This window comes from Streptomyces synnematoformans, from assembly GCF_039531005.1.
GTDB lineage: Bacteria > Actinomycetota > Actinomycetes > Streptomycetales > Streptomycetaceae > Streptomyces > Streptomyces synnematoformans.
Map to the genome: position 1 here is coordinate 1 of NZ_BAAAPF010000003.1, position 50,768 is coordinate 50,768.

Consider the following 50,768-nt stretch of genomic DNA (forward strand, 5'->3'; position numbering starts at 1 on the left):
CACGCCGCGCTGCGCGGCTTCGCCGAGGACCTGGCCGCCGCCGAGTCCGCCCTGCGCGACGCGTGCGACGTGCTCGTCCGGCACGCGAACGCCACCCGCTACGAGCAGGTCCGCACCCCCGCCCGGCAGCAGATCCGCGAGCTGCCCGCCGCCGCCCTGCCGGAGCACGCCGCCGCCTGGGCGGCGGCCTTCGCGCCGCGGCTGCGCGTGCTCACCGACGAGCTGGCGCAGCTGGAGCGCAACCGCGACGGCATCGTCGACCGGCTGCGCGGCCTGGTCGAGTCCGGCCTCGCCACGCTGCGCGCCGCGCAGCGGCTGTCGCGGCTGCCGGGGGGCCTCGGGGAGTGGTCCGGGCAGGAGTTCCTGCGCATCCGCTTCGAGGACCCCGACCAGGCGACGCTGTCCGAGCGCCTGGGCGAGGTGATCGACGAGGCCACGCGCGCGGCCGTACGCAAGAACGGCGATCTGCGCCGCGACGGCATGACGCTGCTGCTGCGCGGCGTGGACGCCGCGATGGCACCCAGGGGCGTGGCGGTGGAGATCCTCAAGCCGGACGCGGTGCTGCGCGCGGAGCGGGTGCCGGTCGGGCAGATGGGCGACGTGTTCTCCGGCGGCCAGCTGCTCACCGCCGCCATCGCGCTGTACTGCACGATGGCCGCCCTGCGGGGCAACGACCGCGGCGACGACCGGCACCACCACGCGGGCACGCTCTTCCTCGACAACCCCATCGGCCGCGCCAACGCCACGTATCTGCTGGAGCTGCAGCGCGCCGTCGCCGACGCCCTCGGCGTGCAGCTCCTCTACACCACGGGCCTGTTCGACACGACGGCGCTCGCCGAGTTCCCGCTGGTGATCCGGCTGCGCAACGACGCGGATCTGCGCGCGGGGCTGAAGTACATCACCGTCGAGGAGCACCTGCGCCCCGGGCTGCCGGCGCAGCGCGAGGGGGAGGAGCCGTCGGTCGGCGAGGTGACGGCGACCCGGATCTTCCGCCGCCCTCCGGCGGCGGCACCGTAGACGGGCCGGCGGGGGGGGCGTCAGACTCCGGCCGGCACCGCTCCGGGCGGCCGGTCGCGCTGCGTACCGCGGGCGCCGCGGCGCTCCCGGCGGCCCCGCCGCGCCGCGCTGCTGGGCAGGGACTCCACCCCGTGCCGCTGCTTCCACACCTGCCGTGTCACCCAGACGTCCAGCACGCCCCAGGTCGCGACCACGGTGCTCACGACCGTGCTCAGCAACAGCGGGAAGGCCGGCCACGACCCGGTGACGGTGAAGAGCAGGGCGGTCATCCCCTGCGTCAGCGTCACGGCCACGATGATCACGGCGCGCACGGCCGCCGTCCGCACCGGGTCCGGAAGCCTCGGCGTGCCGACGGGCTCCTCGACCCAGAGCGGCGATCCGGGGCGCCGCAGCTCCTCCTCTGCAGCCATCAGTACCCTCTCCCGCTCGACTGCCGGGTGCCCTGGGTGACTGCCCCGCAAGCGGGGGGACAAAAAGCCCGGGGTACCCATGTTCACACGTTCCGATGTGTCAACGTTCGGAGGGGGCTACGAGTTGCCGGGGCGACGGTAGTAGGCTGCGCCGACCGGGGAAGGGACGCGGGCATGGTTGTGCAGGGTGGGAACAGACATCAGCCGCCGGGGAGCCGGTTGAACTGGCTGCTCGACGATCTGGTGGGGCGGCTCACGAGCGTGCGGATGGCGCTGGTGCTGTCGTCCGACGGGCTGCCGATGAGCGTGTCCGAGGATGTGAGCAGGGAGGACTCCGAGCATCTGGCGGCGGTCGCCTCCGGCATCCACGGCCTCGCCAAGGGCGTGGGCACCCACTTCCAGGCGGGCTCCGTACGGCAGACGCTCGTGGAGCTGGACGACGCGTTCCTCTTCGTCACCGCCGCCGGCGACGGCAGCTGCCTCGCGGTGATGGCGGCGTCGGACGCCGATATCGGGCAGATCGCGTACGAGATGACGCTGCTGGTCAAGCGGGTCGGCGAGCATCTGGCGGCGGCGCCGCGGGGCAGCCGGTCCTGACAGCGGACGGCCGCGCCGCGGCGCCGCGGCGTCAGCCGGTCTCGTCCTCCTGCCAGCCGAAGCTGCGCTCGACGGCCTTGCGCCAGTTGCGGTGTTCGCGCTCCCGCGTGGCCTCGTCCATCCGCGGCGTCCACTCGGTGTCGCGCTGCCAGTGCGTCTTCAGCTCGTCCTGGTCCCGCCACACGCCGGTCGCCAGGCCCGCCGCGTAGGCGGCGCCCAGGCAGGTGGTCTCGGAGATCACCGGCCGCAGCACCGGCACGCCGAGAACGTCGGCCTGGTGCTGCATGAGCAGCCCGTTGGCGGTCATCCCTCCGTCCACCTTCAGGTCCGTCAGCCGCACCCCCGAGTCCTGGTACATCGCGTCGACGACCTCGCGGGTCTGCCAGCTCGTCGCCTCCAGCACCGCGCGGGCCAGGTGCGCCTTGGTGACGTACCTGGTCAGGCCGGTGACGACGCCGCGGGCGTCGCCGCGCCAGTACGGGGCGAACAGCCCGGAGAACGCGGGGACGATGTACGCGCCGCCGTTGTCCGCCACGCTCGCCGCCAGCGTCTCGATCTCGTCGGCGGCGGCGATGATGCCGAGCTGGTCGCGGAACCACTGCACCAGCGCCCCGGTGACGGCGATGGAGCCCTCCAGGCAGTAGACGGGCGCCTCGCCGCCGATCTGGTAGCCCACGGTGGTCAGCAGCCCGCTCTCCGACGGCACCGGCCGGGTGCCGGTGTTGAGCAGCAGGAAGCTGCCCGTGCCGTACGTGTTCTTGGCCTCCCCGACGCCGTAGCAGGTCTGGCCGAAGACCGCCGCCTGCTGGTCGCCCAGCGCGGCGGCCACGGGCACGCCGTCGAGCCGGCCGGTGCAGGTGCCGTAGACCTCCGCGGAGGAGCGGATCTCCGGCAGCATCGCGGCCGGGACGTCCATGGCCGCCAGGATCGACGGGTCCCACTCGTGGGTCCCGATGTTCATCAGCATGGTGCGGGAGGCGTTGGTGACGTCGGTGACGTGCACGCCGCCGACCGGCCCGCCGGTGAGGTTGTAGATCAGCCAGGAGTCGACGGTGCCGAAGGCGATCTCGCCGTTCTCCGCGCGGCGGCGCAGGCCCGGCACGTTGTCCAGCAGCCAGGCGGCCTTGGGGCCGGAGAAATAGCTGGCGAGCGGCAGCCCGGTGCGGTCGCGGAAGCGGTCCTGGCCGTCGGCGCCGCCGAGTTCGGTGCACAGGGCCGCGGTGCGGGTGTCCTGCCACACGACGGCGTTGTGCACCGGCTTGCCGGTGGCGCGGTCCCACAGCACGGTCGTCTCGCGCTGGTTGGTGATGCCGACGGCGCTCAGCTCGTCGGCCCGCAGCCCCGCCCGCTCCAGCGCGCCGGTCACCACGGCCTGGGTCTTGGCCCAGATCTCGGCGGCGTCGTGCTCCACCCAGCCGGGCCTGGGGAAGATCTGGCGGTGCTCGCGCTGGTCGGCGGCGACGATGGCGCCGTTCTGGTTGAAGATGATGCAGCGGCTCGATGTGGTGCCCTGGTCGATGGCGGCGACGTACTTGTCCGTCATGACGTCCCCTTGCTGCTAGAAGGCGAGTTTGTAGATCAGCGCGCTCAGCGTCCCGCCGATCAGCGGTCCGGTCACGGGTATCCAGGCGTAGTTCCACTCGCTGGTGCCCTTGTTGGGGATGGGTAGCAGCGCGTGCGCGATACGGGGGCCGAGGTCGCGCGCCGGGTTGATCGGGTACCCCGTCGGCCCGCCCAGCGACAGGCCGATGCCGGTGACGAGCACCGCGCCGATCAGCGCGCCGAACAGGATCAGGATGGCGGTGCCGATCACTTCACCGGCGAAGATGTCCCCGTCGGGATAGTCCATTGCGGCTCCTCGATCTCACCCGGCCGGGACACGGTCCCGGCCGGGGCGAAAGGTGCGTGCTTCCCTGGCTGCTGCCATGACGTCGAGCGCCGGCGGGGGAGGGTGCCCACACCCCGTCCGGCGTCTGCTGCGAGCGCGCGTCAGCGTGGCGAGTCGCCGGTGGGAGACAGGGCGGCGGGGCCGTCGTGCGGCGATGCCCGACTGACATCCGGCAGTGTTCACCTGGGCTGATGGACCGTCAAGACACTGGACACGACGGCCTCATGTGTATGTCCGGCCCGCCGTCGCCGAGGCGCGCCCGTGCCCCGCGGGTCGCCGGCCGGACGGCCCCGGTGCCGACCACGGGTGGCTGCGGGACGCCGACAGTGCGCCGCGACAGCATGACTACGCTGCTCTGCGATCGCTCGGCATTTCTCACTCGTCCACGCCGCCGACGAGAGGGGCGCCGGCGCCCCGCTCCGGAGTGCGCCGATGAGCACGGAGCCACCCGTACGCAGATGTCGTGGTCGTCCGGCCAGTCTCACCGGGAGATCCCGATGCCCGCTTTCCGCCACCACCCGCTGGAGTTCCGCACCGGCCGCTCCGCCACCGGCCCGCTGACCTGGGGCCAGCTGGCGATCTGGGACGTGATCAGGTGGCTGCCCGGCAACGGCAGCAGCCTCAACTCGGCCGTCCGCCGGGACGTTCCGCCCGGCACCTCGCTGGACCGCCTCCTCGGCGCGCTCCGCACGCTGGTCGAACGGCACGACTCGCTCCACACCCGCTACCACGAGACCCCCGACGGCCCGCGCCAGGAGGTCGTCGGCGAGGGCGAGGTCGACGTCCGGATCCGCGAGATCGGCGCGGAACCCGTCGACCGGGCGGCCGGGCGCGTTGCCGAGTCCGTCCGCGCCCTGCCCTTCGACACCGGGGTGGACCTCCCGCTGCGCCCCGTGGTGCTCACCCGCTCCTCGGCTCCGGTCGCCGTGCTCCTCGTCGTCAGCCACCTGGCCGTCGACGGCTGGAGTCTGGCCGTCGTCGGTGCGGACCTCGCCGCGCTGTTACGGGCCGAACCGCTCCCTCCGCCGTCCGAGCAGCCGTTGGCGCGGGCGCGCTACGAGACGACGGACCTGGCCCGCTCCCGGGAGCGCAAGGCGCTGGCGTACTGGCGCGAGGAGATCGAGGCCCTGCCGGCCCGCATGCTCGGACCGGCCGGGCCGACGGACGGCCCGGAAACCGAACTGCTCTGGTCGCGGATGGAGTCGGCCGCCCTGGCGTGCGCCGTCCGGTCGCTGAGCCTGCGGACCGGCGCCGAGGCCGGGACGGTCGTCCTGGCCGCCACGGCGGCGCTGCTCGCCGTCCGCACCGGAGAGCGGGAGGCGGGGCTGCGCACCCTCGTGTCCACCCGCTTCCGCCCGGAGGACCGGCGGCTGGTCGGCGCCTTCAACCAGAGCGCGATATTCCGTATCGGCCCCCGGGAGGAGACCCTCGCGGAGTTCGTCCGACGGGCCCGGAACATCACCCTGCGCGCGTTCCGCCACACCGAGTACGACCCCCGGAAACTCGAACCGATGATCGCCGGCATCGCGGGCCGGCGGGGCGTCGCGGCGGGGAGGTACTGCTTCTTCAACGACATCCGGTTCGCGGTGTCGCGGCGGATCGGCCCGCCCGACCCGGCCGCGGCGGCTGGGTGAGACGACGTTCGGCGTCCCGCCCCTGCAGAGCCCGCCGAAGGGGGCCGGCTTCTTCGTCCGGCGGGCCGGAGGAGTTCCTGCGCGACCTCGAACGGCTCGTGACGCGGGGGGCCGTCACCCCGGAGCCGGTCCGCGCCCTCTGCGCGGGACCCGCGTCCGGCGCACCGGGCGACGCGTGGGCGCGTACCGACGGGAGGGAGAGCGCATGACGGCCGTCAGCGACCCCGGCGCGCGGTCGCCCGCGGGGTCAGGACTCCGCCGGGCCGGCGAACCCCGCACCCTCGCGCAGCAGGCGGTCGACCGCCGTCGCGGAGAGAGCGCCCGCCAGCGGCTTCCAGAAGTCCTCGTCCGGGTCGGCCACCACCTCGATGCGGCCGCCGTCGCGCCAGGACGCGTCGAAGCCCAGCCGCCAGGAATGCAGATGGGTACGGAGACCCGCCGCCGCGGCGGCCTTGTCGAAGAGGGGGTCACCCAGAATCGCGTGCCCGATCCAGGCGAGATGGACGCGGATCTGATGGCGGCGGCCGGTGACCGGCCGGGCGACGAGCACCGTGTACTCGCCGTCGCTCCACAGCGTCCGGAAATGAGTGGTGGACGGATAGTTCTTCACGTCGAGGAGGTCGTCCTCCGCGACCCACCAGCGGCCCTCTTCCGTGTCGAACCGGATATCCTCGCGCGCCGCGGCGATACGCACCCGGTTCTTGCGTCCGACGCTGAGCGGCAGGTCGACCGTGCCCCGGTCGGGCAGCCCGGCGGTCCCGGTGACGACCAGGTACGCCTTGTCGACCGTCCGCTTGTTGAACTGCCGCGTCAGCCCGGCGTGCGTGGCCAGGTCCTTCGCGAAGAGGACGACACCGGACGTGACCTTGTCGACGCGATGCGCCGGAAACAGCTGTTCGCCCGCCTGTCCGGCCAGCTCCACGAGATCGGTGCCGTGCCGCTCACCCATCACGGAAATCCCGGCGGGTTTGTTCAGCACCAGGACGGACGCGTCCTCAAGTAGCGCCGGAGTGCTGCGGACTTCCCGCCAACTGGGCACTGTCATCCTCATGTCTCTCATCGAATTCCGTACCTATTCCGGCCGGACGCCGCACCGGGCGACGCCGTAGTTTACCAGGCCGACGAATACCCGGCCTCTCCGCTGCAGCCCGTAGGGGGCCGTACCATGCACTCGGATGAAAAAGCCGCGCCCACCGTCGATCCCGGGGAAATCGCGGAACGGCTCAGAAACGGCGCCGGGAAGGAACTCGTCCGCGAACTCGGGAAACTGCCGGACGACATCAAGGTATCGATCGTCCAGCAGTTCTTCCAGCACGTGGAACAGGGCACGCACACCACGGAGTACGACGCCCGGATGGTGCCGGCGCTGCTGCCGGAGTGGTTCGGCATCGAGCTGGCCGAGGAGCCACGCGCCGCCGCGCGCCGCCGCCCGCCCCGCGGGCACCGGGCTGCCGGGCAGGGCGCCCCGCCCGGACGTCTGCCACGTCGACTTCGGCGGCACCGACGTGTTCTTCCACCTGAGCGCTCAAGGCGAGCGGGCCGCGGGCGACCTGGTGGAGGCGATCGCCACCGACACCGTGCTGTCGGTCGCCAGGACGTCGCCGCCCTGCGAGCTGGCCGAGGTCGTGCCGGCTCGTTCAGCAACTCACCCTCATCGACTGGGACATGCAGCCGGGCACCGTGTCGGGCACGGTCCTCGACCACCCCGGCGGGGACCGCTTCCTCCTGCCGCTCGGCCCCGGCGAGGTGGCTGGCTTCTTCTTCACCGAGCCCGTCCGGCCGCCCGGACCGATGATGATGCCCTACCACCGCGCCCTCCCGGTCCTCGACCGCTCGGCCGGGTTCACCGTCGGCCCGGCCCGGGGCAAACGGCTGAGTGCTCTCGTGCGCGGCCCGGCCCCCGGCGACCAGACGGACCGGCTGCGGGAGCGGTCGGTGGGGCTGAGCCTCGGCGCCCCGGCCGCGACCGGCGCCGCGCGCACGTACGAAAGCGGGGTCGGGATCCGCGCCGCGGACGGGCTGCCGCCGACGCGACCGGTGCCCACGGCCCTGCCGGCGAACAACGAGGGCCTGTCCGTGGCCGAGTTGAGCGCCGCACACAACGCGGACCTCCTCCGGGCGGTGGTTCCGGGCAGGGCCGCCGGGGCGCGGCTGTTCCGCGTGGAGAAGCACGGCGAGGGGTTCTCGCACCTCGCGCGGGCGATCCCCGGCGTCCCGGCCGGTGCCCGCCTCTTCCTGGTCAACAGGGCCCGTAGCGAAACCGGCTCCCGAACCGTGTACCCCCTCACCCTCGACCACACGGTACGGAACCGCCCCTGGCTCCAGCTCCTTCCGCTGCCGCAGGACGCGGTCGTCACGGTGCCGGCCGCCGCCTTCGACCTCGTCCACGTCACCCCGCCGGACGAACTGCTGCACCGCTCCGCGCTGCTCTACTCCTTCTACCCCGCCACCAGCGTCGGGAGGCGCGTGCGCATCACCCTCGACCTCGTCGTCGCTCCCTGGGAACCGCCGCGGAACCCGGACATCCACGAGAGGAAGACCATGGACACCGAAGGCCGTTTCGCCGAGAAGACCACGCTGCACATCCGCTCGCTCTCCGCCACGAGCCCGGCCATGCGGGCCATGTACGACTACGACCCGGAGCACGAGAACATCCCCGCCGACGACGCTCGCCACGCTCTTCGGCGAGCTGTTCTTCCTGGGAGTCCGCCCCTACTACATCTACCACTGCCAGCGCATCGAGACGACCGCGCGCTTCGAGATGGAGTTCGACGAGGAGATAAAGATCATGTCGACGCTCCGGGAACGCCTGAGCGGCCTGGCGTATCCCCAGCACGTTCTCGACCTGCCCGGCGCCCGCGGCAAGGTCGTCGTGCCGTCCGAGCACTGGGACTTCGACCACTCCAGGACCCGGGACTTCGACGGCCGCGAACTCAGCACCGACACCTGGCAGGTCACCACCGCCGGCGAGCCGCAGCCGTGACCGTTCTGCTCTACCACGTCCCGCGGACGGAACTCCACGACACCGGATCGATCGAGTACGAGGTCGAGCGGAACTTCGAGACGGAGGAGAGCATCAAGGCCCTCGCCGACCACACGCGGCGGTTCCTGCCCGGCCTGACCACGCTCAACGCCGCCGACGAGGACTGGGCGGCGCGGCTCGACGGCCGGCGCGTCCTCAACTACACCTACGCCTTCGGCCTGCTCGAAACGAGTGTCCGGCCCACCCTCCGCCTGGAGGCGGCCGGCGCCGACTACCTCGGGGCCCGCCCCGCCGGGCTCTACCTCAGCGCCAACAAACCCCACGTCTCGGACCTGATGTCGAGCCTCGGCTTCTCCTGCCCGCGCCACCGGATCGTCTGCGGCCCGCTGTCCTCCCGCGCCGCGGAACGGATCTCCGGACAGCTGGAGCCGGCCGAGTACCTGGTGCTCAAGCCGGCGTACGAGGAGTCGAGCATCGGCCTCTCCCTGGTGCCCAACGAGCCGGAGGCGGTGCGCAGCGCGGTCGACGGCCTCCGGCGCAGGCTCCCGTGCGTCGCGATGCTCCAGGAGTACGTCGACGGCCTGGACGTGACGGTGCCGGTGATCGGCAGGTCGGCGCCTCGGTGCCTCCCGGCGGTCGTGCTCGAACGCGACACCGCGGGGTCCGGCCCGGCCGTGCTGGACGCCGCCACCAAGGCGACGAAGGCGTCCGTGCACTACGTCCACGGCGGACTGGGACGCGGAGCTGAAAGCCGTGATCCACGCCATGGCCTTCGCCGCCACCGGGGCCGCCGGGCTGCGGGACTACTCCCGGCTCGACTGCCGGGTGACCCCCGCCGGGCGGCGCTTCTTCCTGGAGATCAACGCCAACCCGCAGCTGGGACTGGACAAGGCGTCGTTCGCGGTGTCGGCGGGTGTGCTGGGCAGGGAGGTCGCAGAGGTCGTCCGCGCGATCGTGCGGGACACCGCGGCGGCACTGCCCGGGACGGTGCGCCCGTGACCCCCGGCCCCGGCGGGCGGCCTCCCCGCCGGATCGCCCTGTGGTCGGGGCCGCGCAGCCTGTCCACCGTGCTGCTGCGCGCATGGGAGAGCCGCGCCGACACGGCCGTCAGCGACGAGCCGTGCTACGCGTACTTCCTGACGGCGACGGGCGCACAGCGGCCCAACGCCGGCGACTCCCCGGCCGGCCAGCCGCACGACTGGCGCGTCGTGCTCGGCCGGCTGCTGGGGGAGGTGCCGGGCGGCGGGCCGATCTGGTTCCAGAAGCACCACGCGATGCACCTGCTGCCCGAGGTGCCCCGACGGTGGATCGCGGGCATGACGAACTGCTTCCTCGTCCGTCACCCCGCGCGGGTGGCGGCGTCGTACGCCCGGATCAGGCCCGCGTTCACCGCCGCGGACCTCGGCTTCCGCCAGCTGCGCTCGGTGTTCGGCCACGTGGCGGAACACTGCCCGGGTACGCCCGCCGTGCTCAACGCCGCGGATCTCGCGCACCGGCCGCGGGCGGCGCTGACCGCCCTGTGCGCGGCGCTCGGCGTGGACTTCACCGAGGACATGCTCTCCTGGCCGCCCGGAAGGCACGAGCACGACCCCTCGCTCGGCGATCCCCGGTACCGGAACGTGCAGGGCTCCAGCGGATTCCTGCCGCACGGCGAAGGCGAGCCGAAGGTGCCGGAGGAGCTGCACGGCGTCGTCGACGCGTGCATGGACGACTACCTCTACCTGGACCGGCACCGCCTCTCCTGCTGAACCGACCGCCCACCACCCACCGGACACGGAGGCACGATGGCTGCGTGAACCGACCTGCGAAGGGAACTGTCGGCGCTCTGGCTGGCGGCTCTCGCCCGGCCGCCCCGGGAGGAGGTCGCCGGCGGCGAGGCCTTCTTCGACGCCGGCGGCGACTCACTGGCGGTGATCATGCTCCATACGACGATCGAGGAGCGGCTGGGGCTGGACATCGACGTCGGCGAGGTCTTCGACGTTCTCGCCACCGGCGACTTCGACGCGCTGGCCGCACTCGTCGCGGCGGCCGCCGGCCGCGCCGCCCCCGGCCACCGGAGACGCCGGCACCGGCGACGGCGACGGCGTCCGGCCCCGGCAGCGCATCGGCGAGCGCATCGGCGTGCTGGCCGCGCGGCATCCCGACCGCACGGCCGTGATCAGCGTCCGGCCGGACGGCGCCGAGACCTGCCTGACCTGGTCCGAACTGGAGCGGCGCAGCAACGCCGCCGCCCGAGCGCTCGCCGCCGCCGGGGTCGGCGAGGACGGCGTCGTGGTGGTGTCCCTGCCCAACGGCATCCCGCACATCGTCTGGACGACCGCGGCCTGGAAGACCGGCGCGCTCGTCGTGCCCGTCAACCCCGCGCCGCCGGAGCGGGAGCACGCGGACCTGCTCGCCAGGGTGCCGGGCGCCCCCGTCGTCGGCGGCCCCGCCGTCCCGCCGGACCCGCCGGCCGCCGCGGCGGACGGGGCGCCGTTCCCGTCCGCCGGGGTGCCGCGGTCGGCGGCGCTGACCGGCGGAAGCACCGGCACCTCGCGGATCGTGCTGCGGCGGCACCCGTGGACGTACGACCCGGAAGCGCCCTCGCCCGCGGGCTACACCCTGGCGGGGATGCGCATCGGCCAGGTGCAGCTGGTCTCCCTCCCCATGTACCACGGCGGCTTCCTGGAGACCCACAACGGGCTCGCGATGGAGCACACCGTGGTGGTGATGGAGCGGTTCTCGCCGACGCTGTTCCTGCGCCTGGTGGAGCGGCACCGGGTCGGCTTCATGGTGCTGGTGCCGACCCTCATGCGCGCCGCCGCGTCGGTGCCGGGGGTCGAGTCCTTCGACCTCGGCAGCGTCGAGGCCCTCTACCACGGGTCCGGGGGCTGCCACGAGTCGGACAAGCGCCGGTGGCTCGGCCTGCTCTCGCCCGAGCGCGTGTACGAGGACTACGGCTCCGTCGAGGACATCGGCTTTCTCGCCATCCGGGGCGACGAGTGGCTGAAGCACCCGGGGAGCGCCGGGCGGCCGTCCGGGGACGTGCGCGTACGGAGACTCGACGACGGCGGCGCCGACGCGCCCGCCGGGGTGGTCGGCAACGTGTACATCCGTTCCTCGCGCTCGACCCGGCCGCGCTACCTCGGCGGCGGACCGCCCCTCGCCGAGCGGGACGGGTTCCTGACCGTCGGCGACCTCGGCTACCTGGACGACGGCGGCTACCTGTACCTCGTCGACCGCCGGGCCGACATGATCAACGTCGGCGGGATCAACGTGTACCCGGCCGAGGCCGAAGGGGTGCTGGCGGAGCTCCCCGGTGTCGCCGACGTGGCGGTCGTCGGACGGCCCCACGACGTACTCGGCGCTGCCGTGCACGCCCTGGTCGTGCCGGCCGCCGGCGGCCGGCCGCGCACAGCGGACCTCGACGCGCACTGCCGCGGCCGGCTGGTGCGCACCAAGGTCCCCGTCTCCTACACGTTCGTCGACCGGCTCCCCAGGGACGCCGTCGGCAAGCTCCGCCGACGCGACCTGTGACCGCCCGCCCCACCGAACGCCCCGGAGTACCGATGGCCCTCCAGACCCCCGCCGACGACGTGCTGCTGCACGCCGACGGCCTGGTCAAGCGCTACCGCAGGACCCGGCGGAGCGAGCCCTTCACCGCCGTCGACGGCATCGGATTCGCCGTACGGCGCGGGGAGGCGTTCGGCTTCCTCGGCCCCAACGGGGCGGGCAAGTCCTCCACCATGCGCATGATCGCCTGCGTGTCGCCCGCGTCCGCCGGCACCCTGCGCGTCCTCGGCCACGACCCGGCGGCCGAGGGGGCACCGATCCGGAGCGGTCGTCGCCCGCGGCAGACTGGCCCGGGTGCTCCAGAGCTGGGAGCCGTCCCGGGCCGCCGTCCGTTCCGGGTCAGCCTTCGGGGTACTGCTTGCAGTACTCGTACAGCGCCATCGCCGTCGCGGTCGCGACGTTGTAGCTGTGCGGCATTCCCCACACGGGAATCTCGACGCAGTCGTCGACGAATTTCAGTTCCTCCTCGGTGAGGCCGAGGCGTTCGTTTCCGACGGCGAGTGCGGTTTTCCGGGGAAAGGGATAGCTGTGCAGGCTGCGGGAGTTCGTCGTCTGCTCCAGGCCGACGACCCGGTACCCCGCCGAGCGCAGATCCCTGAGCACGGGCGGAAGCGTCCGCCGCACCTCGATACCGACCTGCTCCAGGCTGTCCCGCGCGACGTCCGGGTCGACTTTCGCGTTACCGCACGCGATGACCCTGGTGATTCCGCAGCACCCCGCGGTACGCACGATGCTCGACAAATTCGCGCGGGTACGCAGAGGAGCGCAGGCCAGCACCAGCTCGCGCTCTCTGGCCAGCACCGACGGCGGCCGATGCCGAATGTGATCGAACATGATCGGCCCAGTCTACAAGGGGCCGCCGCGGCTACCCGTGCCCGGACAGCGAGCGGCGGTGCACCGGGAAGTCGAAGTACGTGTCCGGGAACGTCTCGTCGGCGAGCCCGAAGTGCCACCACTCGTACGCGTAGTTGACGAAGCCCGCCGCCTCCAGCCCCGCCTTGAGCCGCAGCCGGTTGGCGCGCTGCTCGCCCTGTACCCGCTCGTCCAGCGTGTGGCTGAGCGTGTCGAAGCACTCCGAGTGTCAAGTAGCGCATACACTTGGATCCATGGAGACAACGCCGCGGGCTCCGTGCCTCTACTGCCGCCTCAGCTACGCTCCCGACGGGAGCCTGGAGAAGGTCGAGCGGCAGGAGGCCGACGGCCGGCTGCTGGGGTCCCGTCTCGGCTGGCCGGACTTCTGCTGCGTCTACGTCGACAACTCCCGCTCGGCGTGGCAGCGCAACCGCGTCCGGCCGGACTGGGACCGGATGCTCCTCACGCTGGACGCGACCGGCGCGCGCCTGGTCCCGCACGACCCGAAGGCGAACCACGTCCACGACGGGATCATGACGTACCACGGCGACCGGCTGATCCGGCAGCCGTACGACCTTGAGCTGCTGCTGAACCTCGCCGACCAGCGGCACGTCCCTCTGGCGTCGGTGTCCGGGGTCCGCAACCTGGCCAGCCCCGACGACCGGTTCATCCTGCGCATCGAGGCCGCGCAGGCGTGCCGGGAAAGCGACAACATCTCCCGCCGCACCCGCCGCGGGCACCTGGCCCGCGCGCAGAAGAAGGGCCTGAACGTCCAGGGCGGGAAGCGGCCGTTCGCGTTCGGCGTCCCCACCGGCCGCACCAGGATCAAGACGGACCCGCAGACGGGCGGGGAGACGCGCGTCGAGATCCTCGACTACAACAAGGTCCGCGCCGGCGAGGCCAAGTACGCGGCGGATGCCGCCGAGCGGCTCCTCGCGGGCCAGTCCGCGGCCGGGGTGATCCGCTGGCTCAACGAGGACGTCAAGGTGACGACCACCGAGGGCAACCCGTGGTCGACGCGCACGCTGTGGGGCATGCTCCTCTCGCCCCGGATGGCCGGCCTGATCGAGCGGGACGGCGTCCTTTACGAGGCGTCCTGGGACGCGATACTCCCGGAGGAGACCCGGCAGGACCTGATAGCCCTGCACGAGCGGAACCGGGAGGAGACGCCGAACCCGGGCCCGGCGCGCAAGCACCTGCTGTCCGGGATCCTGGAGTGCGGCGAGTGCGGAAGCAAGGAATCACGTACGAAGCCGTACGGGGGGAAGGGGCGGAAGTACCCATCCAAGGTGTACTACTGCCGCTCCTGCTATCGATTCGCCCGCAGCATCGAGATGCTGGACGCCTACGTCGAGGGCCGCACGCTGCGCGTCCTGCGCAGCCGCAGCTTCCTGGCCGAGCTGAAGGCGCGCACGGAGGCGGGAAGCCCCCGTATCGGCGAGCAGATCGCCGAGCTGGAGCGCCGCAAGGCCGACCTGGCCCAGAGGATCGAGAACGCCGCGGATGACCCGGACCTGGACCCGGTGCTCGCGATGAAGAGTGTCGCCGGCTTCGACCGGAAGATCACCGAGCTGCGGGGCCAGCTCGCCATGACGGCCGAGCTGCGGCTGCTGACCCGGATGGCCGGGATCGACCGTGCGGCCTGGGCGGCGGCACCGGTCGACACCCGCTCCGCGACCATCCGGGCACTCTTCCGCATCGTGGTGTCTCCGACGGCCCGCCGCGGGCCCGGGTTTGATCCCGCCAGCGTTACGATCACGCGCCGGCTGCTGGTGAAGCAGGAATAGACGCTGCCGTCCCCGGTCGCCTGCGACGGCCTGGTCTGTTCGCAGACGACCCGGGGTGAGCTGGTAGGTCAGGTCGTGCCGGGCAGGCACAGACTGACGTCGAGCAGACCGAGCAGCGCGAGCTTCAGACACGGCCCGGAGGACGGCCCGGTGGAGACGGGCGGGTCCGCGCCGGGGGGCGGCTCACTGCCGGGGGGATCGGTGGGGTCCGCGACGTCGGGCGGCCCGGTGCCTGTGGGCGGAAGCGAGCTGCCGTCCGGTGGGTTCTCGCTGGCCGTGGGAGGCGGCCCTTCATTACCCGCGCCCGTCGCGGGTGAGCCGGTCGGCGATGCTCCGTCCAGCGCCTGCGGCCCAGGCGCGGACGCGCTCGGTGCGGGGTGGTACGCGCCGCCGTTGGTACTCGGGTGCGGGCGGCTGGGCGAGGCACTGCCCGGGCCGGCCGGTCCGCCGCCTGATGCCCCCGATCCGGGTGGGGCTCCGGACGGCGGAGTCGTGGGCGCCGGCGGGACGGCGGCGCGCTGGTCCCCGGGCGGTCCGGTGTCCGCGCACGGGGCGACGGTCAGCGCCACCGCGGCTGTCGTGACCAGCGCGGCCGCGACGACGGACTCCTTGGGGTGGCTGCGGATGAGCCGCCACAGACCGCCCAGGAGGGTGAGGATGGCAGCGGGAACGAGCCACAGTCCTCCTTTGCTCCGGGCGCCGGGCGGAGGGCCCGGCGGGTTCTCGTCTTGCTCCTGGGCTTCGGGCACGGCCCGGGGCTGCTGCGGCTGCTCCTTGTTCATCATGAGCATCTCCAGCCGCAGCGCGCTGGTCTGCACGCGTAGAGTGCGCACGTCACGGTGCATGCGCAGCAGGAAACGGGCGATTAACACGGTGCTAGTGATGGCGGTGGCTGTGGTCACGCCGATCAGCACGCCGGTGAGCATGTCGGACTGCAACGCGCTCCTCCCCTGCATGTACAACGTTGGACATCCCGTGGGGGTCGGCGGCGGATGGCTGAATATGCCATCTACGTAGCACCGTGTAAATAGAGCGCGCTCTCACGTGACCCTGTGCGAAAGTTCGGGGGTCAGCTTGCCCGTTGCTCGCCGTTGTCACGCTGCTTTGGTGACGAAGGGGGAGCGGCCGGCGGCACCGGGTCGGAGAGGCCGCTGTCGACGTTGCGGAGGATCTCCTCCTGCTCGTCCAGGCTGAGTCCCTTCAGCAGCTCCTGGATCTGGTGGGTCTTCTGCAGCCGTGCGGAGGCCTGGGGGTCGTCGTCGAGGGGCTCGATGGGGGAGTCTGCCTCGTACGCACGTGAGATGGTCCCCGGCTTCAGGAGGAGTTCACGCTCCCAGTCGCCACGCCTGCTGAGCGTGATCCGGGAGCGGTCGTTCTCGACGTTGCTGACCGTCTTCGTCCGGATGCCGATGCGCCCGGCCAGGTCGTCCTGGGCCAGGTTGAGGAACAGCCGTCGATTCCTTAGCTGCCGACCGACGGTGGGGCGTGCGGGCTCGGTCATGGCTTGGAGCATGGCAGAGGTTCCGGAATAAATCCAGAACTTGTCTCTATCGAATCATGGTGACCTGCATCTTTGCGCCACCCCTCGTGATCAATTAACTAGAACTATTGCGGAAATCTTCTGGCGATGCAACGCTAGTCTGCATGCCGCTGAGGATGAACGGCGCACGACTCCGCGCACTGCGTGAGGACGCGCGCATCACGATCAAGGAGTTCGCCGACAAGGCGGGCTACACCGCCGACTACGTCAGCGGAATCGAGCTGGGCAAGCACGACACGGCCGGCATGCCCTTCGCCCGCAGGGCCGCCGAGATCCTCGGTAGCGAACTCGGCCAGCCCGTGACCGTCGACGACATCACCGACGGCGTCATCCCCCGACGCCCCTACGGCTCCAAGAAGCCGGCCGCGCCCGGGACGCAGGAGGGCGCGGCATGAGCTGGCTCCCCGGGCAGGGCTGGACCTGCCCCAATCCCGCGTGCGGCCGCTTCAACCCGCGCTGGCGCTTCGTCTGCCGCGTCTGCAAGGCCGAGCGTCCGGGCGACAGCATCGCCCTCTGCAGCATGCTGCGCCGCCTCCTGCGCCTCGGAGATGCCCGATGAGTGAACTCGCCGTCGCAGAGGCCCAAGCCCTCGCCGTACACGAGGCCGTCATCGAACGAGGTCTCGCCACCTTCGTCGACGTCGGCACCGCCCTGCTCGCGATCCGCGACCAGCGCCTCTACCGTGCCGAGTACGCCACCTTCGAGGACTACTGCCGCGACCGGTGGGGGATGGGGCGCGACTACGCGGATCGGATGATCACCGCCGCCTCCGTCGTGCCGACAATTGTCAGCAAGGGCCTGCCCGCTCCCGCGAACGAAGGCCAGGCCCGCGAACTCGCCCGCACCCCCGAAGGCCAGCGTGCCGAGGTATGGCGGGAGACCGTCGAACGCACCGGCGGCAAGCCGACGGCGGCTGCCGTTCGCGCCACCCGGGACCTCCACGCTGCGGCCGCGCTGCTGCTCCACCGTGCCGGGTACACCGCCGACTGGATCACCGAGCACACCGCCGGTGTAGAGCCCCCGCGCACCACCGAGGGCATCACCCTCGAACTCCTCGACGCCGCACTCGCGTACGTGCGGGCCCGAGGCGTGACCTTCTCCGGCGTCAGCGACGCCGCCGCCGCGCTCCGCGCGGAACTCGGCACCCCTGACCCCGCTCCGGAGCCGGAGCCCCGACACGAGAAGCCCGAGGAGGCCGGTGCAGACGAGCCGCCGCGCCCCCGCCCCCTGCCCGCCGACTCCGCGCCGGGGCCCGCCGGGGTCAGCGAAGGCGACCTCCTCGCAGGAGCGGACTGGACACCTGAAGCCCCCGCACTGCCGGAGCCGGTCAACGACCGCGGCGAGACCGCGGCCGAAGAGGCTGCGGCCCACGCCCGCCTCGACGCCGAACTCGACGCGGTCATGGAGGGCACCGACACCCGTTTCCGCCGCAACTACGCGCACGCCGCCGTCAAGGCCGGGGAGATCGTCCACTTCGACCCCGCCCGGCTCGCCGAGGTGTTCTCCAGCAACTTCGACCGCGACGTCGGTGACCTGATCAACAGCCTCAGCGACTGGTGCGCGCGGGTCTCCGAGGCCCGCCGATACCACCAGCGCTCCGGCCTCCGTGTCGTGGGGGGTGGAGCCGGTGAGTGAGCACGCTTACTGGACGCGCGTCCGCGAGCTGGTCGACGACGGCCACGCCGCAGGCCGACCGAAGCACGAAGTCTCGGCCGACATCATCCACTTCGTCGAGGCGGCCGCAGACGACGGCGACCACTGGGCCCACGAGACGCTCGCCCGGTGGGCGGCAGCGGGTGCCGATGCCGACTACACGCGCTCCTTCAAGGACCTCAACACCGTCACCTACATCCGGGCGAACGGGCGCCGGACGCGCCGGACCGTCGCCTACTCCCGGCCACAGCGCGAAAAGTCGAGCGGCGTGATCATCGGCCGCCAGATGCAGGCGTGGTGGGGCATGAGCCGACCGGCGATCAAGGAACTGCGGCGCGAGATGTTCGCCCAGCGGCAGGCCATCGACGACGTGGTGGATGCGCTCGACCAACTCCTCGCGGCCATGGACCGCCACCCCCGCTGCGCCACCGCCCGCGAGGCGTGGGAGGCCGACGGCCACAGCATCACCGAGATCGACCTCGCCCTCGAAGGGGGTGCTGCGTGATGACGCAGCAGACGAACGGCACGCCGGGCAGAGGCCGCATCCTGCCGCAGCGCGATGAGGAGCGGATCCTCGGCCAGATCGACCGCGGCGAGGTCCGCGCCGGCCGCGACGCCGCGCGGGAGATCGCCGCCCGGCACGAGGCCGCCTACGGCGACGTGTGGCACGGCCGCGGCACCGGGGGCACCCCGTGAGCCCGCGGCCCGCGCCCCGCATCGAGCCCCTCCTGACGCCGAAGGAGGTCGCCTCCCTGTTCCGCGTCGACCCGCGCACGGTCACCCGCTGGGCGAGGGAGGGCAGGCTCACTGCCGTCCGCACCCTCGGCGGCCACCGCCGCTACCGCCAGGCCGAGGTCTTCCAGCTCTTCGGCAACCCGGCCTGGGACGACGCGGTCCGCAGCCTCACCGACGAGCAGGGGCGGTGAGCACGATGCCCATGTGCCGCACCCCCGACGAGGCGTTTCAGGCCGGATGGGACGCGCCCTGCGAACACGGCGTACCCGTCCCCGACGACTGCCCCCGGTGCCGGCTGACCGGCGCCGAGATCGGCCGCCTGGCCGTGCTGTGGGAGCCGGTCCTGCGCTCCCTGAACGACTCCAACCCCCCGGTCCCTGGACGCGCGGCGGCCTGAGGCCGCGGACACGGAAGGGCCGCCGGTTGCCCCCGGCGGCCCCGAGAGCCCCACCCCGAACCTGGAAGGAGCGCGGCTCACATGATCAACGAGTGTAGCCCGGAGACCGAAGGCGGCCTCGGCCCGCCGATCGCACGGGCCGCGGTGCTCGTCATGTGGATCTGGATGCAAGGGGTCCACGAACTCGTCGGCCTCGCCTACCTCAACGACGCCGACGAGCCCATCCCGTTCGAGCTGGCCGACCCCGAGGACGACGACGAGCAGGGCGGCGGCGGCTGCCGTGTCTGAGCACACCGCGCCCGGGACGGGCGGCCCGTCGTGATCCCGCGGTCGATCGCCGAGGAGCGGGCGACCCAGCGCTGCGAGCAGCTGCGGCGCACCAATCCCGGCTTCGATCACGGCGCCGAACTCGACTTCCTCATCGCCTTCGCCCGCGCCCGCGACGACGCCGTCCGCGGCTTCGACCACGAGCGCCGCTGGCTCGGCCTCGAACGCGAGGGCCGCACCGCCGCCATGGCCGGCTTCATCGAGGGCCTGGCCTCCACCCGCCTCCCCGACCACCGCCCCGGAGCAGACCGATGAAGCACAACGCCCCGCACCCGCAGGCAGGCCGGACCGTCACCGTCGCCCCGGCCGCCGCCGTCTTCGGCCACGGCGACTGCACGCCGTTCGACTACCGCATCGAGGACTGGAACGACCGCGTCTTCGGCCGCTCCTGGCAGGACATGATCGGCAACCCCGCGGCCCTGGGCTACGCGGTGCGCAGTGCCACAGCGAGCCTGCCGACCGACAACGAGGTCGTCTACGGGCACGACAGCCGCGGCCTCGGCCACCTCGTACACGTCAGCGAACTGCGGCAGCGCACCCACGAGGAGCCTGCACGATGACCTACGACGCTCCCACCCGCACCCGCGACTACCGCGGCACCCTCATGCGCGAGGGCCGCCCCGTCGCCGTCCGCACCCACGCCCACGGCACCGAGCCCGCCGCCCTCACCCTGACCACCGTCGACGCCGCGGCGGCGCTCCTCGCGCAGCTCGTCGTCCGCTGGCCCGTGGGCGCCGAGGTCGAGCACACCGGCACCGGGCGCACCGGCCGCGTCAGCCTCGACGACCCGGCGACCATCCCCGGGCTGCACACCGGCCGCCCGTCCGCCGTGTGCCTGTCGCCGCGCGGCGACCTGGTGTGCGTCAAGGTCGTCGACGGGCTGAGCGCCCTGACGTGGGTGCCCGCCGAGCGGCTGCGCCGCACGGGCAGGCGGTGACCGCCGTGCGCTACGTGACGATCAGCCCCGACGGCACCGTCGCCCTGCGCGGCGGCCCGCTCGACCTGCACCCGGGCGGGCCCGGCGTCCCCGCGCGGGTGGAACTCGACCCGCGCAGCCGCTCGACCGCGTTCGTCGGCGACGCCGCGCAGCCGCGGAACGTCGTCGGCTCCTGCGTCCTCACGGTCCTCGGCGCCGCACCCCGCCCGTACGGCGGGACCGTCGTCCTCACCGGCTGGCACGACCGCGGCGAGACCGCGGAGATCAGCGATCTGCCGGTCCCGTTCGACACCGTGCTGTTCATCACCTGCTGCGTGCGCCGCGCCCTCGACGGCGAGCCCCCGGCCGACGGCGACTTCACGGCCGGCTGGGCCGCAGCCGTCCGCACCTTTGCCGCACGGGTCCGCGCCGCCGCCGACCCGCCGACCACCACCCTCCTCGTTCCGGGAGGCGTGGCATGAGCCGTCCCGCCCCGCGCGTCAACGCCAGCCCGCAGGCCCCGGAGCAGGCCGCACGGGCAGCCAAGGCGGGAGAGGGGCGGTCGACACGGGCCCCGCAGACCCCGCCTGCGCCGGGGCGGGACACCAAGGCCCGGCCGCGCGGCCGGGCACCGCAGACCACCCGCAAGGACGTCACCCTCACCCCCGCTACCAGCGCGGCGGGGGGAGCGAAGGCCGAAGAGGAGCTGTCGAACCGGGCTCCGAAGACGCGGCCTGCGTCTGGGCGGGACCCCGCCGCCGGGGCGGAGACCACCCTTCCCCCCTCCGCCCCGGCCGGCGGCACCGCGGCCCCCTACGGCCGCGACCCGAGCGGCAAGGCCCTGAGCATCAACAAGACCCGCGCCTACTCGATCATCCCCGCGCGCGCGGACTGGACCCGCGAGCAGCGGAAGGCCGCCCTCTGGGCCGTCGACCGCGTCCTCGACGGCCGCAGCCACGACCTCGACGACTACATGCCCCGCCTGGCCGGGCGCCAGCAGGGCCGCGACCCCGAGGTGAAGCGCGAGCTGCTGGAGGCCCTCGCCGCCCTCGGCCTCGTCCCCGACGCCGACCAGCCCGAGGGGGGTGCACGCCCGTGACCGGTCCGCTCATCACCCCCACCGCCCGGCTCCGGCTGCCCGGCCGGGCCCCGGAAGAGGAGTGGCACGCCGTACGCCGCACCGGCGTCGGCGGCTCCGACGTCGCCGCCATCGTGGGCCTGGACGTCCACCGCGGGCCGCGGCACGTGTACCTCGCGAAGCGCGGCGAACTCGACGGCCGGCTCCCCGGCCGCGCCGGGCGCGCCGCCCGCCGCGGGCACCGCCTGGAGGGCCTGGTTGCGGAGTTCTTCACCGAGGACACCGGCCTCGTCGTACGGGACGCGCCGGGCACCCTGGCCCACGCCGACCACCCCCACTGGCTCGCCAACCCCGACCGCATCGCCTGGCGCGACGACGACGGCACCCTCACCGACCCGAGCGTGCTGGAGTGCAAGACCCGCACCTGGCGCTCCGCGAAGTCGGAGGACTGGACCGGTGACGAACCGCCGGACGTGCCTGCCATCCAAACGCACTGGTACCTGGCCGTCACCGGCTACGAGCGCGGCTACGTCGCCGGGACCGTCGACGACGACTTCTACTGGTGGCGCATCGACCGCGACGACGAGCTGATCGCCATGCTCACCGACGCCGTCGACACCTTCTGGCACGAGCACGTGGTGCCCGGGGTGCCGCCGCCGGTCGACGGCTCCGCCGCCACCACCGACCTCCTCGCCCGCCTCTTCGACGTCCAGCCCGAGAAGACGCTGGAGGTCGACCCCGTCGGGACCGCGGTGCTGCTGGCCCGCCGCCGCGAGCTGAAGGAGCGGGCGGACGCCGCGGCCGACGCGCTCGCCGCCGTCGACAACGCGCTCAAGGACCAGCTCGGCGACGCCGAGGTCGCCACCGCCGGCGGCCGCGTCCTCTACACCTGGCGCGCCAACGGCAACTTCGCTTCGGCCCGGTTCCGCGAGGCGGAGCCCGAACTCGCCCGCGAGTACCAGCGCCACGCCCCGGTCGTCGACACCGACCGCCTCGCCGACGAGGACCCCGAGACCTTCCACCGCTTCCGGGCCCGCCGGCTCCACATCCCCGAGGCCCGCCCATGAACACGCACGCCACCACGCAGGAGCACACCGCCATGAGCAACCTGAAGAACCGCGTCCGCCAGGCCACCGGCAACACCGGCGGCGACGGCGACGCCCAGCCCGGCGGCGAGGTCGCCGTGAAGGACCCGCGGCTCGCGTGGCTGGAGCGGGGCCGCGACGACATCGTCCGCGCCCTGCCCCGCCACATCAACGAGGACCACTTCATCCAGGCCGCGCTGACCGGCATGGAAAAGCTCCGCAACTGCGACATCCCGACGATCTGGACGGCGCTGATGGCGTGCGCCCGCTTCGGCCTCGCCCCCGACGGCGTACGCGCCGCGATCGTCCCCTACGGCAAGACCGCGACGTTCGTGCCCATGTACCAGGGCCTCATCGACGTGATGCACCGCTCCGGCATGGTCGAGTCGGTGCGCGTCGGCTTCATCCGCGAGCAGGACGCCTGGGAGTACACGCCCAGCGCGCCGAGCCCCGCCGACTTCCACCACAAGCCGGCCGTCGAACTCCCCCGCGAGGAGCGCGGCGATGTGATCCTCGCGTACGCCTTCGCGTGGCTGCGCGGCGGCGCCCGCTCGCAGGTCGTCCTCCTCAACCGGCAGGAGGCGATCGAGATCCGCGACCTGTACTCCCGCGCGTACGCCTACCACGAGAAGAAGGGCACCCGGGAGTCCACCTGGCACACGCACTTCGACCAGCAGTGGGCCAAGTCCTGCGTCCGGCGCCTCGCGAAGCACGTGCCGACCTCCCCGGAGGTCAGCGACCTGCTCCACGCCGACACCGACGCCGACGACGGCATCCAGACCCTGGTCGCCGAGGTCGAGCGCACCGACCAGCCCGCCCGCACCGGCGACGCCCAGCACGAGCACGACCCGCAGGCGGGGGAGCGGCAGGAGATCGCCGACTGGCCGGAGACGGCCCGCCCCGGCGACGGCGTCCCCCCGCGCGACGCCGAGGAGGGCTGACCCATGGGCTACTACACCCGCGTAGCCGGAGAGATCGCCATCACCCCGCCCCTGACGTGGCGGGAGATCGGCGGGAGTGACTACGACCCGTACCGCCCCGACAAGCCGGACAGCGACGTCAAGCTGCGCACCGAGACCGACACCATCACCACCGACGAGGGACGGCTTGAGCGCGAGTGGGCGCCCGCTCTGGTCCCGGCGTGGGACGACTCGTTCAAGGCGTACGCCCTTCTGGAGCACGTGCAGGCCGCGATCAACGCCTTCCCGGGCCACACCTTCACTGGCCGGTTCGACTGCGAGGGCGAGGACGCAGACGACCTGGGGCGCGTCGTCGTCCGCGACGGCCGCGCCGTGAAGGTCGTCCCGCGGATCGTGTGGCCCGACGAGGACGGTGCGCCGTGACCACCGCCTACACGCTCGTCTTCGACCACCTCGACGGCGACCGGCGCATCCCGCCGCTGCAGGTGGCCGGATCCGGCCCGGCCGATCTCGCGCAGATCGTGCACTGGCACGCCCGCGGCCGCCTCGGCACGCGACGCGTCGACGTGCTGGTCCACCCGAAGACGCTGCACGGCACCGTCCGCAGCCATGGCGTCGTCGTCGGCGCCTTCTCCCTCACGGCCGCCGAGGCGGCGCCCGCTCCCGTGGAGACCACCTCCAATGCTCCCGAGCACCTGCGGCACGGGTGGGTCCTCGACGACGTCGAGCGGATCGCCTGGGGTGTCGCCTCCTCCGATCGCTGGCACCGCGGCATGCCGGTACAGGAGCGGCACGACCACGCCCGCTACGGCGTCCTCTGCCACGTCCTCGCCGCCGACGAGCCGCCGGCTGAGTACGACCTGTTCCGCGCCGGACTCGCCGAGATCAGCCGAGTCGTGCAGTCCGAGCTGCGGTTCAAGGGCCGCGACGACGAGAGCGGATACGGCTTCATACCGCGGGCCGCCGCCTACTGGCACCGGCCGCCTGAGAACACGATGGAGGAACGCGTCGTCGAGCGCCTCGCGCTGCACCAGGCCCTCCCTCTGCTGACCACAGGCCAGCGCCAGGCGCTCATGGCACTCGCCGCATGCGAGGACTACCAGCGGGCCGCCGATGCGCTCAGGGTGACGCAGTCGAGCCTGCACGCCCGCCTGGCCGGGGGCCGCGCACGCTTCGTCGCCGCTTGGTTCGAGCACGAGTCCCCGCCGCCGCGCAGACGCAGAGACCGCCGCATCTACGCCCGCTCCGGCCTGGACAGCCTCGGCCGCAAACGCGTCACCGTCTCCCAGCTGCAGCAGGCGCGCGCCCGCCGGGAAAACGGCGAACTCCTGCGGGAGATCGCCCCAGACCTCGGCATCACCCCGCAGGCCCTCGGCGCCCTGCTCCGCGGCGTGCACAAGCCCGCCCCCGACCCGACCCAGGCAGGTGCGGCATGAGTAACCCGGCCAGCGACAACACCTTCACCCGCCCCCTCGTCCGGAACCTGCGGCAGCACGTCGACGACATCGAAGACACGCTGCCCGGCAAGGGAACGCACTCCACCGCCGCCGCCTGGGTGTACACCACGGTGCTCATCGCCTGGGCCGAGGACCACGGCCTCATCCGCGCCCGGCTGCGTGCCGGCGCCGAGGCGGCCCGCAAGGAGCACCAGCGCGGCGGCGGCACCGTGGCCGACTGGATCCGCCGCGGCCTCGCCGACCTGGCCGCCCACCCGGCCACCGCGTGCCTGGCCGACCCGCGGTTCAACCCGATGCTCGCCGCCACCCCGCCCGACGGCCCGCTCGACGACCTTGTCGCCTGGTGGAGCGCAGACGCCCCGGGCCTGCGCTACGACGTCGACGACGGCCCCGAGTCCATCACCGGCCTGCTGCCCGGTGAGCTGCTGCAGTACATCACCGACGAACGCAAGCGGCACGCCCTGGCGCAGACGCCCTGGTGGCTCGCCGACCTCCTCGTGGACCGCACCCTCATTCCTGCCGCCCGCGAGCACCGCGACGAGACGCTCCTGACGTGCGACCCCACCTGCGGCACCGGCCACATGCTCATCGCTCTGGCCACCGAGCTGTGGGAGCTGTACACCACCGGACGGCTGCCCGACCGGCCCGGCCGCCCTCCCGGCGGCGTCACCGGCTGGACACCGGTGTCTGCCGGGGAGGCGGTGAAGCGGATCCGCGCGGGCGTCGACGGCTGCGAACTCGACCCGCTCACCGCGGCCGTGGCCCGGCTGCGCATGACCGTCTACCTCGGCGAGCTGCTGCGCCGCGGCGGCGCCCTGCCTGGGCCGCTGACGATCGCCCGCATCCCCCGCGGTCTGGTGCCCCGCATCGTCGTCGGCGACAGCCTCCTCGCCCGGAAGGTGTCGGCCTCCGAGTACGCGCAGCTGCGGCCCGAGCAAGCCGCGATCGTCAACCTCGGCATGCCCGACGAGCCTGTGAGCGCGACCGGGCCGGAGCAGCTCGCCCTCCCCACCGGAGGTGCGTCATGACCGGCCTGGAGTCCGGCCTGGAGTGGGGCCTGAAGCCCCTCGCCGCGACGCACACCGGCGTGATCCCCGCCGCGACGAAGGCCGACGCGATCCGCGCGGAGAGGCGCGGGCGCCGCCTCGGCGGCGTCCCCGGCACCGTCGTCTGCCGCCTCAAGGACATCCAGTGGCCCGCCGGCCGCGAGTGGCACGGCGCCGACCGCGCGATGTTCCTGGAGCGCATCGCCCAGGTCACCGCCGAGCGCGACGAGGCACTGGAGGAACTGGCCGTGTGGACGGGGGCCCTGCGATGAGCGCCGCCGCGGACCTCACGATCGTCGTGCACGGTGCCCCGGCGCCGCAGGGCTCGAAGCGGTACGTCGGCGGCCGGATGGTCGAGTCGTCTAAGGCGGTCGTGCCGTGGCGGAACGCTGTGACGATCGCCGCCGCCGAGGCCCGCGGCGAGGAGCCGCTCGACGGGCCGCTGGCCGTGGCGATGACGTTCACGATGGGCCTGCAGCCAGCCAGCCGCCCGACGTGGTGGACACCCGGCGTGCGCTGGTCGAAGACCCTGCGGTGGCGGCCCGCGTCCGCTCCCGACCTGTCCAAGCTCGCCCGCGCCACAGAGGACGCGTTGACGGACGCCGCGGCCTGGCGGGACGACGCCCGCGTCGTGGAGTACCGGCGCCTCGCCAAGCACTACATCGGCGACTCCGCCGTCGACGTGCTGCCCACGGCGGGCGCAGTCATCCACATCTGGCGCATCGGGCCCGACGCCGAGGAGGCGGCCACGCCATGACGAAGATTTCCTGGACCGACGAGACGTGGAACCCGGCGACCGGCTGCGACCGTGTGTCCCCGGGCTGCGACCGGTGCTACGCCATCACCTCCGCCCGCATCCGCGCGGGCAACCCCCACCCGAAGGTCGCCGAGGCGTACGCCGGAACGACCCAGCGCACGGAGGCCGGCCTCGACTGGACCGGCACCGTCAACCTCATCGAGGAGCGGCTGGAGATCCCGCTGCACTGGCGGAAGCCGCGCCGCGTCTTCGTGAACTCCATGAGCGACCTCTTCCACGCCCAGGTCCCCAGCGAGTTCATCGCGAAGGTCTTCGCGGTCATGGCGCTGACCCCGCGGCACACCTACCAGGTCCTCACCAAACGGCACGCCCGCATGAGGTCCCTCCTCAACAACGAAGCCTTCGAGCGGCAGGTCCTGGTCTGGGCCCACCGGCTGAAGGACGACGCCCACGAGCCATCGTGGAACCCCGGGGAGCGGCGGTTCACCACCTGGCCGCTGCCCAACTGCTGGCTCGGCGTCAGCGTGGAGAACCAGCGCTGGGCGGACACCCGCATCCCGGCCCTCCTCGACACCCCTGCCTCGGTCCGCTTCATCTCCGCGGAGCCGCTCCTCGGGCCGGTGGACCTCACCGCGTGGATGCCGCCGATCTCGCCCGTTCCCGCGAGCGGAGCGCCTGAGAGCTGGGCCGACTGGACCTGGCCCGGCTGGGTGCCGGCCGACGTCCGGACGGCGGTTGAGAACTTCTGGAGCGAGGACCAGGGGCGGAGCCCGGCGCACTGGATCCGGAACATGCACGAGCAGGGGGCGCCCGCATTCGGCGCCACACTCAGCATGGACGACGGCTTCGGGCAGAACCCGCCGCAGATCGTCGGCCGGTACGTCCACGCCTGGAACAACATCGGCCGCCTGGTGCTCGACGGCGACGAGGACCGCGAGTTCGCGTACACGTCGTTCAGCCGCGCCGACCGGAGCCGGGCACGAGGAATCGACTGGGTCATCGTCGGCGGCGAGAGCGGGCCCGGCGCCCGGGCGATGCACCCGCAGTGGGCCCGCAACGTGCGCGATCAGTGCGTCGCCGCGGACGTCCCGCTGCACTTCAAGCAGTGGGGCTCGTGGGGCCCGGCGCCGTTCATCGTCCGCGTCTGCGCCCCCGACGTCGGGTGGCAGGGCACCGCCGAGGAACTCGCCGCGGCGAAGGCCGACAGCGAGGCCCGCGGCGCCACGCACGTCCACACCGGCAACTGGTACGAGGAGGACGGCGAACGGCACTACTGGCTTCACGAGATCGGCCACAAGCCGTGGTCCCTGGAGCGCGTCGGCCTCCCCGCGGGGATGGAGCCGATTCGCCGCTGGGGCGTGTACGCCGCCGGCCGCGAACTCGACGGCCAGGTCTGGGACGGCTTCCCGGAGGTGGCCCATGCCTGACCTCCTGGTCCGCGTCGACGGCACCGCGGTGCCGCTGAGCGACTGCGTGTGGGTCATGTTCCGGCCGTGCGGCTGCCCCTGCGGAGTGCTGACGGCCGCGTACGGCGACATCGCCCACGCCACCGAAGCGCAGGCGTGGCACGAGTTCTTCCCCACCAAGCGGGAGCGGGAGAAGTACCAGCGGCAGGGGCTGCGGCTGGAGCTGATGGTCTTCGACCGCTACCGGCGGGAGATCGACCTCGCGGCGAAGTGCCCGCACGGCAAGAGCGCGACGACGCAGCAGACCCTCGACGCCGCCGCTGGCGGCCAGGCGGGAGGCGACCCGTCATGACGGACGAGAAGCACGTCGCCGCCCGGCGCACCGAAGTCGAGACGCTGTGGCGCAGCGGCATGAGCCAGCGCGGTGTCGCGCGCCACCTCGGCGTCAGCAAGGACACCGTGCGCCGCGACCTGGCGCACCTCGGTCTGGGCGGCGCAGGTGGCGCAGACGGCGCGGACGACGATGCGCCGCAGGCCAGGCCCCTCGACCTCGCCGGCGCGCACCCGACGGTCGTCGAGCTGGCGCGCGTGGCGCGCGCCATCCCCGACAGCGTCGCGCGCCACAACCCGTCCGTGCAGCGCGAGCACCTCATCGCTGTCGCGCGCCGGCTCGCCGACCTGATCGCCGCGTGCGGGCCGCCGGACCCGATGAGCGCGCACCTGATCGGCCGCCTCACCGCCCAGCTCGGCGCCCTCGCCACGACGACTTCACAGGGAGAGCCACGATGACCCCCAAAACCACCCCGAGCGCCAATGATGGCTCGACTCCCAATCCAGAACCGCGCTCGGGGTTCAGCCTCCGCCAGCTCGTCGTCGAGATCCTGGAGTCCGGCGAGCACGAGGACTTGGACGCGGCCGCCGCAGAGGCGCTGCGGCGGGTCCGCTCGGCGAAGAAGACCGGGGACGCGCTTGCGCAGGCGATGCGCCCGTACGTCCGCGACGTCAACGCTCAGACCCGCCGCCTGCACCGCGTGCCGCCCACCGACGCCTCCACCGAGACCGCCGGCACCCCGCCGCAGGAGCGGCCCCGCCGGCGGCCGGGGCGTTCGCCGATGGTCGCGCGGATCCGCGATTGGTGGCGCACCCAGCTTGAGGACCTCTACGAGGGAGAGAACGGCCTCAAGAAGCTCGGGGACTTCACCGTCACCGACCTGAAGTACGCCTCCGAGCTGCGCCGCGCCCAGGCCCGGCACAACCTGGCGCGCGCCGAGGTCCTTGAGCGACTGGCCGAGCTGCTTACCGAGCACGGCGTGGCCACCGTCCGCGAGCTGCCCGCCGGCGTCCTCGCCGACATCCTGAGCGGTGAAGCCGCATGACCGCCCCGAAGACACCCCCGACGGCCATGGGCGCAACGACCCCCAGGGCGCAATCGTCGTCGGGGACCAAAAACCACCGGCAGGCCAACGATCAGCCGGCGCCCACGGCATTCTCGCCTGCCGGTACCAACCACCCCGTTGGCCGTACTCCTCGCGGCACCCAATCCAGTGCCGCCAGCGGGGGCCAGACCGCCCACACCGGCCACGGTCGACTTGGCGCCCATGGCCCGGACGCCGGTGTGGGTTTCGACTCCCGGCCGACCATCAGTCGTGAGGGGCCCAGAGGCATCCCGTCGGCCGGGCCCGACTCCCGCAGAGGCCAAAGTCGCCTCGTCGACCAGACAACTGCAGCCTCTGCGGGCTCCACCTCTCCCGACGGCCACGGTTCTGGCGCTGCCCAAGCTGCCACCGCCGTCGGGGAGCCCAACCCGCCAGCACCGGCCAGAAGCAGCACGGGTCCCAAGGAGGACTTGCCGGTGCTGGCGCCAGACTCCCGCGCCGACCACGGAAGGTCCGTTGCCCATTCGCCCGTCGTCGGCGCGGGCCAGACTCCGCCAGCGACCCAGGCCCTCGTGGCACCCAACAGCAGCCCGTCGCTGGCGGACCCCGCTCTCGCCGTGCTCGCCGCGGTCCTCGATGACCTGGAGGACTCGCGGAAGGCGAACGCGAACCGGCTGCGGCAGCTCACCCGCGCCGAGACCGACAGCGACGGCGAACAGCGCGGCTTCGGCCTCACTGAGGACCACCCCGCCGTCGCCGCGGTCGCCGCCCTCGTCGACGAACTCGCCAAGTTGGAGCACCAGGCCGTGCTCGCCCTCCAGCGGGCGATGCGCGCCCACCCCCTCGGGCCGTGGGTGCGCGCGCAGAAGGGCCTTGGAGAGAAGCAGGCCGCGCGGCTCCTCGCGGCGATCCGCGACCCGTACTGGAACGACGCCGAAGACCGTCCCCGGCGTGGCCCCGCGGAGCTGTGGCAGTACGCCGGGCACGGCGACCCGGCCCGCTCCAAGCGCCGCCGCGGCGAGCACGTGCAGTACTCGCCGGCCGCGAAGACGCGCGCCTACCTGATCGCCAAGGCGTGCATGAAGCTGCTGCGCAAGCCGTGCGCCACCGACCCGGACAGCAGCGTCGCCACCCACGTCGAGGGCTGCGTCTGCTCGCCGTACCGGCTCGTGTACGACCGGCGGAAGGCGGCGACCGAAGGCCGCACGCACGCAGCACCGTGCGTGCGCTGCGGACCCTCTGGCAAGCCCGCGGAGGCGGGGTCAGCGTGGTCCGCGGGGCACCGGAACGCCGACGCCTTGCGCGTCACCGCCAAGGCCGTCCTGCGCGACCTGTGGCTGGAAGCACGCCGCATCCACCTTGAGACCACCCAGCCGACCATGCTCGCAACGGCGCCCATATCTGACTCGTCGGCTGGGTCCAGCTTCCCCGACGGCCATACGAGCGCCGGTGCCCATTCATGTTGCGCCGTCGGGGACACCTGCACCTCCGGCAGCGGCGGCCATCCCAGATCCGGTGCCCGACCCCGCGGCGCCGCCGCTGCTGGGGGACAGGACGGGGGCGGCTGATGTCGATGACCTCCACTTCGTTCATCGCCGACGGTCTCCAGCAAAGGGGCTTATTGCACATGGAGTGGTGCAAGCTGTTCGCTCGCTTCCCCGCGGACATCGCGGTGCAGCGAGCGGGGGAGAAGGCCGGCTGGCTGTTCATCCTCGGCATGTGCTACTGCGCCGAGGAGGAGTCGGACGGCTTCATCCCCGAGACTCAGCTACCGCGGTTCGGGCTGCGTGGAACGAAGCAGCGGGTGGCCGCGCTGCTCCGTGAGGACCTGTGGGTGGCCGTCGACGGTGGCTACCAGGTGGCGTCCTGGTCGCGGCTGCAGCGGCCGACCGAGCGCATCGAGCGGAAGCGGGAGCGGGACCGCAGTCGTCAGGCCGCGAAGCGCGCCGCGCAAGATGACGGGAACTCGTCGCGAAACCTGCAGGAAACCGAGCAGCTACCAGGCAGTCAACCGGCAGGTAGCCGCGCAAATTTCAATCAGGGCAATTCGGGCGCGAATCTTCCTGGCCAGCAGGGACGTGATTCTGTCGCGCGCGACTCCGCGGCGATGTCGCCGGAAAGTCGCACGGCAGAAGTAGAGGGAGAGAAAGAAATACCCCCCTCACCCCCCGCCGAGCGGGGGGAGCGGTCGCGCTGCCGCCGCCACAAGGCCCGGCCGAAGTCGTGGTGCTCCGACTGCCAACTGCCCCCGCTCGCCGCTGTCCCGGACAAGTGCGGCGCCTGCAGCCCCTCCCGTCGCCTCGAAGACGACGAGGGCCGCGATCGCGGCCCGTGCCCGAACTGCCATCCCTCGACAGTGAGGTCCGCATGAACACCGAGTTCGCGGCCGCCGACACGGTCGCCGCACGCGCTGCCGCGGCGGGTGAGCGGTGATGGCCCGCCGCGCCGCGCAGGAGTGGAACCGCGGGATGGTCGGCACTTCGGCCGTCCCCCGGGACGTCACGCCGCCGGGGGAGTGCGCCACCGACGGCTGCGGCCGGCCCGTCGGCACCGAGGTGACGCCCACCGGGTGGGTCGTGGCCCAGGTGATCGGCTCCGGCCCCGCCCGCGAGTACTGCTCCGGCTCCTGCTCCTCGTACGGCGTCGCGCTCGCCGAGGTGCGCGCCCTGCGCGACAAGGACGGCGGTGACGACCGGTGAAGACCACCCCGTGCCCCGCCGCTTGCGGCCGCCAGCGCGCCGCCGGCCACTACCTGTGCACGCCCTGCTGGTGGCACCTGCCGATGCCGGCCCGCGGCGCGCTGCGCCGCAAGGACACCTCCGCCATGGCGCGGTTGCAGGAACTGCACACCCAGCTCGCCGGCGGCGTGCCGCTGGCCGACATCAGGATCTCGCCGTGAGCGCCCTGCCGCACCCGGCGTCCGCCGAGCTGCTGCAGCTGGCCGCGGCGACCCGCCCGGACTGGGCGCCGGCCGACGTCAGCGAAGCGCTCGCCGCGGCGCACGCCGCGTCTATGACCTGGCCGCAGGTCCTGGCCGCCATGGGCCGGCTGATGGCGGACCCGGAGGCGCTGCCCGCGGATCTGGTGCAGGCCGCGCCGCAGCCGTGGCGGCCCGGCCTGGGCCCGGCGGACCCCGAGCACGCGGCCCGCGCGGCGGCCACCGCGCGGCAGGGGATCCGCAGGCGGCTCGCCGCACCGCCAACCGAACCCACGACAAGCCCCGACCGAGACGAGAACCCCTGAGAGGGGGATGGCGATGACCGCGATACCCGAGACACCTGAGCAGCCGCCCGTCGCCGACGCCGCTACGCCGCGCGTCACCTGGACCGACCACTCCGGCCGCGTGTGGAGCCTGGACCACGACTTCCTCGACTTCCACGGCGCCGGCTGGGAGTGGACCGGCGTCACCGACCCGGTCACCGGGCCGATCCTGCACAGCACCGACGGCTCCGGCCGCCGTGAGCCGCTGATCGGGCTGCTGGAGTGCGCCGGGCTGTGGCAGCTGCCCGTCGGCATGCCGGGCGACCACGCGCACCTGATGGACCCGCTCGACGAGGCGTTCACGCCCCGCGGGGAGTGGCGGTGATGGCGCCTCGGTCGGTCCGCGACCTGACGATGTCGCGGCGCGTCGGTGAGGAAGTCCAGCGGCTGCGGCTGCAGGCGGGCATGACGCGCTCGGACCTGATGCGCCGCACCCACGAGCTGGGGCGGCTCATCCCGGCGAGCAGCATCCTGGACATCGAGCGCGGCTTCGCGTGGGGCGGCTCCGGCCGGTCGGTGTCGGTCGATGAGCTGTACGTCCTGGCCGCCGCCCTCGACGTGTCCCCGCTGGAGCTGCTGGAGCCCGGCAGGGCGGGAGCAGCCCGGTGACCGGGGACCAGGCGCAGGCGCTGCTGGCGCGGATCGAAGCGGAGCAGTGGCCCGACGGGACGTACGGCGGCCCGCGGCCCCCGCGGCCCCGGCCCGGCGGCCGGGTACGGCTGGCCAAGCCGGTGCCCGAACTCGCCGCCCTCGCCCACGCCGCCGAACTCCGCGAAGCCCTCCGCGGCTTCCGCGTCGGCGACCACCTCAAGCCCACGAACACCTGCCCTGGCGGCCCGGCCGCCGACGACACAGGGGAAGACACATGACGGACCAGAACCACCACCGCGAACTGACGCAGGAAGAGCTGCTCGCCGAGGCCACGACGCGCTTCGGCGACGACCCGCTGGACTGGGCGTTCCGCTGCCCCCACTGCGGCGACGTCGCCACCGGCCGCGACTTCCGCGAGGCGCTGGCGGAACACCCCCGCACCAACCGGCACACCAGCGAGCCGATGATCGCCTCCGACATCGTGGGCCAGGAGTGCATCGGCCGCACCCTCGGCGCCCTCACCCGCGACGGCAAGTACCGGGGCCGCGGCTGCAACTGGGTCGCGTACGGCCTGTTCCCGGGCCCGTGGACGATCAAGCTGCCCGGCGGGCGCACCATGGCCGCCTTCGCCCTCGCGGACGCCGCAGGGGGCAACCGATGACGACGACCGCCCGCTCCCTCACCGAGCACGCCGCCGCGGCCGCTGCGGCGACGGTGCCCGACGAGACGGTGCATGCCGCTCTGCGGCTCCAGGCCGAGGAGGACTTCCTCGGCCACGCCCGCGGCAACGCCGCGTGCACCCTCGGCGACGCCGCCGGACTCCTCGACTGGCGGTACGTGCCCGCCGAGGCGCTGCCCGGCGGCGAGGTGGAGGAGGCCACCGCACTGGTCGACGGCGGCCCGCACAAGCTGCGCTACCGCTACGACCACGACCGTGAGGTCCAGTCGTTCGCGCTGGTCCGCGAATGCACCGCGTGCCGCCATCAGCGCGTCGACGAGGTCCGCGACCTCGCGCACCTCGGGACGCTCCTCGCCGAGGAGACCCGCCCATGAGCGTCCTGGACATCTTCGCCCGCGCCAAGCCGGCCCGGCCCCGCAGCCCGCACACCGAACCGCCGCCGGACCCGGCAGCCGCGCTCGCGCAGACGCAGCAGCAGCTCGCCGACGTCACCCGCCGGCTGCAGCAGGCCACCGGCCACGCCGAGCTGCTGGACCGGCTCCTCAGGTCGCACGAGGAACTCGACCGCGCCCAGGACCGCGCCCAGGCCGCGGCCGCCGGCGGCCCCGGCTTCGCCGGTCGCCACACCGGGCTCCGCCGGCTGATGAACCGCACGGGCGCCGACAGGGCCGACGCCGGGCGGGTGAGCGACGACCTGCCGCCCCTGGGCGACGGCGAGTTCTTCACCGCCGGCCGCCGCTACCGCCACCGGCCCGCGCCCGACACCCCCGACTACGGGTGCATGACGTTCACCGTCGAGCACGTCATGACCCATCCCACCCGCGGTGAGCGGGTCGCGGTCGGCTGGGCGACGCAGCAGGTCAACGCCACCTCTACCTGGCACATCGAACTCGACGGCGGCCACACCGTGTGGTCGCCGCTGCCCGAGGAGGACCACGCATGAGCAGCTACACCGGGCGGGTGCCCGACAGCGAACGGCCGCACCACTGGCGCGACGACGCCGCCTGCCGCGACGAGGACCCCGACCTGTTCTTCCCTGTCGGGAACACCGGCCCGTTCCTCCTGCAGATCGAGGAGGCCAAGGCCGTGTGCCGCCGCTGCCCCGTGAGCGCCGACTGCCTGGCCTACGCGCTGGACACCAATCAGGCGGGCGTCTGGGGCGCCATGAGCGACGACGACAGGCGGCTGCTGAAGCGCCGCCGCGCCCGCCGCGCCGCCATTGCGGCCGCCGCCGCGGTGCAGGAAGAGGCGCCGGAGTGCGGCACCGTCGAGGCGTACGAGCTGCACCGCCGCCGCCACCAGGCCATCGACACGGCGTGCCGGCTGGCGCACCTGGAGGCCGAGGCCGAGCAGGAGGACCGGGAGGTCGCCGCGTCATGAGGCTCATGGACCGCCTATGGCGGGCCCGCGGCCGGCACCGCGCCCGCTACGGCCGCGGCGCGAAGGCCGAACTCGCCGCCGCGAAGGCGCTGCTCGCCGCGCTGGAGGCTGACCGGGACGCCGTCGCCCGCGCCCGCGACCAGCTCGCCTGTGACAACGCCGTCCTCATGCAGGACGCGCTCCGCGCCGCCGTCGAACGCGACTCCGCCCGCACCGGCTGCCTGTTCCTGCTGCTGCTCCTCGTCCGCGCACACAACCAGCTCGGCCGGCAGCAGCGCGCCGCGCTGGCCGCCGCCGCAGCCCGCGGCTGGACGGAGGACGTGCCCGCCCCCATCGACCGTCACGCCACGGAGAAGACCGTCGAGACCCCCGTGGTCGACCTCGGCGACGGGCCGCCGACACCCGTCCGGGGCACGCCGCGGCCGTACGCCGTCCTTCCGCTGCACCAGGCGCCGCCCGCTGCCCGCGGCGTCGCCGCGATCACGGGGGAGGCGTGATGCCGCAGTACTTCCACGGCGGCGTGCCCGGGCTGGCGCCCGGCGACCTGATCACCCCGCACGAGCCGAACTACGTCGACGGGTGTCCCGTCTGCGAGGCCAAGGCGCGCGGCGAGCAGCCCCACGTCCCCGGGCTCGGCAACGTCGACCCGCTCACCGCGCGCCCGGACCGCATCTACATCACCACCGACCGCGAGTACGCCCGCTACTACGCCTCGAAATACCCGCGCGGCGACCTGTACACCGTCGACCCCGAGGGCGACCCGGAGCCGTCCGGCGAGGACCACTTCCCCGCCTGGACCGTCTCCGCGGCCCGCGTCCGGGGCGTCTACGACCGCTACGTGCAGCTCACCCCCGCGCGGCGGCGCGCCCTGCTCCGGCGGTGGACCGCCGCCGACATCGCCGCCTCCTGCACCCACCCCTGACCGAACTGGAGTTCACATTGCCCTGCCCGGACTGCAAGCAGAACCCGTGCGAGTGCCGCTGGCCGGTGGCCGCCGGCACCCCGGTCTGCCCCCGCTGCCACCGGGTCTACCCGTGCATCTGCGGTGGCCCACCCCGCATCCAGCACCCGAAGCGGCATCCGCTCTACGAGACCTGGCGCGCCATGAAGAAGCGGTGCTCGCTGCCCACGCACAAGTACTTCCACTACTACGGCGGCCGTGGCATCGAGGTTTGCCAGCGGTGGCGGGACTCCTTCGAGGCGTTCGTCGCCGACGTAGGACCGCGTCCAACGCCGCAACACACCCTCGACCGAATCAACAACGACGGCAACTACGAGCCCGGCAACGTTGCGTGGCGCACGTGGAAGGAGCAGGCGGCCAACCGGCGCCCGCAACTCCGCGATACGTGTGCTCAGGGTCATCCCAGGACGCCGGACAACGTCCGAATCAACCCCAAGGGGCACCGGGAGTGCCGTGTCTGCGATCGAGAGCAGGCGCGAGCGAAATACGCCCGCAGAAAAGCCCGCGCTGTCGGCGCGGCGCGATGACGCCCCCCACCCCAACCGAACTGGAGTTCACATCCATGGGTATCAACATGCGCAAGGGCGACCAGCCGGTCACCCTCACCAAGACCACCACCATGCGGGCCCGCGTCATGTGGCCGCCGCAGACCGACTACGACCTCGGCGCCGAGGTCGTCTACGCCGACGGCCGCACCGAGTCCATCGCCGCGTTCCCCGCGGAGGGCATCCCGGCCCGGCTGTCCAGCGCCGACGGCGCCGTCCGTCACCTCGGCGACGTCAAGCGCTCCGACGCCGCGATGGCCGAGGAGGTCATCGAGGTCACCCTCAACGACACCATCGCCGCGGTGGTGCCGTGGGCGTACAGCGCCCAGTCCAACGGCGCCGGCTCCTTCCACCGCTACCGGGTGTCCATGGAGGTCGACAACGGCCAGGGCGAGAGTGTGCGCATCGACGCCGTCGCCGCCAGCCGGAACCCCGTCGTCTACACCTGCGTCCCCGGCGTGATCGAGAACACCGCCGACGGCGTCCGCGTCCACGCCCTGGAGCTGTACTCCGGCATGGGATCGGAGAACCGGCCCAAGGCCCAGCTCAGCGGTGGCGGCGGCAAGGGCATCCTCGGGCGGCGCAAGACGCCGACCGCGGGCGCCGTCGAGGTCCGCATGGACCAGGGCCCGAAGAACGTGTTCAAGTGAGCGCCCGTACCGCCGCCGCATCGGCGGCCGCCATCGCAGCCCTCGCCCTCCTGGCCGCCTGCGGCTCCGACCTCCACGGCACCGTCACGGAGAAGGAGTACGAGCCGGCGAAGACGTCGTGGAAGACGGTGCCGGAGACCCGGCAGGAGTGCACGACGTCCACGAAGCGCTCCGGCAAGACCTCCCGCCGGGTCCGCTCCTGCAAGGACATCCAGGTCGGCACGAAGAAGGTCCGGCACACCGCCCCGGCCTGCTGGGAGATCGAACTCGACCACGACCGCGACGTTTGCGTCTCGAAGCAGAAGTTCGAGGCCACGAGCGTCGGCGACGAGTGGTGAGCCCCCGCGCGTGGCCCGGGACGACCGCACCCGCCGGCCCGCCACGCCCCTCGCCCATTACCTGATCCCGGCCCTGGCGCCCGGCCCGCAGACGCAACCCCGCCGCCAGAGCCCAGCACCAGATCGACCCCGCCGCCGAGCCCCCGCGGCCCACCGCAACACCCATGCAAGGAGAGACATGTTCAAGGAAGGAAGCCGGATCTTCGGCTTCACCATCGCCGGCATCGCCGCCGCGGCGCTGCTGTACGTCGTCGGCGTCTTCGCCGTCGGCGGCGCCGCCTGGTTCACCGCCCCGTTCCGCGGCGAAGTCGACGCCCGCGAGCGCACCGAAGGCTCTGGCGCGTTCCGCATCACCTCCTACGAGGAGTTCTTCGACCTGTGCACCGCCGCGCAGGACGCCGAGGACCAGATCGCCGCCCTCACCGAGGAGCTGGACACCCAGCCGCCCGAGGAGCGGGTGACGCGCATCAACACCAGCATCACCGCGGCCCGCGCCGCCCGCGCCGACGCCATCAACGACTACAACTCGCTCGCCGCGCAGGAGCACAAGGCGGCGTTCCACGACGCCGACCTGCCCGCCCGCCTGGACAAGAACGCCGAGGAGACCCTGTGCGCCGCCTGACCACCCTCACCGCCGCGGCCGTCGCCGTGCTCCTGCTGTTCGGCGCCGCCGCGTGCACCGACGACAAGGACGCCCAGGAGCGCGAGGCCGACGCCCGGCAGAAGGGCTACGAGGACCTCGTCGCCCGCCAGCCCGGCAAGACCATGGGCTTCTCCCCGACCAGGGAGACGATCAACTTCTGGATCGAGACCTGGGACAAGCCGAAGAAGCTGTCCTACGTCTACATCCAGAACGCCAACGGCGACTACGGCTACATGGTCCTGGAGGGCCTGCCCACCTCGTACTGCGCCACGCAGAAGCCGTCGTACGAGATCCGCAGCAGGCACGACTCTCCCGTCGTGGTGCCGGCCCCGGCGACCGATGGCGCCTACTACTCCGGCGGCCAGTGCAACGCCTACTACGGCAAGGACGCCACCACCGGCGCCTACCTGGAGTTCACCGTCGGCGCCAACCAGTCGTACTTCCTGTTCGACCGGCCGATGGAGCTGCCGGAGTACCAGGACGCCGCGCCCCTCGGCCCCACCGCGATCGACGACGTGCCCGCGTCCAAGAGGGCCGGCCGGTGACGCGCCGTACCCGCCGTCCCGCACGCGGCCGCCGCTCCGGCGGCTCCTGGCTCGGTGACCTGATCGACGCCCTCTGCGACCTGTTCCGGTCGTAGGCCCCACCGCACCCGCGCGCAGCGGATGACCGTCCCGGCCCGCTGCGCGCGGGGCCACCACCACCCGTACGAAAGGCACCACCCTGTGAGCACCACGCCGCCCGCCAGCAGCCGCACAGGCCCGGACGCCGCGCCCGACTACGACGCGCTCGCCCGCCAGGAGGTCCTGCGCCGCTGGCCGCACCTCGACCCCGAGCACGAGAACGCCAACGGCCACGCCCGGCGCTCCTTCCACGCCCGGGTCAAGACGATCTCCCTCGCCGAGGAGTGCAACGCCCTGCGCCGCGCCGGCGTCACCGGCGCCTACACGGTGATCGCTGAACGGCGCGGCATGAGCCCGCTGGCCGTCCGCATGCGCATCCACGAGGCCCGCACCGAACACGGCTACCCCGTCGTGCCGCCACCGCGCGGCGTGCTCGTGCCGCCGGAGGTGTTCGCCGACCTGGTGACGATCGCCGCGCACGTCAGCACCGGCAAGACGTTCGCATTCGAGGGCCAGGACCGCCCCTACCCCGACGCGCTCGCCCGCCGCACCCTCGGCGCCCTCGACGACGCCGGCCTCCGCAACCACCTCCGCGAGACGGAGCAGCCGTGACCACCCGCCCAGGCATCACCACCGACCAGACACGGGCCTTGACGCTCATCCAGGCAGCCGACTGGCTCCGCGACGCACACGCCCGCGGGATGAGTATGCAAGAGATCGGATCCGCTCTTCGCAACACAGCCGACGAGGCAGATCCGATGGTCGCAAGCCTCGCCCGTGACGGGTTGGGCCTTGACGAGATCGCCACCATGCTCGCCGCCCCGATGCCCCAGCACGAGGCCGCGCCCCTGCCGGCGCACGACAACCTGTACATCTGCCCGCTGGCGCTACAGATCGAATCGCCCACGCACGGCGGCTTCGACACCTGCTGCGACCGGCCGGACCTGCACGTCCCGGTCCCGACCGGGCCGGGAACCGACGCACTGTCGCGTGCCCTCGACGCCTTGAGTGCGCCCACCGGGGACAGCGGCGCAGACGGGGACGACGCCTTCCAGCCCGGCGAGCCGCGCGTACAGGTCGGCTGGTACTGCTGGCGCTGCCGCGGCATGAACACGCAGGCGTGCCGCTCCGACTGCGTGCCCGTGTACGTGCCGCGCGAGTGGGCCACCGAGATGGAAGCGGAGATCGCCCGGCGCGAGAACGGCGACGACGAGGACGACGACCCCCAGCCCGGCGAGTCGCTCGTGCCCCGCGTACTCCTCGACGCCATCGAGGAGCGCGAGGCCGAGGATCGCGACGCTGAGGCGCAGCTCGCCGCGATGCCCGACGGAGCGTGCGCCGGGTCGGTCCCGCTGCGGGCTGAGCTGTCGCCGACGGCGCTGCTGGCCGATGAGGACGCCGGGTCGATCCCCGAGACGGAGGCGCTGCACGGCGGCAGGCGCCTGAACGCCCCCGCGTCGCCCGCCGGCGCGCTGCGCGACCAGATCGCGAAGGCGCTCATCGACTGGGCGGACCGCACGGCGCCGCCCGCCGGATCGACGCGCCTGCCGGACACAGTGCGGACGAACGCCTACTCCCGCGCCGGCGCCGTACTCCCGGTCGTCGAGCAGCACACCGCCCGGCTGCGGGAGGAGTTGCAGCAGGCGCAGGCCGTCCTCGCCCCCGTCCGCAACGCCGCCCCAGACCCCGCACTCCGCACCCGGGTTGCCCACCTCATCGCAACCTTCACCCAAGGCCGCGACGGCTGGACCTCCACCGACCTCGCCGAGCACCTGGCGCCCGCTATCGAAGTCGGCCGTGCCGCGCTCCTCGACCGCGTCGAGAAGTCCCACGCGGAACTCGCCCGCGCGTCCGCCCTCCACGCCGACACCGAGCGCCGGCTGCGCGCCGCCCGCTTCGTCGAGCAGCACTGGCGCGACCGCTTCACCAACCGCACGGCCGGCCGCATCCTCCCGGCCGCCGCCGCCCACGCCCTCGCGCTGGTCCGCGCCGCGCTCGACGGCCAGAGCGACCCCGGCGAACTCGGCCTCGACGACCACGTCCACGACGCCTTCCGTGCCGCCCTCGGCACACCCCAAGGAGCCTGATGAACACCCCCGACACCACCAGCGGCATCACCGGCACGGTCCTCCAGCCCGCCGACGGTCACCGGCTGCTCACCTTCGAGAACCCGCACCTGATCTGCCGCACCTGCGGCGCGCCGGTCCCCGCCTGGCACCAGAGCGCGAAGTGCCGCCCCGGCTGCGACCGCGGCGCCTTCAACCAGCCGTGCGGCCACCTCGGCGTCATCAACACCTGCCCGACCTGGCGCCCGCGCATCGGCTGCACCTGCGAGGAGCAGAACAGCGCCCACGCCGTCCTGGCCGCCATGAGGGCCGCATGAGTACCGAACTCCTGGGGCTCGCCCTGGCCTTCGGCGGCGGCATCCTGATCGGCGTCGGAGTCGTCCGCATGATCACCCGGCCCGGGCGGCTCCAGGACGCCTACCGCCTCATGGCCCTCGGCCTGGCCCTGTCCAGCACGGCCAGCCTGCTCGGCGGGGACACCCCCATGGCCGCCTGCACCGCCGCCCTCTCCGGCCTGCACGTCGTGGCCTACCGCCGCAACGGGGGCCGCTGGCCCCGGCTGCCGCGCCGCCGGCGCCGCGCGGTCCCGGCACCGGACCCCGCCCGCATCCGCCAGCTCGAACGCGAACTCGGCATCGGAGAGCCGCACGGGGAGGACCGGCCGTGATCCTCCTCGAACTCCTCGCGCACCTGCTGCTCGCCGGACGGCACGGGAGGTCCGTCGCCGTCGGCGGCCTGCACTGGCGGTACTGCGGCCACCGCTCCCACCGCCGCGGCCTGCGCTGCTGGCGCTGGCAGGTCTACGACGGCCACTGCCCCCTCCACAACCGCAGCTGCATCCACAGCTGCCCCTGAGCCCGCCCCGCTGCACAACTCTGAGAGGGAGCACGACCTGATGCCGGTCCTGGACGATCTGTTCGACCCCGCGGACCTTGCCGCGGCCATCGATGCCGGGCACGTCACCCGCAAGCAGCACCCGAAGCTGCCGATCTCCATCCTCACGTACACGCCCGCCGTGCAGTACGAGCGTGCCTGGACGCCGGTCACCCGCCGGTGCCGCGGCCTGGTCGTCGACGACGGCACCGGCGAGATCATCGGGTGGCCCTTTGAAAAGTTCTTCAACCTCGACGAAGCCGGCCAGCCGTACGCGCCGCCGCTGCCCGACGAGCCGTTCCAGATCTTCGACAAGATCGACGGCTCCCTGTCGGTCGTCTTCTTCTACGACGGGCAGTGGCGCGCAGCGTCGAAGGGGAGTTTCGCCAGCGAGCAGGCCGTCTGGTCGAAGGCATGGCTCGACGACCACGACGCCGGCGGCCTGAGGCCGGGCGTCACGTACCTCGCCGAGACCCTCTACCCCGAGAACCGGATCGTCGTGGACTACGGCGGCCGCGAGGACCTGGTGCTCCTCGGCGCCTACGACCGCGACGGCGCCGAGTTGCCGCTCCACGAGGCCGCCGTCGGCTGGCGGGGCGTCGGCAGCGTGGTGCGCACCTGGCCGGCCATGCCGCTTCAGAAGCTGCGCGCGGCCATGGCCGTCGGCGAACTGCCCGACGGGCACGCCGTCTCCGGCATGGAGGCCGAGGGCTTCGTGCTCCGCTACGCCTCCGGGCTGCGGGTGAAGTGCAAGCTCGCCGAGTACGTGCGCCTCCACAAGATCCTCACCGGCGTCAACGAACGGGACATCTGGCGTCTCCTCGGGATCAAGCGTCTGGCCGGCTACCCGCCGAAGCAGGTCGCCAAGGCCCTGATGTGCCCGCCCTCCGACGTCACCGCCGCGGCCGGCACCTCCTCGCTGGATGGTCTCCTCGCGCAGGTTCCCGACGAGTTCTACAGCTGGGTCCGCTCCGTGTGCGCCCGCCTCGACGGGCAGACCGCGGCGCTGTGCAGAACTGTCGAGACGACGTACGCCGCTCACGCCCACCTCACCGCCGACCGCCGGGCGTTCGCCGAGGCCGTGCAGAGCACGGTGCCCGATCCGGCGGTGCGCTCCGCGGTGTTCCTGCGCCTCGACGGCCGCCCGTACGAGCTTCCGCTGTGGCGGTCGATCCGCCCCGAGCCGACCGCCCCGTTCCGTACCGACGAGGAGAACTGAGCATGCCCGACATCGTCCACCCCGTCGGCAGCGAGCAGACCGACCGGGCCCCCGCCCCATATGCCGAGGTTGTCGCCGTCCCGTTCCTCCACGGCCACATCCCGTGCGTCGTGGTGGACGGCGAACCCATGGTGATCCTACGGCCCATCGCCGAACTGATCGGGCTGCGATGGCAGGCGCAGCACGCCAAGATTTCCGCAGATCAGACAGCCTGCGTCTCTTTCATCGTGACGCAGGTCCCCGGCGACACTCAGGCACGCAGAGTGATGGCCGTCAGCTTGGAGACGTTCACTGTCTGGCTGGCCACCCTTCAGCCCTCCCGCGTCCGGCCAGAAGCGCAGGAGACCGTGATCGCGTACAAGCGGGAGGCAGGGCGGGCGCTCCGGCGGCACTTCTTCGACCGCGGAGCTGACGCGGGGGCGGTCGACAAGCCGCTGACCGAGATCGAGATGGCGCGGAAGTACGTCGCAGTCCTTGAGCGTGAGCAGGAGCTGAGCAAAGAACTGGAAGCCGCCCGCCCGAAAGCCGAGTACGTCGACTCCTTCGTGCACGGCGACACCGACGCCTCGACGATCCGCGTGCTGGCCAACCAGCTCCGGGTCAGAGAGACGGAGCTGCGACAGCTGCTGGTCGACCGCAAGGCGATCTACCGGCGGCTCCACGGGCGCCGCTGGTCCCGGTCGCAGAACCGGATGGTGCCGGAGTACTCGTGGCACGCCTACGCCACGCACAGGACATGGTTTGTCGAGAGGGACCAGCCGGAGGCACCGCGGCACCACAACGACCAGATGCGCACCACCCTGTATGTCACCCCCATCGGCAAGGTGAAGATCGCTGAGCTGGTCCGGAATCGAGAGGCCGCATGAACGGCCGCATGCTCGTCCTCCTGTCCGGCATCGTCGGCTCCACCGCCTACGGCCTCGCACACGCCGGCTCCGACGTCGACCGCCTCGGCGTCTACGCGGAGCCCACCGAACGCATCCTCGGCCTGCGCCCGCCGGGCGAGTCCCTGGTGACGACGAAGCCCGACGTCACCATGCACGAGGCAGCGAAGTTCTGCCGGCTCACGCTGCGCTGCAACCCGTCGGTCACCGAGACCCTGTGGCTCGACGGCTACGAGGTGTGCACCCCGCTCGGCGAGGAGCTGATCGGCATCCGGTCGGCGTTCCTGTCCGCCGCCCGGGTCCGCAACGCCTACCTCGGCTACGCCACCTCCCAGTTCAAGAAGCTCCGCGACCGCGGCGACGGCACGTTCTCCGCGGACCTGCGGAAACGCACGGAGAAGCACGCCCGGCACCTGGTGCGCCTCATCCAGCAGGGCGAGGAACTCCACGCCACCGGCGCGCTGACGATCCGCCTGGCCGAGCCTGACCGCGTACGGGACATGGGCGCGTGGATCGCCGACCAGCCGGACCGCGCCCTGGTCCTCATCTCCCGCTCCGAGTCCCGCTTCGACAAGCCCGGCGTGCTGCCCGCTGTCCCGGACGAGCCGGCCGTCGAAGCGTGGCTCCAGCGCGTCCGCGCCGCCCACTACACCCCGCCGAAGGGAACCGACTGATGCCGACGATCCACATGATGACCGGGCTGCCCGCCAGCGGGAAAACCACGAAGGCCCGCCAGCTGCTCGCCGCCGCGGCGGGCCGGATGCGGCGCGTCAACATGGACGACCTCCGCGCCATGCTCGACCACGCCGGCCCCGGCACCGCCACCTGGTCCAAGGCGCACGAGGAGACCGTCCGCGACATCCAGGACGCCGCGGTGCGCGCCGCGGTCGACGGCGGCTTCGACGTCGTCGTCGACAACACGCACCTCACCCCGCGGCTTCCCACGCGTATCAAGGAGACCGTCCGCGGCGACGCCGTCTTCGTCGTGCACGACCTCACCCACGTGCCCCCGGAGGAGTGCATCCGCCGCGACGCCCTGCGCGACGCCGCCGTCGGCGAGCAGGTGATCCGCCGCCTGGCCGACTCCCACAAGAAGGCCACCCGCGGCGGCTGGCGGCTCACCGCCGACTGGCTCAACGACCTCCCGGCCGTGAAGCCGTACGAGCCGGACACCACGCTGCGGTCGGCGCTGCTCGTCGACATCGACGGCACCCTCGCGCTCAAGGCCGAGTCCCGCGGCCCGTACGACTTCGAACGCTGCGGCGAGGACACCCTCAACGAGCCGGTGCGCTACACGCTGCGCGCCCACCGCGCGGCGACCGGCGACCGGATCGTGCTGCTGTCCGGCCGCGGCGAGGAGTACCGGCCGCAGACCGAGGCGTGGCTCGCCGAGCACCGGGTGCCGTACGACGAGCTGTGGATGCGCGCGGCCGGCGACCGCCGCCGCGACGACCTGGTGAAGGCCGAGCTGTTCGACGCCCACGTCCGCGACCGCTTCCGGGTGCGCTTCAGCCTCGACGACCGGGATCGCGTGGTCTCCCTCTACCGCCGCATGGGTTTGGCCTGCTGGCAGGTCAACTACGGCCGGTTCTGACCGCCATGGCCGCCGCCCCCGTGCCCCGCGACCACTGGAAGGAGAGAGCCGTGCCCGCCGACAGCGATGCCTGCCGCACCCCCAGCAAGCTGCGGTTCGCCACCCGCGAGGCCGCCGAGAACCGAGCCGCGCGCGGCTTCCTCGCCGTGGGACTCCTCTACCCGTACGGCACCTGCCCGTGCGGCTGGTGGCACCTCACCTCCACCCCGCCGCCGGCCGCCGCCGACGCCGACCCGGAGATCACCCGCCTGGTGGCCGCGCTTGGCCCCAAGGCGTTCGCCGACCTCGTGCACCGCGACATCCGCGGCCGCGCCCACCCCCAGGAAGCGGCGGCGCTGCGCGCAGACGACGTCGTCGACCGCTGGCACGCCGAGCTGCGCCGCGTCCTCGCCGCGCACGACGCCGACTTCGAGCGCCGCCGCGGCGCCGACAGCGAGGCGATCCGCCTGTGGCGCACCCGCGCCACGTGGGCCCGGCAGGCCGCGGCCCGCCGCTACAGCGAGGCGAAGACCCTGCGCCACCGGGCGGCCGTCCGCCGCCGCAACTCCGAAGACCCGGACGTGCGGCTGGAGCAGATCCGCGCCGACCGGGCCTCCATCAAGGACGTACGGGCCCGCGCCGGCGAGATCGCCGTCCACCGCCTCATCGACGCCCACGGCAAACAGTTCGCCGCGTTCCTCGCCGAGGAGTGCGAGCGCCTCGGCATCGAGGTGCCCGACCGCATCCGCCGCCACCTCACCACCGACCACCACACCCAGAACCAGGAGCAGCAGCCGTAATGGCCGACTACACCAGCCGCACCGTCACCACCGTCCGCCGCGAGTACATCGTCCCCGCCCCCAGCCCGCACGGCGCTGCCGCGGCCGAGGTCGACAAGGCGTGGAACGCCGCGCAGCAGGAGTACCGCGAGAAGCACAACGTTCCGGCCGAGACCTCCCTGCACGACAACGCCCTCCAGTTCTTCCCCGCCGACGACGCCATCGTCATCGCCTTCACCGTCGAGGAGACCCAGCAGTGAACAGCCGCACCGTGTACCGCGGGCCCGCGTACGCACCGGCGGTTCTGGGCTGCTTCGCCGCCCTCTACTACACGCTGACGGCTGTCAACGTGGCCGCCGGCGAGTACTGGGTGGCGGCGGTGACGGGCGCGGTCGCCCTGGTCGCGACGCGCATGACCGTCCGCGTCCGCCGCGCCCGGGCCGACGCGATCACCGCATGGGTGTCCGCGCACCCCGGCCGGCCCGCCCGCGGCGTGGCCGCCGGCGTCGGCCTCCCGGCCGGGCAGACCGCGCGGCTCCTGGCCCGCATGCAGCAGCGCGGCGAGATCACCGCCGAGTGGGTCGAGCAGCCGCCCGCGCAGACCTGCACCGTCTACCGCACCACCGGGACCACTCCATGACCGCGGCCATCGTGCGGATCCGCAGGCTGCCCGGTGCCCGGAACGCAGGCGCGTGGATGTGGTTCTGCCGCATCGACCGGTGCAGGGCCAGCGTCTACCTGCTCGCCTCCCAGACCGAGGCCCTCCACGCAGCAACCCGCCACCTCGTTGTGGCCTTCCACCACCACCACCTGGCCGGCGTCGACCTCCCGCGCATCGGCGCCTCAGAGCCGACCGCACGGTGCTCCTGCGGTTTCCAGGCGAGCACGGGCAGCGCCGGCGGCGCCGCCGGTGCCGTCCTCGACCACATCGAAGCCCTGAGGCGGCAACTGCCGCCCCCCGACCGCGACGAGGAGCACGCCCATGCCTGACGACGCCACCGTCCAGCAGGCCGCCGACGCCGCCCAGGTCGAGCGCTGGCACCGCCGCGAACAGCTCCTCGTGCAGCTTTCCCGCGCCTGCCGCCGCATGGAAGCCGGCGACGCCGAGCTGCTGCGAGCGCTGATCAACGCCGAACTCGCCGACGCCGACCGGGCCTACGCCCGGTCCGCCGGCCTCGACCGCCTCGCCCAGGTCCTGCGCGACGGCCAGCAGTGGCGCGACGGCCGGCTCGTCAGCGAGCACCGGCTCGGCCCGGACGAGATCCGCGCCGCCCTCGGCTGGGGACCGCCCACACCGCCCGTCGAAGACCCCGACCAGACCCCGGAGCTGGACTGTGAATGACCCCGCCACGCCCCCGCACACCGGCCGGCCCGCCGGACGGGACACGTTCGTCGCCGTCGACGGCCGCGACACCCTCGCCTTCGTCATCGTCCGGCCCGGCAGCACCGACGGCTCCGTCGCCGTCGAATCCTCCGCCCGCGGCCTGTCCAAGACCAACGCCGCGCACATCCTCCGGCAGGTCGCCGACATGTGGGACAAGGAGGCCGGCCGTGACTGAGCCCACGCGGGCGACCATCCCGCTCCACGTCGTCGCCGTCGAGGTCGACGGCGGCCAGCTCGACTGCTGCGACGACGACCCCGTGCACGTCTGGGTCAGCGTCACCGCTTGGAGCGGGCGCCGCGCCGTCCTCGTCCAGGGCACCCAGTTCGCGACCGCCGCGGGCTGCCCGCCCGCGGACCTGCCCGGGAAGTTCTTCCTCGCCGAACTCGACCTGCAGAACCCGCCACCGTTCGAGGCCGAGCCGGGCGAGCGGATCGACTTCCCGGGCCTGCGGCCGGCCCCGGACCCGCCCGCCGAGTGGCTGGGAACACGGCCGCGGCAGACGGAGGGCGGGCCGGCGGGCGCGGCGCCCGAACTGCGCGCCGCAGCGCGCCGGCTCCGGAGCGGAATGCTGATCGTCCGCGCGGACCTCGACGTGCTGCTCGCCGCGTGGCTGGAGTCGGTGGCGGAGCGGCACTTCGCCGATGACGTCACGGTCACGTACCCGGAGCACCGCGAGTACCAGGTGTGCCGGTGCAGCGGGGTCCACGACGCCGACGAGGTGCCTTGGCCGTGCCCAGACGTGGAGCACGCCCTCGCGGTGGCGCGGGCGATCGGAGGCGGTGCTCCGTGAGCGTCTCGCTGTGCAAGCACGCCTTCCCGATCCAGCCGCCCGACGGGAGCCTCGGCGTCCCGGGCCCGTGCGCCGGCTGCGGCATCACCTACGAGGAGCGGCAGCGTCAGCTGGAGGCGGACGCTGCGCGGATACGGCTGCGCACCGCCCGGGAAGGCGCTTGCGAGTTCTGCGGCAGGATCCGCATGCTGTTCCGCTTCCAGCGCGCGGCCCGGCCGTGGGACGAGAAGGAGCCGCCGGTACGTCGGCTGTGCACGCCGTGCTGGGGCGCCGCGGACATCACGGCGGAGGTCACGGGCTTCGGGGACTTCCACGACGTCTTCGACAACGGCACCGACGAGCAGCTGGAGAACTTCGTGTTCGGCGGTGGCCGGTGACGCGCCCGCTGCTGTTCCTCGACGTCGACGGCCCGCTCAACCCGTTCGCGGCGAAGGCATCGCGCCGCCCCGAGGGCTACACCACCCACCGCATGCGGCCCCGCGGCTGGGACCACCCCCGCGCGAAGCCGCTGCGGGTGTGGCTCAACCCCGGCCACGGCGCGCAGCTCCTCGCACTGCCGTACGACCTAGTGTGGGCCACCACGTGGGCCGACGAGGCGAACACGTGGATCGCCCCGAACGTCGGCCTGCCGGACCTGCCGCATGTCGACTGGAGTTGCGACGACTACAGCCGGGACGACGGCACCTACTTCAAGACCCACGACCTCGTGGACTACGCCGCGGGCCGCCCGTTCGTGTGGGTCGACGACGAGACCGGCCCGGCGGACCGCGAGTACGTCGCCGCCCACCACGGCGCCCCGGCACTGCTCCACCACGTCGACCCGCGCAAGGGCCTCCTCCCGGGCGACTTCGAGGCGCTCGCCGCGTGGGCCGCCCAGCTCCCCGGCCGGGCAGGGGAGGAGGCCGCCGGTGGATGAGTCCCGCTGCCCGTGCGGCCGCCGCCTCACCGACCCCGTGTCGGTGGCCGCGGGCATCGGCCCGGTCTGCCGCCGCAAGCTCACGCCGACCACCGGGGCACCCAGCCGACCGGCGCCGCCCCGTACGGCGCCCGGCGCGGGCCAGCTGCCCCTCGACCTCGACGAGGACACCGCCGCCGACGTCCAGCCGGCCGCGCCGGCACCGCCGCCCCGCCGTACCCGCCCCCGCCGCGCGCGGGACCGGCGCCGGCCGCGGCTGCTGCGCTGCGAGCAGTGCGGCCGCGTCGGCAGCCGCGGCTTCCGGGTCATCCCGCCGACCGTCCACACCCCGGAGATCACCGTGTGCGCCGCCGAGAACGCCTGCCGCCGCCGGCGGCCACGATCCGGCCCCCAGGAGCCCCGCTGATGCCCCGGCCCGGGTGGCGCAACGGAAGACGCTCCCGCCTTAAAAGCGGGCTGAGTGCGGGTTCGAATCCCGCCCCGGGCACCCCCTCATCCACCGCCGACGAAAGGAGCCAGCGATGACGGACGAGGACTTCGACGGCTGCCGCCGCGAGTGCCGCAAGGCCGGAGCGCACACCCTCCGCCCGGGGGAGTGCGAGCACGGGCCCGTGCCCGAGCCGACGGTCAGCATCAGCCGTGTCGAGACCATGGCCGACGGCCACCGGGGGATCGTCCTGACGTCCGTGCCCGCGTGGGCGTTCCGCGACCTCATCAAGGTCGCCATGCACGTGTCCACCGGCAAGAGCTTCGCGTTCGTCGGCCAGGGCCCCTACCCGGACGCCCTCGCCCGCCGCGCGCTCGGCGCCCTCGACGACGCCGGCCTCCTGCCCGATCCCGGCCCTGCTGGCGACGACACCCCGGAGGCGGCTCCGTGATCACCACCGTCCTCGCCGTCTCCGTCCTGGCCGTGTGGGTGCTCGGCATCGTCCTCTTCGCGCTGGTCACCCCGCGCCAGATACAGGACGAGCCGATGATGCGGCTCGTCTTCGACACCGCCCCGGCGGCAGCGGCTCTGTTCGCCGCGTTGCTGATCGTGTTCTGGCCCGCTGCCGTCGGCGCCCGGATCCTGGCCCGCCACTCCCAGAGGAACCGCTGATGAACCCCGTGTACGCCTCCAGGGGAGGCGCCCGCTTCCACGCCCGCGAGGACTGCGGCGCGCTGCTCGCAGGCCAGGACCTGTTCGGCGGCTGGGGCAC

Annotated in this window: 77 protein-coding genes, 1 tRNA gene and 6 pseudogenes (1 of these 84 running past the window's edge); 74 read left to right on the plus strand and 10 right to left on the minus strand. The window is 73.1% G+C overall.

Going from position 1 to position 50,768, the window contains the following annotated elements; genetic code table 11:
- Window positions 1-1,017: pseudogene (locus tag ABD317_RS01335) on the plus strand (hypothetical protein); the annotation flags it as partial.
- Window positions 1,018-1,037: 20 nt separating this feature from the next.
- Here ABD317_RS01335 and ABD317_RS01340 read toward each other — a convergent pair.
- Entirely contained in the window at window positions 1,038-1,427 is a 390-nt protein-coding gene (locus ABD317_RS01340; protein WP_425582244.1) for a hypothetical protein, read from the minus strand.
- Window positions 1,428-1,601: 174 nt separating this feature from the next.
- Here ABD317_RS01340 and ABD317_RS01345 point away from each other — a divergent pair, with 174 nt between their 5' ends.
- Window positions 1,602-2,024 (plus strand): roadblock/LC7 domain-containing protein, encoded by a 423-nt coding sequence (locus ABD317_RS01345; protein WP_051438700.1) that lies wholly within the window; start codon window positions 1,602-1,604, stop codon window positions 2,022-2,024.
- Between the two features lie 31 nt (window positions 2,025-2,055).
- On the opposite strand, the gene glpK is transcribed toward ABD317_RS01345, so the two are convergent.
- Together glpK and ABD317_RS01355 are read right to left on the minus strand one after the other, a co-directional pair.
- A complete protein-coding gene (glpK, locus tag ABD317_RS01350; protein WP_344286928.1) occupies window positions 2,056-3,567 on the minus strand; it encodes a glycerol kinase GlpK in 1,512 nt (503 codons plus the stop codon).
- 15 nt (window positions 3,568-3,582) lie between these two features.
- Window positions 3,583-3,840: pseudogene (locus ABD317_RS01355) on the minus strand (aquaporin); the annotation flags it as partial.
- Window positions 3,841-4,409: 569 nt separating this feature from the next.
- Here ABD317_RS01355 and ABD317_RS01360 point away from each other — a divergent pair.
- Window positions 4,410-5,546: a condensation domain-containing protein gene (locus tag ABD317_RS01360; protein ID WP_344286930.1), complete on the plus strand. Its 1,137-nt coding sequence runs from the start codon at window positions 4,410-4,412 to the stop codon at window positions 5,544-5,546.
- 247 nt (window positions 5,547-5,793) lie between these two features.
- Here the strand turns inward: ABD317_RS01360 and ABD317_RS01365 are convergent, their stop codons facing one another.
- Together ABD317_RS01365 and ABD317_RS01370 are read right to left on the minus strand one after the other, a co-directional pair.
- Window positions 5,794-6,597 carry an RluA family pseudouridine synthase gene (locus ABD317_RS01365; RefSeq protein WP_344286932.1) on the minus strand — a complete coding sequence of 268 codons (804 nt, stop codon included), beginning with the start codon at window positions 6,595-6,597 and terminating at the stop codon, window positions 5,794-5,796.
- 21 nt (window positions 6,598-6,618) lie between these two features.
- Complete coding sequence (locus tag ABD317_RS01370) at window positions 6,619-7,047, minus strand: hypothetical protein (protein WP_344286933.1); 429 nt, start codon at window positions 7,045-7,047, stop codon at window positions 6,619-6,621.
- A gap of 164 nt (window positions 7,048-7,211) precedes the next feature.
- Between ABD317_RS01370 and ABD317_RS01375 the strand changes: the two genes are divergently transcribed.
- Both ABD317_RS01375 and ABD317_RS37675 read left to right on the plus strand, forming a co-directional pair.
- Window positions 7,212-10,277, plus strand: a complete 3,066-nt coding sequence (locus ABD317_RS01375; RefSeq protein ID WP_344286935.1) for a sulfotransferase-like domain-containing protein — start codon at window positions 7,212-7,214, stop codon at window positions 10,275-10,277.
- Window positions 10,278-10,358: 81 nt separating this feature from the next.
- Window positions 10,359-10,448: pseudogene (locus ABD317_RS37675) on the plus strand (hypothetical protein); the annotation flags it as partial.
- Here the strand turns inward: ABD317_RS37675 and ABD317_RS01380 are convergent.
- Window positions 10,431-10,598 carry a hypothetical protein gene (locus tag ABD317_RS01380; protein ID WP_344286937.1) on the minus strand — a complete coding sequence of 56 codons (168 nt, stop codon included), beginning with the start codon at window positions 10,596-10,598 and terminating at the stop codon, window positions 10,431-10,433. The pseudogene ABD317_RS37675 and the gene ABD317_RS01380 sit on opposite strands and share 18 nt — an antisense overlap.
- A 52-nt stretch (window positions 10,599-10,650) precedes the next feature.
- Between ABD317_RS01380 and ABD317_RS01385 the strand changes: the two genes are divergently transcribed.
- Entirely contained in the window at window positions 10,651-12,045 is a 1,395-nt protein-coding gene (locus tag ABD317_RS01385) for an AMP-binding protein (protein WP_344286939.1), read from the plus strand.
- Window positions 12,046-12,188: 143 nt separating this feature from the next.
- Window positions 12,189-12,314 (plus strand): annotated as a pseudogene (locus tag ABD317_RS37680) (ATP-binding cassette domain-containing protein); the annotation flags it as partial.
- Between the two features lie 106 nt (window positions 12,315-12,420).
- On the opposite strand, the gene ABD317_RS01395 reads toward ABD317_RS37680, so the two are convergent.
- A complete protein-coding gene (locus ABD317_RS01395; RefSeq protein WP_344286941.1) occupies window positions 12,421-12,915 on the minus strand; it encodes a TrmH family RNA methyltransferase in 495 nt (164 codons plus the stop codon).
- A gap of 31 nt (window positions 12,916-12,946) precedes the next feature.
- Window positions 12,947-13,156 (minus strand): annotated as a pseudogene (locus ABD317_RS01400) (M15 family metallopeptidase); the annotation flags it as partial.
- A 31-nt stretch (window positions 13,157-13,187) separates the two neighbouring features.
- Between ABD317_RS01400 and ABD317_RS01405 the strand changes: the two are divergent.
- Window positions 13,188-14,720: a recombinase family protein gene (locus ABD317_RS01405; RefSeq protein ID WP_344286943.1), complete on the plus strand. Its 1,533-nt coding sequence runs from the start codon at window positions 13,188-13,190 to the stop codon at window positions 14,718-14,720.
- 68 nt (window positions 14,721-14,788) lie between these two features.
- On the opposite strand, the gene ABD317_RS01410 is transcribed toward ABD317_RS01405, so the two are convergent.
- Entirely contained in the window at window positions 14,789-15,658 is an 870-nt protein-coding gene (locus ABD317_RS01410; RefSeq protein WP_344286945.1) for a hypothetical protein, read from the minus strand.
- Window positions 15,659-15,789: 131 nt separating this feature from the next.
- On the minus strand, window positions 15,790-16,221 hold the full coding sequence (locus ABD317_RS01415) for a helix-turn-helix domain-containing protein (RefSeq protein WP_344286947.1): 432 nt from the start codon (window positions 16,219-16,221) through the stop codon (window positions 15,790-15,792).
- A gap of 143 nt (window positions 16,222-16,364) precedes the next feature.
- Here ABD317_RS01415 and ABD317_RS01420 point away from each other — a divergent pair, with 143 nt between their 5' ends.
- The 66 genes and pseudogenes from ABD317_RS01420 to ABD317_RS01745 form a co-directional block, all read left to right on the plus strand.
- Window positions 16,365-16,655, plus strand: a complete 291-nt coding sequence (locus ABD317_RS01420) for a helix-turn-helix domain-containing protein (protein WP_344286949.1) — start codon at window positions 16,365-16,367, stop codon at window positions 16,653-16,655.
- Window positions 16,652-16,819 (plus strand): hypothetical protein, encoded by a 168-nt coding sequence (locus ABD317_RS01425; RefSeq protein ID WP_344286951.1) that lies wholly within the window; start codon window positions 16,652-16,654, stop codon window positions 16,817-16,819. The genes ABD317_RS01420 and ABD317_RS01425 overlap by 4 nt, the downstream gene beginning before the upstream one ends.
- Window positions 16,816-17,895 (plus strand): hypothetical protein, encoded by a 1,080-nt coding sequence (locus ABD317_RS01430; protein ID WP_344286952.1) that lies wholly within the window; start codon window positions 16,816-16,818, stop codon window positions 17,893-17,895. Before ABD317_RS01425 ends, ABD317_RS01430 begins: the two co-directional genes overlap by 4 nt.
- Complete coding sequence (locus ABD317_RS01435; RefSeq protein WP_344286954.1) at window positions 17,888-18,418, plus strand: hypothetical protein; 531 nt, start codon at window positions 17,888-17,890, stop codon at window positions 18,416-18,418. Before ABD317_RS01430 ends, ABD317_RS01435 begins: the two co-directional genes overlap by 8 nt.
- A complete protein-coding gene (locus tag ABD317_RS01440; protein ID WP_344286956.1) occupies window positions 18,418-18,609 on the plus strand; it encodes a hypothetical protein in 192 nt (63 codons plus the stop codon). The genes ABD317_RS01435 and ABD317_RS01440 overlap by 1 nt, the downstream gene beginning before the upstream one ends.
- Window positions 18,606-18,839 carry a BldC family transcriptional regulator gene (locus ABD317_RS01445; protein WP_344286958.1) on the plus strand — a complete coding sequence of 78 codons (234 nt, stop codon included), beginning with the start codon at window positions 18,606-18,608 and terminating at the stop codon, window positions 18,837-18,839. The genes ABD317_RS01440 and ABD317_RS01445 overlap by 4 nt, the downstream gene beginning before the upstream one ends.
- A complete protein-coding gene (locus tag ABD317_RS01450; RefSeq protein ID WP_344286960.1) occupies window positions 18,836-19,045 on the plus strand; it encodes a hypothetical protein in 210 nt (69 codons plus the stop codon). Before ABD317_RS01445 ends, ABD317_RS01450 begins: the two co-directional genes overlap by 4 nt.
- An 81-nt stretch (window positions 19,046-19,126) precedes the next feature.
- Window positions 19,127-19,333 carry a hypothetical protein gene (locus ABD317_RS01455; RefSeq protein WP_344286962.1) on the plus strand — a complete coding sequence of 69 codons (207 nt, stop codon included), beginning with the start codon at window positions 19,127-19,129 and terminating at the stop codon, window positions 19,331-19,333.
- A gap of 30 nt (window positions 19,334-19,363) precedes the next feature.
- Window positions 19,364-19,627: a hypothetical protein gene (locus ABD317_RS01460; protein ID WP_344286964.1), complete on the plus strand. Its 264-nt coding sequence runs from the start codon at window positions 19,364-19,366 to the stop codon at window positions 19,625-19,627.
- Window positions 19,624-19,932, plus strand: coding sequence for a hypothetical protein (locus ABD317_RS01465; protein WP_344286966.1), 309 nt, complete (start codon window positions 19,624-19,626; stop codon window positions 19,930-19,932). The genes ABD317_RS01460 and ABD317_RS01465 overlap by 4 nt, the downstream gene beginning before the upstream one ends.
- On the plus strand, window positions 19,929-20,309 hold the full coding sequence (locus tag ABD317_RS01470; RefSeq protein WP_344286968.1) for a hypothetical protein: 381 nt from the start codon (window positions 19,929-19,931) through the stop codon (window positions 20,307-20,309). Before ABD317_RS01465 ends, ABD317_RS01470 begins: the two co-directional genes overlap by 4 nt.
- On the plus strand, window positions 20,306-20,770 hold the full coding sequence (locus tag ABD317_RS01475; RefSeq protein ID WP_344286970.1) for a hypothetical protein: 465 nt from the start codon (window positions 20,306-20,308) through the stop codon (window positions 20,768-20,770). The genes ABD317_RS01470 and ABD317_RS01475 overlap by 4 nt, the downstream gene beginning before the upstream one ends.
- Window positions 20,767-21,387 carry a hypothetical protein gene (locus ABD317_RS01480; RefSeq protein ID WP_344286972.1) on the plus strand — a complete coding sequence of 207 codons (621 nt, stop codon included), beginning with the start codon at window positions 20,767-20,769 and terminating at the stop codon, window positions 21,385-21,387. The genes ABD317_RS01475 and ABD317_RS01480 overlap by 4 nt, the downstream gene beginning before the upstream one ends.
- The gene (locus ABD317_RS01485) at window positions 21,384-22,433 is read left to right on the plus strand and encodes a YqaJ viral recombinase family nuclease (RefSeq protein WP_344286974.1); all 1,050 of its coding nucleotides are present in this window, start codon (window positions 21,384-21,386) and stop codon (window positions 22,431-22,433) included. The genes ABD317_RS01480 and ABD317_RS01485 overlap by 4 nt, the downstream gene beginning before the upstream one ends.
- Window positions 22,430-23,392 (plus strand): recombinase RecT, encoded by a 963-nt coding sequence (locus ABD317_RS01490; protein WP_344286976.1) that lies wholly within the window; start codon window positions 22,430-22,432, stop codon window positions 23,390-23,392. Before ABD317_RS01485 ends, ABD317_RS01490 begins: the two co-directional genes overlap by 4 nt.
- A gap of 3 nt (window positions 23,393-23,395) precedes the next feature.
- Window positions 23,396-23,794, plus strand: a complete 399-nt coding sequence (locus ABD317_RS01495) for a DUF6205 family protein (RefSeq protein ID WP_344286978.1) — start codon at window positions 23,396-23,398, stop codon at window positions 23,792-23,794.
- Window positions 23,791-24,807 carry a hypothetical protein gene (locus ABD317_RS01500; RefSeq protein WP_344286980.1) on the plus strand — a complete coding sequence of 339 codons (1,017 nt, stop codon included), beginning with the start codon at window positions 23,791-23,793 and terminating at the stop codon, window positions 24,805-24,807. The genes ABD317_RS01495 and ABD317_RS01500 overlap by 4 nt, the downstream gene beginning before the upstream one ends.
- Window positions 24,804-25,856, plus strand: a complete 1,053-nt coding sequence (locus tag ABD317_RS01505) for a hypothetical protein (protein ID WP_344286982.1) — start codon at window positions 24,804-24,806, stop codon at window positions 25,854-25,856. Before ABD317_RS01500 ends, ABD317_RS01505 begins: the two co-directional genes overlap by 4 nt.
- Window positions 25,853-26,146, plus strand: a complete 294-nt coding sequence (locus ABD317_RS01510) for a hypothetical protein (protein WP_344286984.1) — start codon at window positions 25,853-25,855, stop codon at window positions 26,144-26,146. Before ABD317_RS01505 ends, ABD317_RS01510 begins: the two co-directional genes overlap by 4 nt.
- Window positions 26,125-26,631 carry a RusA family crossover junction endodeoxyribonuclease gene (locus tag ABD317_RS01515; RefSeq protein ID WP_344286986.1) on the plus strand — a complete coding sequence of 169 codons (507 nt, stop codon included), beginning with the start codon at window positions 26,125-26,127 and terminating at the stop codon, window positions 26,629-26,631. Before ABD317_RS01510 ends, ABD317_RS01515 begins: the two co-directional genes overlap by 22 nt.
- On the plus strand, window positions 26,628-28,058 hold the full coding sequence (locus ABD317_RS01520) for a DUF5131 family protein (RefSeq protein WP_344286988.1): 1,431 nt from the start codon (window positions 26,628-26,630) through the stop codon (window positions 28,056-28,058). The genes ABD317_RS01515 and ABD317_RS01520 overlap by 4 nt, the downstream gene beginning before the upstream one ends.
- Window positions 28,051-28,389 (plus strand): hypothetical protein, encoded by a 339-nt coding sequence (locus tag ABD317_RS01525; RefSeq protein ID WP_344286990.1) that lies wholly within the window; start codon window positions 28,051-28,053, stop codon window positions 28,387-28,389. Before ABD317_RS01520 ends, ABD317_RS01525 begins: the two co-directional genes overlap by 8 nt.
- Entirely contained in the window at window positions 28,386-28,826 is a 441-nt protein-coding gene (locus ABD317_RS01530; RefSeq protein WP_344286992.1) for a helix-turn-helix domain-containing protein, read from the plus strand. The genes ABD317_RS01525 and ABD317_RS01530 overlap by 4 nt, the downstream gene beginning before the upstream one ends.
- A complete protein-coding gene (locus tag ABD317_RS01535) occupies window positions 28,823-29,413 on the plus strand; it encodes a hypothetical protein (protein ID WP_344286994.1) in 591 nt (196 codons plus the stop codon). Before ABD317_RS01530 ends, ABD317_RS01535 begins: the two co-directional genes overlap by 4 nt.
- Window positions 29,414-29,985: 572 nt before the next feature.
- A complete protein-coding gene (gene tas, locus ABD317_RS01540; protein WP_344286996.1) occupies window positions 29,986-30,981 on the plus strand; it encodes a TIGR-Tas system RNA-guided endonuclease in 996 nt (331 codons plus the stop codon).
- The gene (locus tag ABD317_RS01545; RefSeq protein ID WP_344286998.1) at window positions 30,981-31,784 is read left to right on the plus strand and encodes a hypothetical protein; all 804 of its coding nucleotides are present in this window, start codon (window positions 30,981-30,983) and stop codon (window positions 31,782-31,784) included. The genes tas and ABD317_RS01545 overlap by 1 nt, the downstream gene beginning before the upstream one ends.
- A 61-nt stretch (window positions 31,785-31,845) precedes the next feature.
- A complete protein-coding gene (locus ABD317_RS01550) occupies window positions 31,846-32,112 on the plus strand; it encodes a hypothetical protein (protein ID WP_344287000.1) in 267 nt (88 codons plus the stop codon).
- The gene (locus tag ABD317_RS01555) at window positions 32,109-32,312 is read left to right on the plus strand and encodes a hypothetical protein (protein WP_344287002.1); all 204 of its coding nucleotides are present in this window, start codon (window positions 32,109-32,111) and stop codon (window positions 32,310-32,312) included. Before ABD317_RS01550 ends, ABD317_RS01555 begins: the two co-directional genes overlap by 4 nt.
- On the plus strand, window positions 32,309-32,656 hold the full coding sequence (locus tag ABD317_RS01560) for a hypothetical protein (protein WP_344287004.1): 348 nt from the start codon (window positions 32,309-32,311) through the stop codon (window positions 32,654-32,656). The genes ABD317_RS01555 and ABD317_RS01560 overlap by 4 nt, the downstream gene beginning before the upstream one ends.
- Window positions 32,657-32,669: 13 nt before the next feature.
- Window positions 32,670-32,999: a hypothetical protein gene (locus tag ABD317_RS01565; RefSeq protein WP_344287006.1), complete on the plus strand. Its 330-nt coding sequence runs from the start codon at window positions 32,670-32,672 to the stop codon at window positions 32,997-32,999.
- Window positions 32,999-33,283: a helix-turn-helix domain-containing protein gene (locus ABD317_RS01570; RefSeq protein ID WP_344287008.1), complete on the plus strand. Its 285-nt coding sequence runs from the start codon at window positions 32,999-33,001 to the stop codon at window positions 33,281-33,283. Before ABD317_RS01565 ends, ABD317_RS01570 begins: the two co-directional genes overlap by 1 nt.
- Window positions 33,280-33,543 carry a hypothetical protein gene (locus ABD317_RS01575; protein ID WP_344287010.1) on the plus strand — a complete coding sequence of 88 codons (264 nt, stop codon included), beginning with the start codon at window positions 33,280-33,282 and terminating at the stop codon, window positions 33,541-33,543. The genes ABD317_RS01570 and ABD317_RS01575 overlap by 4 nt, the downstream gene beginning before the upstream one ends.
- Window positions 33,540-33,926 carry a VVA0879 family protein gene (locus tag ABD317_RS01580; RefSeq protein WP_344287012.1) on the plus strand — a complete coding sequence of 129 codons (387 nt, stop codon included), beginning with the start codon at window positions 33,540-33,542 and terminating at the stop codon, window positions 33,924-33,926. Before ABD317_RS01575 ends, ABD317_RS01580 begins: the two co-directional genes overlap by 4 nt.
- Complete coding sequence (locus ABD317_RS01585) at window positions 33,923-34,318, plus strand: hypothetical protein (protein ID WP_344287014.1); 396 nt, start codon at window positions 33,923-33,925, stop codon at window positions 34,316-34,318. The genes ABD317_RS01580 and ABD317_RS01585 overlap by 4 nt, the downstream gene beginning before the upstream one ends.
- A complete protein-coding gene (locus tag ABD317_RS01590; RefSeq protein WP_344287016.1) occupies window positions 34,315-34,887 on the plus strand; it encodes a hypothetical protein in 573 nt (190 codons plus the stop codon). The genes ABD317_RS01585 and ABD317_RS01590 overlap by 4 nt, the downstream gene beginning before the upstream one ends.
- Window positions 34,884-35,177 (plus strand): annotated as a pseudogene (locus tag ABD317_RS01595) (WhiB family transcriptional regulator); the annotation flags it as partial. The gene ABD317_RS01590 and the pseudogene ABD317_RS01595, both read left to right, overlap by 4 nt.
- Window positions 35,178-35,320: 143 nt before the next feature.
- Window positions 35,321-35,821, plus strand: coding sequence for a hypothetical protein (locus ABD317_RS01600; protein WP_344287018.1), 501 nt, complete (start codon window positions 35,321-35,323; stop codon window positions 35,819-35,821).
- Window positions 35,821-36,246: a hypothetical protein gene (locus ABD317_RS01605; protein ID WP_344287020.1), complete on the plus strand. Its 426-nt coding sequence runs from the start codon at window positions 35,821-35,823 to the stop codon at window positions 36,244-36,246. The genes ABD317_RS01600 and ABD317_RS01605 overlap by 1 nt, the downstream gene beginning before the upstream one ends.
- A gap of 182 nt (window positions 36,247-36,428) precedes the next feature.
- Window positions 36,429-36,812, plus strand: coding sequence for a hypothetical protein (locus tag ABD317_RS01610; protein WP_344287022.1), 384 nt, complete (start codon window positions 36,429-36,431; stop codon window positions 36,810-36,812).
- 35 nt (window positions 36,813-36,847) lie between these two features.
- A complete protein-coding gene (locus ABD317_RS01615; RefSeq protein ID WP_344287024.1) occupies window positions 36,848-37,480 on the plus strand; it encodes a TerD family protein in 633 nt (210 codons plus the stop codon).
- Complete coding sequence (locus ABD317_RS01620; protein WP_344287026.1) at window positions 37,477-37,818, plus strand: hypothetical protein; 342 nt, start codon at window positions 37,477-37,479, stop codon at window positions 37,816-37,818. The genes ABD317_RS01615 and ABD317_RS01620 overlap by 4 nt, the downstream gene beginning before the upstream one ends.
- A gap of 178 nt (window positions 37,819-37,996) precedes the next feature.
- Complete coding sequence (locus ABD317_RS01625) at window positions 37,997-38,440, plus strand: hypothetical protein (RefSeq protein WP_344287028.1); 444 nt, start codon at window positions 37,997-37,999, stop codon at window positions 38,438-38,440.
- Window positions 38,428-39,006, plus strand: a complete 579-nt coding sequence (locus ABD317_RS01630) for a hypothetical protein (RefSeq protein WP_344287029.1) — start codon at window positions 38,428-38,430, stop codon at window positions 39,004-39,006. Before ABD317_RS01625 ends, ABD317_RS01630 begins: the two co-directional genes overlap by 13 nt.
- 180 nt (window positions 39,007-39,186) lie before the next feature.
- Window positions 39,187-39,696 carry a hypothetical protein gene (locus tag ABD317_RS01635; protein WP_344287030.1) on the plus strand — a complete coding sequence of 170 codons (510 nt, stop codon included), beginning with the start codon at window positions 39,187-39,189 and terminating at the stop codon, window positions 39,694-39,696.
- Window positions 39,693-41,171 (plus strand): hypothetical protein, encoded by a 1,479-nt coding sequence (locus ABD317_RS01640; RefSeq protein ID WP_344287032.1) that lies wholly within the window; start codon window positions 39,693-39,695, stop codon window positions 41,169-41,171. Before ABD317_RS01635 ends, ABD317_RS01640 begins: the two co-directional genes overlap by 4 nt.
- Window positions 41,171-41,467 (plus strand): hypothetical protein, encoded by a 297-nt coding sequence (locus ABD317_RS01645; protein WP_344287034.1) that lies wholly within the window; start codon window positions 41,171-41,173, stop codon window positions 41,465-41,467. The genes ABD317_RS01640 and ABD317_RS01645 overlap by 1 nt, the downstream gene beginning before the upstream one ends.
- Complete coding sequence (locus tag ABD317_RS01650) at window positions 41,464-41,817, plus strand: hypothetical protein (protein ID WP_344287036.1); 354 nt, start codon at window positions 41,464-41,466, stop codon at window positions 41,815-41,817. Before ABD317_RS01645 ends, ABD317_RS01650 begins: the two co-directional genes overlap by 4 nt.
- Window positions 41,814-42,005, plus strand: a complete 192-nt coding sequence (locus ABD317_RS01655) for a hypothetical protein (protein WP_344287038.1) — start codon at window positions 41,814-41,816, stop codon at window positions 42,003-42,005. Before ABD317_RS01650 ends, ABD317_RS01655 begins: the two co-directional genes overlap by 4 nt.
- A 40-nt stretch (window positions 42,006-42,045) precedes the next feature.
- On the plus strand, window positions 42,046-43,242 hold the full coding sequence (locus ABD317_RS01660) for an RNA ligase (protein ID WP_344287040.1): 1,197 nt from the start codon (window positions 42,046-42,048) through the stop codon (window positions 43,240-43,242).
- Between the two features lie 2 nt (window positions 43,243-43,244).
- Window positions 43,245-44,108: a phage antirepressor N-terminal domain-containing protein gene (locus tag ABD317_RS01665; RefSeq protein WP_344287042.1), complete on the plus strand. Its 864-nt coding sequence runs from the start codon at window positions 43,245-43,247 to the stop codon at window positions 44,106-44,108.
- Entirely contained in the window at window positions 44,105-44,800 is a 696-nt protein-coding gene (locus ABD317_RS01670; protein ID WP_344287044.1) for a nucleotidyltransferase domain-containing protein, read from the plus strand. Before ABD317_RS01665 ends, ABD317_RS01670 begins: the two co-directional genes overlap by 4 nt.
- On the plus strand, window positions 44,800-45,720 hold the full coding sequence (locus ABD317_RS01675) for a phosphatase domain-containing protein (protein ID WP_344287046.1): 921 nt from the start codon (window positions 44,800-44,802) through the stop codon (window positions 45,718-45,720). Before ABD317_RS01670 ends, ABD317_RS01675 begins: the two co-directional genes overlap by 1 nt.
- Window positions 45,721-45,770: 50 nt before the next feature.
- On the plus strand, window positions 45,771-46,499 hold the full coding sequence (locus tag ABD317_RS01680; protein WP_344287048.1) for a hypothetical protein: 729 nt from the start codon (window positions 45,771-45,773) through the stop codon (window positions 46,497-46,499).
- Window positions 46,499-46,738 (plus strand): hypothetical protein, encoded by a 240-nt coding sequence (locus tag ABD317_RS01685; protein WP_344287050.1) that lies wholly within the window; start codon window positions 46,499-46,501, stop codon window positions 46,736-46,738. The genes ABD317_RS01680 and ABD317_RS01685 overlap by 1 nt, the downstream gene beginning before the upstream one ends.
- The gene (locus ABD317_RS01690; protein ID WP_344287052.1) at window positions 46,735-47,118 is read left to right on the plus strand and encodes a hypothetical protein; all 384 of its coding nucleotides are present in this window, start codon (window positions 46,735-46,737) and stop codon (window positions 47,116-47,118) included. Before ABD317_RS01685 ends, ABD317_RS01690 begins: the two co-directional genes overlap by 4 nt.
- Entirely contained in the window at window positions 47,115-47,468 is a 354-nt protein-coding gene (locus ABD317_RS01695; protein ID WP_344287054.1) for a hypothetical protein, read from the plus strand. The genes ABD317_RS01690 and ABD317_RS01695 overlap by 4 nt, the downstream gene beginning before the upstream one ends.
- A complete protein-coding gene (locus tag ABD317_RS01700) occupies window positions 47,461-47,820 on the plus strand; it encodes a hypothetical protein (protein WP_344287056.1) in 360 nt (119 codons plus the stop codon). Before ABD317_RS01695 ends, ABD317_RS01700 begins: the two co-directional genes overlap by 8 nt.
- Window positions 47,813-48,037 (plus strand): hypothetical protein, encoded by a 225-nt coding sequence (locus ABD317_RS01705; protein WP_344287058.1) that lies wholly within the window; start codon window positions 47,813-47,815, stop codon window positions 48,035-48,037. Before ABD317_RS01700 ends, ABD317_RS01705 begins: the two co-directional genes overlap by 8 nt.
- Complete coding sequence (locus ABD317_RS01710; RefSeq protein WP_344287060.1) at window positions 48,030-48,653, plus strand: hypothetical protein; 624 nt, start codon at window positions 48,030-48,032, stop codon at window positions 48,651-48,653. The genes ABD317_RS01705 and ABD317_RS01710 overlap by 8 nt, the downstream gene beginning before the upstream one ends.
- A complete protein-coding gene (locus ABD317_RS01715; protein WP_344287062.1) occupies window positions 48,650-49,030 on the plus strand; it encodes a hypothetical protein in 381 nt (126 codons plus the stop codon). Before ABD317_RS01710 ends, ABD317_RS01715 begins: the two co-directional genes overlap by 4 nt.
- Window positions 49,027-49,569 carry an HAD domain-containing protein gene (locus tag ABD317_RS01720; protein WP_344287064.1) on the plus strand — a complete coding sequence of 181 codons (543 nt, stop codon included), beginning with the start codon at window positions 49,027-49,029 and terminating at the stop codon, window positions 49,567-49,569. The genes ABD317_RS01715 and ABD317_RS01720 overlap by 4 nt, the downstream gene beginning before the upstream one ends.
- Window positions 49,562-49,975, plus strand: a complete 414-nt coding sequence (locus tag ABD317_RS01725; protein ID WP_344287066.1) for a DUF6011 domain-containing protein — start codon at window positions 49,562-49,564, stop codon at window positions 49,973-49,975. The genes ABD317_RS01720 and ABD317_RS01725 overlap by 8 nt, the downstream gene beginning before the upstream one ends.
- 7 nt (window positions 49,976-49,982) lie before the next feature.
- A tRNA-Leu gene (locus ABD317_RS01730) sits at window positions 49,983-50,056 on the plus strand.
- Window positions 50,057-50,090: 34 nt separating this feature from the next.
- Window positions 50,091-50,447: a hypothetical protein gene (locus tag ABD317_RS01735; protein WP_344287068.1), complete on the plus strand. Its 357-nt coding sequence runs from the start codon at window positions 50,091-50,093 to the stop codon at window positions 50,445-50,447.
- The gene (locus tag ABD317_RS01740; protein WP_344287070.1) at window positions 50,444-50,668 is read left to right on the plus strand and encodes a hypothetical protein; all 225 of its coding nucleotides are present in this window, start codon (window positions 50,444-50,446) and stop codon (window positions 50,666-50,668) included. The genes ABD317_RS01735 and ABD317_RS01740 overlap by 4 nt, the downstream gene beginning before the upstream one ends.
- Window positions 50,668-50,768, plus strand: the beginning of a protein-coding gene (locus ABD317_RS01745) for a hypothetical protein (protein ID WP_344287072.1). The gene runs 367 nt beyond the window's last position; the window shows 101 of its 468 coding nt (coding positions 1-101); it begins with the start codon at window positions 50,668-50,670; the stop codon falls past the right edge of the window. Before ABD317_RS01740 ends, ABD317_RS01745 begins: the two co-directional genes overlap by 1 nt.

What these genes read in the sequence shown, in the direction of transcription:
- ABD317_RS01340 (WP_425582244.1), bottom strand. Translation starts at nt 1,427, where the DNA reads ATGGCTGCAGAGGAGGAGCTGCGGCGCCCCGGATCGCCGCTCTGGGTC.
- ABD317_RS01345 (WP_051438700.1), top strand. Translation starts at nt 1,602, where the DNA reads ATGGTTGTGCAGGGTGGGAACAGACATCAGCCGCCGGGGAGCCGGTTG.
- glpK (WP_344286928.1), bottom strand. Translation starts at nt 3,567, where the DNA reads ATGACGGACAAGTACGTCGCCGCCATCGACCAGGGCACCACATCGAGC.
- ABD317_RS01360 (WP_344286930.1), top strand. Translation starts at nt 4,410, where the DNA reads ATGCCCGCTTTCCGCCACCACCCGCTGGAGTTCCGCACCGGCCGCTCC.
- ABD317_RS01365 (WP_344286932.1), bottom strand. Translation starts at nt 6,597, where the DNA reads ATGAGGATGACAGTGCCCAGTTGGCGGGAAGTCCGCAGCACTCCGGCG.
- ABD317_RS01375 (WP_344286935.1), top strand. Translation starts at nt 7,212, where the DNA reads ATGCAGCCGGGCACCGTGTCGGGCACGGTCCTCGACCACCCCGGCGGG.
- ABD317_RS01395 (WP_344286941.1), bottom strand. Translation starts at nt 12,915, where the DNA reads ATGTTCGATCACATTCGGCATCGGCCGCCGTCGGTGCTGGCCAGAGAG.
- ABD317_RS01405 (WP_344286943.1), top strand. Translation starts at nt 13,188, where the DNA reads ATGGAGACAACGCCGCGGGCTCCGTGCCTCTACTGCCGCCTCAGCTAC.
- ABD317_RS01415 (WP_344286947.1), bottom strand. Translation starts at nt 16,221, where the DNA reads ATGACCGAGCCCGCACGCCCCACCGTCGGTCGGCAGCTAAGGAATCGA.
- ABD317_RS01420 (WP_344286949.1), top strand. Translation starts at nt 16,365, where the DNA reads ATGCCGCTGAGGATGAACGGCGCACGACTCCGCGCACTGCGTGAGGAC.
- ABD317_RS01425 (WP_344286951.1), top strand. Translation starts at nt 16,652, where the DNA reads ATGAGCTGGCTCCCCGGGCAGGGCTGGACCTGCCCCAATCCCGCGTGC.
- ABD317_RS01430 (WP_344286952.1), top strand. Translation starts at nt 16,816, where the DNA reads ATGAGTGAACTCGCCGTCGCAGAGGCCCAAGCCCTCGCCGTACACGAG.
- ABD317_RS01440 (WP_344286956.1), top strand. Translation starts at nt 18,418, where the DNA reads ATGACGCAGCAGACGAACGGCACGCCGGGCAGAGGCCGCATCCTGCCG.
- ABD317_RS01455 (WP_344286962.1), top strand. Translation starts at nt 19,127, where the DNA reads ATGATCAACGAGTGTAGCCCGGAGACCGAAGGCGGCCTCGGCCCGCCG.
- ABD317_RS01465 (WP_344286966.1), top strand. Translation starts at nt 19,624, where the DNA reads ATGAAGCACAACGCCCCGCACCCGCAGGCAGGCCGGACCGTCACCGTC.
- ABD317_RS01470 (WP_344286968.1), top strand. Translation starts at nt 19,929, where the DNA reads ATGACCTACGACGCTCCCACCCGCACCCGCGACTACCGCGGCACCCTC.
- ABD317_RS01480 (WP_344286972.1), top strand. Translation starts at nt 20,767, where the DNA reads ATGAGCCGTCCCGCCCCGCGCGTCAACGCCAGCCCGCAGGCCCCGGAG.
- ABD317_RS01490 (WP_344286976.1), top strand. Translation starts at nt 22,430, where the DNA reads ATGAACACGCACGCCACCACGCAGGAGCACACCGCCATGAGCAACCTG.
- ABD317_RS01495 (WP_344286978.1), top strand. Translation starts at nt 23,396, where the DNA reads ATGGGCTACTACACCCGCGTAGCCGGAGAGATCGCCATCACCCCGCCC.
- ABD317_RS01505 (WP_344286982.1), top strand. Translation starts at nt 24,804, where the DNA reads ATGAGTAACCCGGCCAGCGACAACACCTTCACCCGCCCCCTCGTCCGG.
- ABD317_RS01510 (WP_344286984.1), top strand. Translation starts at nt 25,853, where the DNA reads ATGACCGGCCTGGAGTCCGGCCTGGAGTGGGGCCTGAAGCCCCTCGCC.
- ABD317_RS01520 (WP_344286988.1), top strand. Translation starts at nt 26,628, where the DNA reads ATGACGAAGATTTCCTGGACCGACGAGACGTGGAACCCGGCGACCGGC.
- ABD317_RS01525 (WP_344286990.1), top strand. Translation starts at nt 28,051, where the DNA reads ATGCCTGACCTCCTGGTCCGCGTCGACGGCACCGCGGTGCCGCTGAGC.
- ABD317_RS01530 (WP_344286992.1), top strand. Translation starts at nt 28,386, where the DNA reads ATGACGGACGAGAAGCACGTCGCCGCCCGGCGCACCGAAGTCGAGACG.
- ABD317_RS01535 (WP_344286994.1), top strand. Translation starts at nt 28,823, where the DNA reads ATGACCCCCAAAACCACCCCGAGCGCCAATGATGGCTCGACTCCCAAT.
- ABD317_RS01545 (WP_344286998.1), top strand. Translation starts at nt 30,981, where the DNA reads ATGTCGATGACCTCCACTTCGTTCATCGCCGACGGTCTCCAGCAAAGG.
- ABD317_RS01550 (WP_344287000.1), top strand. Translation starts at nt 31,846, where the DNA reads ATGGCCCGCCGCGCCGCGCAGGAGTGGAACCGCGGGATGGTCGGCACT.
- ABD317_RS01565 (WP_344287006.1), top strand. Translation starts at nt 32,670, where the DNA reads ATGACCGCGATACCCGAGACACCTGAGCAGCCGCCCGTCGCCGACGCC.
- ABD317_RS01570 (WP_344287008.1), top strand. Translation starts at nt 32,999, where the DNA reads ATGGCGCCTCGGTCGGTCCGCGACCTGACGATGTCGCGGCGCGTCGGT.
- ABD317_RS01580 (WP_344287012.1), top strand. Translation starts at nt 33,540, where the DNA reads ATGACGGACCAGAACCACCACCGCGAACTGACGCAGGAAGAGCTGCTC.
- ABD317_RS01585 (WP_344287014.1), top strand. Translation starts at nt 33,923, where the DNA reads ATGACGACGACCGCCCGCTCCCTCACCGAGCACGCCGCCGCGGCCGCT.
- ABD317_RS01590 (WP_344287016.1), top strand. Translation starts at nt 34,315, where the DNA reads ATGAGCGTCCTGGACATCTTCGCCCGCGCCAAGCCGGCCCGGCCCCGC.
- ABD317_RS01600 (WP_344287018.1), top strand. Translation starts at nt 35,321, where the DNA reads ATGAGGCTCATGGACCGCCTATGGCGGGCCCGCGGCCGGCACCGCGCC.
- ABD317_RS01605 (WP_344287020.1), top strand. Translation starts at nt 35,821, where the DNA reads ATGCCGCAGTACTTCCACGGCGGCGTGCCCGGGCTGGCGCCCGGCGAC.
- ABD317_RS01610 (WP_344287022.1), top strand. Translation starts at nt 36,429, where the DNA reads ATGAAGAAGCGGTGCTCGCTGCCCACGCACAAGTACTTCCACTACTAC.
- ABD317_RS01615 (WP_344287024.1), top strand. Translation starts at nt 36,848, where the DNA reads ATGGGTATCAACATGCGCAAGGGCGACCAGCCGGTCACCCTCACCAAG.
- ABD317_RS01625 (WP_344287028.1), top strand. Translation starts at nt 37,997, where the DNA reads ATGTTCAAGGAAGGAAGCCGGATCTTCGGCTTCACCATCGCCGGCATC.
- ABD317_RS01645 (WP_344287034.1), top strand. Translation starts at nt 41,171, where the DNA reads ATGAACACCCCCGACACCACCAGCGGCATCACCGGCACGGTCCTCCAG.
- ABD317_RS01650 (WP_344287036.1), top strand. Translation starts at nt 41,464, where the DNA reads ATGAGTACCGAACTCCTGGGGCTCGCCCTGGCCTTCGGCGGCGGCATC.
- ABD317_RS01660 (WP_344287040.1), top strand. Translation starts at nt 42,046, where the DNA reads ATGCCGGTCCTGGACGATCTGTTCGACCCCGCGGACCTTGCCGCGGCC.
- ABD317_RS01665 (WP_344287042.1), top strand. Translation starts at nt 43,245, where the DNA reads ATGCCCGACATCGTCCACCCCGTCGGCAGCGAGCAGACCGACCGGGCC.
- ABD317_RS01670 (WP_344287044.1), top strand. Translation starts at nt 44,105, where the DNA reads ATGAACGGCCGCATGCTCGTCCTCCTGTCCGGCATCGTCGGCTCCACC.
- ABD317_RS01675 (WP_344287046.1), top strand. Translation starts at nt 44,800, where the DNA reads ATGCCGACGATCCACATGATGACCGGGCTGCCCGCCAGCGGGAAAACC.
- ABD317_RS01685 (WP_344287050.1), top strand. Translation starts at nt 46,499, where the DNA reads ATGGCCGACTACACCAGCCGCACCGTCACCACCGTCCGCCGCGAGTAC.
- ABD317_RS01695 (WP_344287054.1), top strand. Translation starts at nt 47,115, where the DNA reads ATGACCGCGGCCATCGTGCGGATCCGCAGGCTGCCCGGTGCCCGGAAC.
- ABD317_RS01700 (WP_344287056.1), top strand. Translation starts at nt 47,461, where the DNA reads ATGCCTGACGACGCCACCGTCCAGCAGGCCGCCGACGCCGCCCAGGTC.
- ABD317_RS01735 (WP_344287068.1), top strand. Translation starts at nt 50,091, where the DNA reads ATGACGGACGAGGACTTCGACGGCTGCCGCCGCGAGTGCCGCAAGGCC.